Origin of the sequence: Kutzneria buriramensis, assembly GCF_003387475.1 — a bacterium.
Lineage (GTDB): Bacteria > Actinomycetota > Actinomycetes > Mycobacteriales > Pseudonocardiaceae > Kutzneria > Kutzneria buriramensis.
Genome location: NZ_QUNO01000023.1, coordinates 115,343 through 172,066 on the forward strand (window position 1 = coordinate 115,343; position 56,724 = coordinate 172,066).

At 70.3% G+C, this 56,724-nt stretch carries 56 protein-coding genes and 1 pseudogene (2 of these 57 only partly in view); 30 read left to right on the top strand and 27 right to left on the bottom strand.

The window, feature by feature from the left end; translation table 11 throughout:
- Positions 1-1,186, top strand: partial view of an apiosidase-like domain-containing protein gene (locus tag BCF44_RS46960; protein WP_116181058.1) — the 3' portion only. 176 nt of this gene lie to the left of the window's left edge; the window shows 1,186 of its 1,362 coding nt (coding positions 177-1,362); its start codon lies off the left edge, out of view; its stop codon occupies positions 1,184-1,186.
- A gap of 51 nt (positions 1,187-1,237) precedes the next feature.
- On the opposite strand, the gene BCF44_RS46965 is transcribed toward BCF44_RS46960, so the two are convergent.
- Complete coding sequence (locus BCF44_RS46965) at positions 1,238-3,295, bottom strand: PQQ-dependent sugar dehydrogenase (RefSeq protein ID WP_246016222.1); 2,058 nt, start codon at positions 3,293-3,295, stop codon at positions 1,238-1,240.
- Between the two features lie 855 nt (positions 3,296-4,150).
- Here BCF44_RS46965 and BCF44_RS46970 point away from each other — a divergent pair.
- Together BCF44_RS46970 and BCF44_RS46975 are read left to right on the top strand one after the other, a co-directional pair.
- Positions 4,151-5,467 (top strand): outer membrane protein assembly factor BamB family protein, encoded by a 1,317-nt coding sequence (locus tag BCF44_RS46970; RefSeq protein ID WP_211353563.1) that lies wholly within the window; start codon positions 4,151-4,153, stop codon positions 5,465-5,467.
- Between the two features lie 234 nt (positions 5,468-5,701).
- The gene (locus BCF44_RS46975; RefSeq protein WP_116181061.1) at positions 5,702-6,559 is read left to right on the top strand and encodes a DMT family transporter; all 858 of its coding nucleotides are present in this window, start codon (positions 5,702-5,704) and stop codon (positions 6,557-6,559) included.
- Here BCF44_RS46975 and rnhA read toward each other — a convergent pair.
- Both rnhA and BCF44_RS46985 read right to left on the bottom strand, forming a co-directional pair.
- Positions 6,556-7,014 carry a ribonuclease HI gene (gene rnhA / locus BCF44_RS46980; protein WP_116181062.1) on the bottom strand — a complete coding sequence of 153 codons (459 nt, stop codon included), beginning with the start codon at positions 7,012-7,014 and terminating at the stop codon, positions 6,556-6,558. The genes BCF44_RS46975 and rnhA overlap by 4 nt on opposite strands.
- Before the next feature lie 17 nt (positions 7,015-7,031).
- Positions 7,032-7,733, bottom strand: coding sequence for a hypothetical protein (locus BCF44_RS46985; protein WP_147328939.1), 702 nt, complete (start codon positions 7,731-7,733; stop codon positions 7,032-7,034).
- Between BCF44_RS46985 and BCF44_RS46990 the strand changes: the two genes are divergently transcribed.
- Positions 7,732-8,310 (top strand): DUF7711 family protein, encoded by a 579-nt coding sequence (locus tag BCF44_RS46990; RefSeq protein WP_116181064.1) that lies wholly within the window; start codon positions 7,732-7,734, stop codon positions 8,308-8,310. The genes BCF44_RS46985 and BCF44_RS46990 overlap by 2 nt on opposite strands.
- On the opposite strand, the gene BCF44_RS46995 is transcribed toward BCF44_RS46990, so the two are convergent.
- The 4 genes from BCF44_RS46995 to BCF44_RS47010 form a co-directional block, all read right to left on the bottom strand.
- Positions 8,300-9,364: a HEAT repeat domain-containing protein gene (locus tag BCF44_RS46995; protein WP_116181065.1), complete on the bottom strand. Its 1,065-nt coding sequence runs from the start codon at positions 9,362-9,364 to the stop codon at positions 8,300-8,302. The two genes, BCF44_RS46990 and BCF44_RS46995, sit on opposite strands and share 11 nt — an antisense overlap.
- A gap of 86 nt (positions 9,365-9,450) precedes the next feature.
- Entirely contained in the window at positions 9,451-10,002 is a 552-nt protein-coding gene (locus BCF44_RS47000) for a DinB family protein (RefSeq protein ID WP_116181066.1), read from the bottom strand.
- Positions 10,003-10,032: 30 nt separating this feature from the next.
- A complete protein-coding gene (locus BCF44_RS47005; protein WP_116181067.1) occupies positions 10,033-10,593 on the bottom strand; it encodes a DinB family protein in 561 nt (186 codons plus the stop codon).
- Positions 10,594-10,638: 45 nt separating this feature from the next.
- Positions 10,639-11,397, bottom strand: coding sequence for an RNase H family protein (locus BCF44_RS47010; protein ID WP_211353564.1), 759 nt, complete (start codon positions 11,395-11,397; stop codon positions 10,639-10,641).
- Between the two features lie 147 nt (positions 11,398-11,544).
- On the opposite strand from BCF44_RS47010, the gene BCF44_RS58845 reads away from it, so the two are divergent.
- Positions 11,545-11,679: a hypothetical protein gene (locus BCF44_RS58845; RefSeq protein WP_281283245.1), complete on the top strand. Its 135-nt coding sequence runs from the start codon at positions 11,545-11,547 to the stop codon at positions 11,677-11,679.
- A 402-nt stretch (positions 11,680-12,081) separates the two neighbouring features.
- Here BCF44_RS58845 and BCF44_RS47025 read toward each other — a convergent pair whose 3' ends face one another.
- Together BCF44_RS47025 and BCF44_RS47030 are read right to left on the bottom strand one after the other, a co-directional pair.
- Positions 12,082-13,116 (bottom strand): nucleoside hydrolase, encoded by a 1,035-nt coding sequence (locus BCF44_RS47025; protein ID WP_170218138.1) that lies wholly within the window; start codon positions 13,114-13,116, stop codon positions 12,082-12,084.
- A gap of 212 nt (positions 13,117-13,328) precedes the next feature.
- A pseudogene (locus BCF44_RS47030) lies at positions 13,329-13,523 on the bottom strand (MBL fold metallo-hydrolase); the annotation flags it as partial.
- 52 nt (positions 13,524-13,575) lie between these two features.
- On the opposite strand from BCF44_RS47030, the gene BCF44_RS47035 reads away from it, so the two are divergent.
- Together BCF44_RS47035 and BCF44_RS47040 are read left to right on the top strand one after the other, a co-directional pair.
- Complete coding sequence (locus BCF44_RS47035) at positions 13,576-13,854, top strand: type II toxin-antitoxin system Phd/YefM family antitoxin (protein ID WP_116181126.1); 279 nt, start codon at positions 13,576-13,578, stop codon at positions 13,852-13,854.
- A 16-nt stretch (positions 13,855-13,870) separates the two neighbouring features.
- Entirely contained in the window at positions 13,871-14,251 is a 381-nt protein-coding gene (locus BCF44_RS47040) for a type II toxin-antitoxin system VapC family toxin (protein ID WP_211353565.1), read from the top strand.
- A 10-nt stretch (positions 14,252-14,261) separates the two neighbouring features.
- Here the strand turns inward: BCF44_RS47040 and BCF44_RS47045 are convergent, their stop codons facing one another.
- The 3 genes from BCF44_RS47045 to BCF44_RS47055 form a co-directional block, all read right to left on the bottom strand.
- Entirely contained in the window at positions 14,262-15,620 is a 1,359-nt protein-coding gene (locus BCF44_RS47045) for a CBS domain-containing anti-phage protein (protein ID WP_147328940.1), read from the bottom strand.
- Between the two features lie 201 nt (positions 15,621-15,821).
- On the bottom strand, positions 15,822-16,499 hold the full coding sequence (locus BCF44_RS47050; RefSeq protein WP_116181072.1) for an MBL fold metallo-hydrolase: 678 nt from the start codon (positions 16,497-16,499) through the stop codon (positions 15,822-15,824).
- A gap of 69 nt (positions 16,500-16,568) precedes the next feature.
- Complete coding sequence (locus BCF44_RS47055) at positions 16,569-17,348, bottom strand: maleylpyruvate isomerase family mycothiol-dependent enzyme (protein WP_246016223.1); 780 nt, start codon at positions 17,346-17,348, stop codon at positions 16,569-16,571.
- A gap of 190 nt (positions 17,349-17,538) precedes the next feature.
- On the opposite strand from BCF44_RS47055, the gene uvrA reads away from it, so the two are divergent.
- Entirely contained in the window at positions 17,539-20,400 is a 2,862-nt protein-coding gene (gene uvrA / locus BCF44_RS47060; protein WP_116181073.1) for an excinuclease ABC subunit UvrA, read from the top strand.
- A gap of 60 nt (positions 20,401-20,460) precedes the next feature.
- Here the strand turns inward: uvrA and BCF44_RS47065 are convergent, their stop codons facing one another.
- Positions 20,461-21,360 carry a helix-turn-helix transcriptional regulator gene (locus BCF44_RS47065; RefSeq protein WP_170218141.1) on the bottom strand — a complete coding sequence of 300 codons (900 nt, stop codon included), beginning with the start codon at positions 21,358-21,360 and terminating at the stop codon, positions 20,461-20,463.
- Between the two features lie 172 nt (positions 21,361-21,532).
- On the opposite strand from BCF44_RS47065, the gene BCF44_RS47070 reads away from it, so the two are divergent.
- Entirely contained in the window at positions 21,533-22,555 is a 1,023-nt protein-coding gene (locus BCF44_RS47070) for a zinc-dependent alcohol dehydrogenase family protein (protein ID WP_116181075.1), read from the top strand.
- 132 nt (positions 22,556-22,687) lie between these two features.
- Here the strand turns inward: BCF44_RS47070 and BCF44_RS47075 are convergent, their stop codons facing one another.
- Both BCF44_RS47075 and BCF44_RS47080 read right to left on the bottom strand, forming a co-directional pair.
- A complete protein-coding gene (locus BCF44_RS47075; protein ID WP_116181076.1) occupies positions 22,688-23,527 on the bottom strand; it encodes a C1 family peptidase in 840 nt (279 codons plus the stop codon).
- A gap of 94 nt (positions 23,528-23,621) precedes the next feature.
- On the bottom strand, positions 23,622-24,824 hold the full coding sequence (locus BCF44_RS47080) for a hypothetical protein (RefSeq protein ID WP_147328941.1): 1,203 nt from the start codon (positions 24,822-24,824) through the stop codon (positions 23,622-23,624).
- A 108-nt stretch (positions 24,825-24,932) separates the two neighbouring features.
- Here BCF44_RS47080 and BCF44_RS47085 point away from each other — a divergent pair, with 108 nt between their 5' ends.
- The 3 genes from BCF44_RS47085 (at position 24,933) to BCF44_RS47095 (ending at position 26,929) form a co-directional block, all read left to right on the top strand.
- Positions 24,933-25,538: a hypothetical protein gene (locus tag BCF44_RS47085; protein ID WP_116181078.1), complete on the top strand. Its 606-nt coding sequence runs from the start codon at positions 24,933-24,935 to the stop codon at positions 25,536-25,538.
- 144 nt (positions 25,539-25,682) lie between these two features.
- Entirely contained in the window at positions 25,683-26,228 is a 546-nt protein-coding gene (locus tag BCF44_RS47090; RefSeq protein ID WP_379801290.1) for a sigma-70 family RNA polymerase sigma factor, read from the top strand.
- Complete coding sequence (locus tag BCF44_RS47095) at positions 26,225-26,929, top strand: anti-sigma factor family protein (RefSeq protein WP_116181080.1); 705 nt, start codon at positions 26,225-26,227, stop codon at positions 26,927-26,929. Before BCF44_RS47090 ends, BCF44_RS47095 begins: the two co-directional genes overlap by 4 nt.
- Positions 26,930-26,950: 21 nt before the next feature.
- Here the strand turns inward: BCF44_RS47095 and BCF44_RS47100 are convergent, their stop codons facing one another.
- On the bottom strand, positions 26,951-28,552 hold the full coding sequence (locus BCF44_RS47100; RefSeq protein WP_116181081.1) for an AMP-binding protein: 1,602 nt from the start codon (positions 28,550-28,552) through the stop codon (positions 26,951-26,953).
- A 158-nt stretch (positions 28,553-28,710) separates the two neighbouring features.
- On the opposite strand from BCF44_RS47100, the gene BCF44_RS47105 reads away from it, so the two are divergent.
- Entirely contained in the window at positions 28,711-29,406 is a 696-nt protein-coding gene (locus BCF44_RS47105) for a dienelactone hydrolase family protein (RefSeq protein ID WP_211353566.1), read from the top strand.
- Here BCF44_RS47105 and BCF44_RS47110 read toward each other — a convergent pair.
- From BCF44_RS47110 to BCF44_RS47120, 3 genes are read right to left on the bottom strand one after another with little or no spacing between them, the layout of a single operon-like run.
- A complete protein-coding gene (locus BCF44_RS47110; RefSeq protein ID WP_116181083.1) occupies positions 29,359-30,759 on the bottom strand; it encodes a GntP family permease in 1,401 nt (466 codons plus the stop codon). The genes BCF44_RS47105 and BCF44_RS47110 overlap by 48 nt on opposite strands.
- Positions 30,756-32,339, bottom strand: a complete 1,584-nt coding sequence (locus BCF44_RS47115) for an N-acyl-D-amino-acid deacylase family protein (protein WP_116181084.1) — start codon at positions 32,337-32,339, stop codon at positions 30,756-30,758. The genes BCF44_RS47110 and BCF44_RS47115 overlap by 4 nt, the downstream gene beginning before the upstream one ends.
- Positions 32,339-33,742 (bottom strand): amino acid deaminase, encoded by a 1,404-nt coding sequence (locus tag BCF44_RS47120; protein ID WP_379801272.1) that lies wholly within the window; start codon positions 33,740-33,742, stop codon positions 32,339-32,341. Before BCF44_RS47120 ends, BCF44_RS47115 begins: the two co-directional genes overlap by 1 nt.
- 122 nt (positions 33,743-33,864) lie before the next feature.
- Between BCF44_RS47120 and BCF44_RS47125 the strand changes: the two genes are divergently transcribed.
- From BCF44_RS47125 to BCF44_RS47135, 3 genes are all read left to right on the top strand, one after another.
- On the top strand, positions 33,865-34,830 hold the full coding sequence (locus BCF44_RS47125) for a sugar kinase (protein ID WP_116181085.1): 966 nt from the start codon (positions 33,865-33,867) through the stop codon (positions 34,828-34,830).
- Between the two features lie 73 nt (positions 34,831-34,903).
- Positions 34,904-35,668: an IclR family transcriptional regulator gene (locus BCF44_RS47130; RefSeq protein ID WP_116181086.1), complete on the top strand. Its 765-nt coding sequence runs from the start codon at positions 34,904-34,906 to the stop codon at positions 35,666-35,668.
- Entirely contained in the window at positions 35,655-36,032 is a 378-nt protein-coding gene (locus BCF44_RS47135; RefSeq protein WP_116181087.1) for a RidA family protein, read from the top strand. The genes BCF44_RS47130 and BCF44_RS47135 overlap by 14 nt, the downstream gene beginning before the upstream one ends.
- 19 nt (positions 36,033-36,051) lie before the next feature.
- Here the strand turns inward: BCF44_RS47135 and BCF44_RS47140 are convergent, their stop codons facing one another.
- Together BCF44_RS47140 and BCF44_RS47145 are read right to left on the bottom strand one after the other, a co-directional pair.
- Positions 36,052-37,098, bottom strand: coding sequence for a barstar family protein (locus BCF44_RS47140; RefSeq protein ID WP_246016225.1), 1,047 nt, complete (start codon positions 37,096-37,098; stop codon positions 36,052-36,054).
- A 33-nt stretch (positions 37,099-37,131) separates the two neighbouring features.
- Positions 37,132-37,392 carry a hypothetical protein gene (locus tag BCF44_RS47145; RefSeq protein WP_116181088.1) on the bottom strand — a complete coding sequence of 87 codons (261 nt, stop codon included), beginning with the start codon at positions 37,390-37,392 and terminating at the stop codon, positions 37,132-37,134.
- A gap of 167 nt (positions 37,393-37,559) precedes the next feature.
- On the opposite strand from BCF44_RS47145, the gene BCF44_RS47150 reads away from it, so the two are divergent.
- From BCF44_RS47150 to BCF44_RS47160, 3 genes are read left to right on the top strand one after another with little or no spacing between them, the layout of a single operon-like run.
- Complete coding sequence (locus BCF44_RS47150) at positions 37,560-37,898, top strand: ArsR/SmtB family transcription factor (RefSeq protein ID WP_116181089.1); 339 nt, start codon at positions 37,560-37,562, stop codon at positions 37,896-37,898.
- A gap of 49 nt (positions 37,899-37,947) precedes the next feature.
- The gene (locus BCF44_RS47155; RefSeq protein ID WP_116181090.1) at positions 37,948-39,390 is read left to right on the top strand and encodes an ABC transporter substrate-binding protein; all 1,443 of its coding nucleotides are present in this window, start codon (positions 37,948-37,950) and stop codon (positions 39,388-39,390) included.
- 20 nt (positions 39,391-39,410) lie between these two features.
- Positions 39,411-40,823: an amidase gene (locus tag BCF44_RS47160; RefSeq protein ID WP_116181091.1), complete on the top strand. Its 1,413-nt coding sequence runs from the start codon at positions 39,411-39,413 to the stop codon at positions 40,821-40,823.
- A gap of 20 nt (positions 40,824-40,843) precedes the next feature.
- Here BCF44_RS47160 and BCF44_RS47165 read toward each other — a convergent pair whose 3' ends face one another.
- Both BCF44_RS47165 and BCF44_RS47170 read right to left on the bottom strand, forming a co-directional pair.
- Positions 40,844-41,587 carry an ANTAR domain-containing protein gene (locus tag BCF44_RS47165; RefSeq protein ID WP_116181092.1) on the bottom strand — a complete coding sequence of 248 codons (744 nt, stop codon included), beginning with the start codon at positions 41,585-41,587 and terminating at the stop codon, positions 40,844-40,846.
- Positions 41,588-42,009: 422 nt separating this feature from the next.
- Complete coding sequence (locus BCF44_RS47170) at positions 42,010-42,273, bottom strand: DUF1844 domain-containing protein (RefSeq protein WP_484131193.1); 264 nt, start codon at positions 42,271-42,273, stop codon at positions 42,010-42,012.
- 303 nt (positions 42,274-42,576) lie between these two features.
- On the opposite strand from BCF44_RS47170, the gene infC reads away from it, so the two are divergent.
- The 6 genes from infC (at position 42,577) to pheT (ending at position 48,370) form a co-directional block, all read left to right on the top strand.
- Positions 42,577-43,182, top strand: a complete 606-nt coding sequence (gene infC / locus BCF44_RS47175) for a translation initiation factor IF-3 (RefSeq protein ID WP_116181094.1) — start codon at positions 42,577-42,579, stop codon at positions 43,180-43,182.
- 73 nt (positions 43,183-43,255) lie between these two features.
- Positions 43,256-43,450, top strand: a complete 195-nt coding sequence (rpmI, locus tag BCF44_RS47180; protein ID WP_116181095.1) for a 50S ribosomal protein L35 — start codon at positions 43,256-43,258, stop codon at positions 43,448-43,450.
- Between the two features lie 72 nt (positions 43,451-43,522).
- Positions 43,523-43,903 (top strand): 50S ribosomal protein L20, encoded by a 381-nt coding sequence (gene rplT, locus BCF44_RS47185; protein ID WP_116181096.1) that lies wholly within the window; start codon positions 43,523-43,525, stop codon positions 43,901-43,903.
- A gap of 32 nt (positions 43,904-43,935) precedes the next feature.
- Entirely contained in the window at positions 43,936-44,748 is an 813-nt protein-coding gene (locus BCF44_RS47190) for a TrmH family RNA methyltransferase (protein ID WP_116181097.1), read from the top strand.
- A gap of 74 nt (positions 44,749-44,822) precedes the next feature.
- Positions 44,823-45,890, top strand: a complete 1,068-nt coding sequence (pheS, locus tag BCF44_RS47195) for a phenylalanine--tRNA ligase subunit alpha (RefSeq protein WP_116181098.1) — start codon at positions 44,823-44,825, stop codon at positions 45,888-45,890.
- Positions 45,891-45,895: 5 nt separating this feature from the next.
- Positions 45,896-48,370 carry a phenylalanine--tRNA ligase subunit beta gene (pheT, locus tag BCF44_RS47200; RefSeq protein ID WP_116181099.1) on the top strand — a complete coding sequence of 825 codons (2,475 nt, stop codon included), beginning with the start codon at positions 45,896-45,898 and terminating at the stop codon, positions 48,368-48,370.
- A 60-nt stretch (positions 48,371-48,430) separates the two neighbouring features.
- On the opposite strand, the gene BCF44_RS47205 is transcribed toward pheT, so the two are convergent.
- On the bottom strand, positions 48,431-48,811 hold the full coding sequence (locus BCF44_RS47205) for a VOC family protein (RefSeq protein WP_116181100.1): 381 nt from the start codon (positions 48,809-48,811) through the stop codon (positions 48,431-48,433).
- Positions 48,812-48,821: 10 nt separating this feature from the next.
- Positions 48,822-49,634: a PaaX family transcriptional regulator C-terminal domain-containing protein gene (locus BCF44_RS47210; RefSeq protein ID WP_170218139.1), complete on the bottom strand. Its 813-nt coding sequence runs from the start codon at positions 49,632-49,634 to the stop codon at positions 48,822-48,824.
- 35 nt (positions 49,635-49,669) lie between these two features.
- On the opposite strand from BCF44_RS47210, the gene BCF44_RS47215 reads away from it, so the two are divergent.
- The gene (locus tag BCF44_RS47215) at positions 49,670-50,314 is read left to right on the top strand and encodes a VC0807 family protein (RefSeq protein WP_116181102.1); all 645 of its coding nucleotides are present in this window, start codon (positions 49,670-49,672) and stop codon (positions 50,312-50,314) included.
- Here the strand turns inward: BCF44_RS47215 and BCF44_RS47220 are convergent.
- Both BCF44_RS47220 and BCF44_RS47225 read right to left on the bottom strand, forming a co-directional pair.
- Positions 50,308-51,519, bottom strand: coding sequence for an NAD(P)/FAD-dependent oxidoreductase (locus BCF44_RS47220; RefSeq protein ID WP_170218140.1), 1,212 nt, complete (start codon positions 51,517-51,519; stop codon positions 50,308-50,310). The two genes, BCF44_RS47215 and BCF44_RS47220, sit on opposite strands and share 7 nt — an antisense overlap.
- Positions 51,520-51,530: 11 nt before the next feature.
- The gene (locus BCF44_RS47225) at positions 51,531-52,835 is read right to left on the bottom strand and encodes an MFS transporter (protein ID WP_116181104.1); all 1,305 of its coding nucleotides are present in this window, start codon (positions 52,833-52,835) and stop codon (positions 51,531-51,533) included.
- A 98-nt stretch (positions 52,836-52,933) separates the two neighbouring features.
- Here BCF44_RS47225 and BCF44_RS47230 point away from each other — a divergent pair, with 98 nt between their 5' ends.
- From BCF44_RS47230 to argC, 4 genes are all read left to right on the top strand, one after another.
- Positions 52,934-53,992, top strand: coding sequence for a CdaR family transcriptional regulator (locus BCF44_RS47230; RefSeq protein ID WP_211353567.1), 1,059 nt, complete (start codon positions 52,934-52,936; stop codon positions 53,990-53,992).
- A 41-nt stretch (positions 53,993-54,033) separates the two neighbouring features.
- Entirely contained in the window at positions 54,034-54,756 is a 723-nt protein-coding gene (locus tag BCF44_RS47235; protein ID WP_116181106.1) for a Clp protease N-terminal domain-containing protein, read from the top strand.
- A gap of 49 nt (positions 54,757-54,805) precedes the next feature.
- Positions 54,806-55,753, top strand: coding sequence for an asparaginase (locus BCF44_RS47240; protein WP_116181107.1), 948 nt, complete (start codon positions 54,806-54,808; stop codon positions 55,751-55,753).
- A gap of 108 nt (positions 55,754-55,861) precedes the next feature.
- Positions 55,862-56,724, top strand: the 5' portion of a protein-coding gene (argC, locus tag BCF44_RS47245; protein WP_116181108.1) for an N-acetyl-gamma-glutamyl-phosphate reductase. 157 nt of this gene lie beyond the right edge of the window; 863 of the gene's 1,020 nt are visible here — the first part of the coding sequence; the start codon lies at positions 55,862-55,864; its stop codon lies beyond the right edge, outside the window.

Consider the following 56,724-nt stretch of genomic DNA (forward strand, 5'->3'; position numbering starts at 1 on the left):
GATCTCGGGCGACTCGCCGCAGGGCCTGTTCGTCACGATGTCGCAGGACCAGGCCGAGGACTTCTTCGCCGACCGCCGCGCCAACGGCTTCAACGCGCTGTGGATCAACTCGCTGGTGCCGCCGGACCAGGGCGGCCACCCGAACGACGCCACCTACGACGGCATCACCCCGTTCACCACGGCCGGCGACATGTCCACGCCCAACCCGGCCTACTGGGACCGGGTGGAGCGCATGGTCGCCGCGGCCAGGAACGAGGGGCTGACCATCTGGCTCATGCCGGTGGAGACCTGTGGGCATCTGCAACTGCTCCAGGACAACGGGGTCGACAAGGCACACGCGTTCGGCCGGTTCCTGGGCGACCGATTCGCCAAGTACCCCAACATCGTCTGGTTCAACGGCTGCGACCTCCAGACGTGGCAGGACCCGACCGTCCGCGCGCTGACGCAGGCGGTGGCGAGCGGTCTCAAGGAGACGGATCCGCGGCATCTCCAGACCGTGGAGCTGAACTACCTCACCAGCGGCTCGCTGGACGATCCGACCTGGCGGCAGTACATCCGGCTCGACGCGGCGTACACGTACTACCCGACCTACGCGCAGGTCCTCAAGGAGTACAACCGCGCCAACCCGCTGCCGGTGTACATGACCGAGGCCAACTACGAGGACGAGCACGACTACAGCGGCCCGAAGACGTTGCGGCGCCAGGAGTACTGGACGATGACCAGCGGCGCCACCGGCCAGCTCTACGGCAGCGGCTGGACCTGGCAGTTCAAGCCGGGCTGGCAGGACCACGTCGACACCCAGGGCGTCCGCGAGTTCAAGCTGATGACCGACCTGTTCAAGTCGAGCCCCTGGTACGACCTGGTGCCCGACCAGGACCACACGTTCCTCACCGCCGGCTACGGCGTCGCGAGCGCGGTCGGCAATGTCAACGACAACGACTACGCCACCGCGGCGCGCACCGCGGACGGCCGGTTCGCGTTCGTGTACCTGCCGACCTCGCGGACGATCACCGTGGACATGTCGAAGATGCGGCCGGGCGCGGTCGCGTTCTGGTACGACCCGACCGACGGCCGGTCACGGCTGGCCGACCCGCCGCAGGGCTGCGGCACGGTGACGCTCACGCCGCCCGGCGCCAACCACGGCGGGGACGACGACTGGGTGCTGCGGATCGTCTCGGCCGGCTGACCGAGACCCCGATGGCGCCCGGCAGCCGGGCGCCATCGGCGGTCCGAGCGGTTACCTGGTCAACGCGACGTGCAGGATGAGGTTGTTCAGCCGGCCCGGGGTGTTGTTCTTGTCCCCGTTGGTGGTGGTCAGCCACAGGCCGCCGTCCGGCGCCGGCGCGACGGTGCGCAGCCGCCCGTAGGTGCCGCTGAAGAACGCCTGCTGCGACGGCAGCGAGCTGCCCGAGATGGGCATGCGCAGCATCTGCTGGCCGGTGAGTTCGGACATGAACAGGACGTCGCCGACGATGGCCAGGCCGCTCGGCGAATTGGCGCCGGTCGGCGCGAAGGTGCGTTTGGGCGGGATGAAGTTGGGGTTGTTGCAGGACCCGTCGTGGTCGTGGGTGCCCTCGCAGATCGGCCAGCCGTAGTTGCCGCCCTTGACGATGAGGTTGACCTCGTCCTGGGTGGAGTCGCCGAGCTCGCTCTCCCAGAGCCGGCCCTGCGAGTCCCAGGCGATGCCCTGCACGTTGCGGTGGCCGTAGCTCCAGACGTACTTGCCGGGGAACGGATTGTCCGACGGGACGCTGCCGTCCGGGTTGAGCCGCAGGAGTTTTCCGTTGAGGGAGTTGAGGTCCTGCGCGTTGGCGCCGTTCTGGGCGTCGCCGGTGGTGACGTAGAGCTTGCCGTCGGGGCCGAAGGCCAGCCGGCCGCCGTTGTGGTAGAGGTTGCGGGCGATGCCGGTCAGCAGCACCTGCTCGGCGCCGAGCGTCCCGTTGACGTACTGGAAGCGCACGACCCGGTTGTCGGTGGGGGAGGTGTGCATGACGTAGAGCCAGTGGTCGGTGGTGAAGGTGGGGGCGACGGCGATGCCGAGCAGGCCACCCTCGCCGCCGGTGCCGGTGGCGTTGGGCACCTTGGCGACGACCGTCTTCTGCCCGCCGGCCGTGACGTGCACGATCTGGAAGGTGTCGCGCTCGGAGATCAGCGCGGTGCCGTCGGGCAGGAAGGTGAGGCCCCACGGGATGTCGGAGTCGGTGGTGATCTGGGTGACCTGCCCGGGATTGGTGCCGCCGCCACCGGTTCCGGCGGTTGTTGTCGCGGTCGCGGCGTTGCTGGGTGCGGAGACGTTCGCGGCCGCGTCACGCGCCTTGACGGTGAACGTGTAGTTGGTCGACGGGGCGAGGCCGTCGATGGTGCCCGAGGTGGTGGTGAAGGAGCCGGCCTTGCTCGATCCGTTGTAGACGTCGTAGCCCACGACGCCCACGTTGTCGGTGGAGGCGTTCCACGCCAGCGAGACGGTGTTGGCCGTCGCGCCGGTCACGTGCAGGTTCCCCGGCGCGGTCGGCGGCGTCGTGTCGCTCGACGGCATCGTCTTGACGGGCACCTCGGCCGACGGCGGTGACACGTTGCCGTTGACGTCCTTGGCGAAGACGGTGAAGAAGTACTGGGTGTTAGGTGTCAGCCCGGTCGCGGTGTAGGTCGAGGCGCTCGGCGGCACGGTGGCGATCTGCGAGCCGTGTTGGTAGACGTCGTACTCCTTGATCGCGCCGCCGGTGCCGGGCGTGGACGGGTTCCAGGCCAGCGCGACGCTCGTGTCGGTCGCCGCGGTGCTGTGCAGGTTCGCCGGCGCGGTGGGGGACGCCGCGGAGGTCAGCGACCCGTAGACCTGGAACTCGAACAGCGAGTAGCCCCACTGCGTCGCGCGCTGCGTGCCGAGCATCCGCACGTAGCGTCCGGACGCGGCCAGCGCCGTCAGCGTCTCGGTGCCGCCCTTGCCGGCCATGGTGGTGTAGACGCTGTTCCACGTCAGATTGTCCGAGGACACCTGGATCTGGTACGCCGTGGCGTAGGCCGCCTCCCACACCAGCTTCACCTGGTCGACCTGCGCGATGGCGCCGAGGTCGACGCTGATCCACTGCGGGTCGCTGAAGGACGACGACCAGCGGGTGCCCGCGTTCCCGTCGACCGCGTTGGAGGCCGGGAAGGTGCTGTTCTCCACGGACGAGGCCGCCGCCGGTTTGCCTTGGGACAAAAGGGAATCGGCGTGCGGTGTCGCGGACGCGGCGGCCGGGGCGAGCCCGACGGCCAGCGCAGCGGCGACCGTCACGGCCAGTCGAAGCCTGCTCAACTGGGGCACTGTTCCTCCTATCGCTGGTGGGGCGTGGCGGCGGGATCGGGGGTGGGAGAGCGCTTTCCGCAACGGTTCGAGTGGCGATCTTGTTGCTGCGTGGGAGTGTTGCGAACGACGGCGACGCCGTGCCACGAGAGGACCGAGCGGGTCGTGGGGCGGTTGGGAGCGCTTCCATGCCGAGGTGGGGAGCGTAGCTTCACGGGCTGTTGCTTGTAAACAAGCCATTCCTGGCGTCGATCAAGTGTGGCGTGGACCCGGGCCGGCGATCATGACGAGTGCTCGGCGGCACGGGCCGGGACGTGCTGCGTCCGGCGGCGCGGCGACGCGCCCGATCGGACGTGACAACCTTGTCGGTCCTGGGCTTTCCGGGTGACGCGGCCACCGCGCTGGTGACGACTTGGGCCAAGTCATGTATTAAGTGTTTGCCCTGGTGAAAGTCCCGACGTGGGCGTTGCTCCAGCACGCGGCCGCCGAGGGTCGGGCTGGGCTTCGCCCCCGTCGGCGTGCGCGGGACGGTGGCTCCGCGCTGGTTCCGGAAGGGGGTGTCGCGATCGTCGCCACCAATATGAGGATTCCTCTCTTGGCGGAACTGGTAACGTGAGTGCTCCATGCCTGCGCAAGGTGTGGACATCGGACCTCTTCTTGGGCGGATTCCTTGCCTCTGCGGCATTTCCGTCCGGTCGTGAGTCATCGTTTATATGTCAAGGGCAGGGCGGCGCGACCATGCGCGGGCTGGTGTCCAGGGAGTACAGTGCTGATGCGTCCGAACGGCGGGCTTGTGGTCCAGACCACACTGTGAACATGCGGAAAGCGCTTTCAATCGGCGCCGTGCTCCTCGGCGCCCTCCTGTCAGTGAACGCTGTCTCGACCGCCGCGCCGAACGCCGTCCCGACGACGGCCGGCATCGGGCAGCAGGCCCGCCCGCTCGCACCGGGCGACTGGCCCACGTACCACAAGGACAACGGCCGATCCGGCAACGCCACCGACCTCTCGCCGGTGTCGACGCTGTCCACGGCGTGGCACGCCACGCTGGACGGCGCCGTGTACGGCCAGCCACTCGTCATCGGCACGCAGGTGCTGGCCGCGACCGAGCACGACACCGTGTACTCGCTGGACGCGGCGACCGGCGCGGTGAAGTGGAAGACCAACCTCGGCGCACCCCAGCCGAAGTCGGGTCTGCCGTGCGGCGACATCGACCCGCTCGGCATCACCAGCACAATGGCCTACGACCAGGCCACCGGCCGGGTGTTCGCGCTGGCCGAGACCAACGGCGGCCACCACACCCTGGTCGGCATCAACGGCACCACCGGCGCGGTGGAGGTCCGGGTGGCCGCGGAGCCGCCGAAGGGCAGCCCGCTGGCCCACCAGCAGCGGTCCGCGCTCACCGTGCAGGCCGGCCGGGTCTACATCGCCTACGGCGGCCTGCTGGGCGACTGCTCGAACTACATCGGATCGGTGGTGTCCACCACCACCGACGGCAAGAACCCGCTCAGCTTCGCCATTCCGACCACACGGGAGGGCGGCATCTGGGCGCCGGGCGGCGCCGTGCTCGGCGGTGACCGGCTGTACTACTCGGTGGGCAACAGCGCGGCCGGCGGCGGCGCCTACGACGGCGGCGACTCGGTCACGGCGCTGTCCACCGCCACCCTGGGCCGGCTGGACTTCTTCGCCCCGTCGCAGTGGGCCAGTGACAACAACAGCGACCTGGACCTCGGCTCGGCCAGCCCGGCGATGGTCGGGTCGTTCGTCGTGATCACCGGCAAGCGCCCGACGACGTACGTGCTGCGCGCCAACCATCTCGGCGGCATCGGCGGGCAGGTCAAGACGGCGAATACGTGCAGCTCCTTCGGCGGCACGTCGGTGGTCGGCAACACGGTGTACCTGGCCTGCCACAGCGGCAGTGCGCAGGCCGTCACCATCGCCGCGGACGGCACTCCCACCGTGACGTGGACGGCCAAGCAGGCAGTGTTCGGATCGCCGACGGTCGGCGGCGGCGCGGTGTGGATCGTGTCCGGCAGCGGCGTCCTGTTCGCGTTGGACCAGACGACGGGGGCGGTGCGCTCGCAGATCTCGGTCGGCAGCGTGCCGCACTTCGTGTCGCCAACGCTGTCCGGTCAGCGGGCCTACGTCGGCACGATGAACGGCGTCGTCGCCGTCGGCGGCGCCTGAACGCGGTTGAGCCGTGCGGTTCCCGGCCTCGCGAGCCGGGAACCGCACGGCGTCAGTGTGCTTGCGGACGCGGAGTAGGGTGGGCGGCGCAGTGCCTAGGGTTCCGTCGCCGTTCGTCGGCGGGTCTGGTCCGAGCGGCACCATCAGCCACGAAGGGGCGTGGCTGTTCAGCTGACGGGACAAAAGCCTGGAGGCCTTCCCGGGTCCGCGCGGACCTCGGGGGAAGGCGCTCGGATGAACGGCTTGGCCCTGGTGTTGGTGCTGTCGGCGGCGGTCGTGCACGCGGTCTGGAACCTGTCGGCGAAGCGCGTCGGCGACGGCGGCGCGCGGTTCGTCTTCCTGTACTACACGGTGTCGGCGCTGGTGTTCGGCCCGCCGGCGGTGATCCTGATGTGCACGGAACGTCCACAATGGATGTGGCTGGTCGGGGCGCTGGGCACGGCGATCCTGCACGTGGCCTACGGAATCGTGCTGCAGCGGGGATACGCGGCCGGCGACCTCTCGGTGGTCTACCCGCTGGCCCGCGGCACCGGGCCGCTGTTGTCGGTGCTGGCGGCGGTGTTGTTCCTCGGCGAACACCCGGGCTGGCTCGGACTGGCCGGCGCCTTCCTGGTGATCACCGGCGTGCTGGTGATCAGCACCGGTAGGTCGAGCGCGTCGCCGGAACGTCGTCGGGCGGGCGTGTTCTACGGCGTGCTGACGGGCGTGGTGATCGCCGGCTACACGCTGTGGGACGCGCATTCCGTTACGGCGCTGGGGATTCCGCCGGTGATCTACTTCGGCCTCGGCGCGATTGCCCAGAGCGCGCTCATGGCGCCGTCGGCTCTGCGGGACCGGCCGGCGATCGCCGAGCTGTGGCGTGATCACCGGCGTGACGTGCTGATCGTCGGGCTGTTGTCGCCGCTGGGCTACCTCTTCGTCCTGTACGCCCTGCAGCTCGCCCCGGTGAGCCTGGTCGCCCCGGCCCGTGAACTGAGCATCGTGCTCGGCGGCTTCGCCGCCTGGCGAATCCTCGGCGAGGCGCAGGCGGTGCGCCGCATCGCGGGTTCACTGGTCGTCCTGGCGGGCATCGCGGCGATCGCGGTCGCTTAGCTCCGAACCCCTTGGGCTTCCAGCGAACCCTTGACCGCCAACCGGTCCGCGCGCTCGTTCTCCGGGTGACCGGCGTGGCCCTTCACCCAGTGCCACTCCACCTGGTGCGGGGCCATCGCGGTCTCCAGCCGCTGCCACAGGTCCGCGTTCTTCACCGGCTCGCGGTTGCTGGTGCGCCAGCCGTTGCTCTTCCAGCGCGGCAGCCAGCTCATCACGCCGTTGCGGACGTAGGTGCTGTCCGTGTAAACGAGCACGGTCGACGGCCGGGTCAGCGACTCCAGCGCCCGGATCGGCGCCATCAGCTCCATCCGGTTGTTGGTGGTCTGCGCGGACTCGCTGCCGTAGAGCTCCTTCTCGTGGCGGCCGTACCGCAGCACCGCGCCCCAGCCGCCGGGGCCCGGGTTCGGGCTGCACGCGCCGTCGGTGTAGATCTCCACCGCATTCTGGTCCGCCACGCCGGTGACCTTACTGGTCAGGGCGCAGGCAGTTGCGTACCCGTCAGGGCCGCGTCGTCCAGCAGCGTCGACTGACCCGTGAGCGGTTCGGCCTCGGCGATCACCACCAGCGTGCCGTCGATCGCCGACCGATAGTGCTGGCCGGTGAGTCGAATGCCGCCCAGCGCCGTGATGTCGCCGGTGCCGTACGTGTCGTCGAGCTTTTGGAATGCGACGGCGTCGGCGGCCGAGCTCATTCGCACCCACGCCACCGACAGTGCGAATGTGTTTCCCGATCGATCGACGAGTGTGTAGAGCGCCTCGGTCATGCCCGCACATGGTGTGCGTACGAAGAACTGCCGGACCTGGTCGTGTGATTGGGCGACGCAGTCCGGATGCTGCGGCGCTGTCGCGTCCTGCTGTCGGACCGGCAGCCCGTGCCAGGTCGGATCGGTCGTCGTGGACACCAGTGTGGCATTGTGCATGCCGCCGTTGGCCGCGATCAGGCCGACCGCCAGCAGCGCGGCGACGACGATGCCCGCGCCGCCCTTGCCCTTGCGCGGCGTGAGCGGATAGACCGTGCCATCCGGCCGCGTGCGAAATTCTTGCTCCGGCACATTCCCTCCCCAGACGCCGGAATTCTGTCCCGCGCGGCCGGGCCGGGGCGGCCGAATCGTATTCGGTCCACCCCGACGGAGCATTCTCTCCCTCATTTCCGGGTGTGGGAGGATGGATTTCATGAAGTGGAGCCGGGGCGTTCACCACCTCGAGGAGCTGGCCCGCCGGTGCGACACGCCGTCACCGGTGCCGATGCTGCCGGTCGTCGGGCTGTGGGCGTTCGGCGACATCCTCGGTGAGGCGGCGGATCTCGACCGGGTTCAGGTCGCGCTGGTCGTCGACCTGCCCGTGGCGGACGTGCCGTGGCTGGACCTGCCGCGCGGCGCCCAGCACTGGTCGATGGCCAAGCAGCTGAAGGAGCCCCTGATCGGGTACTGGCGCTCGGCCGCCGGTCCGGTGTGGAACCACGCCATTTCGCGGCCCGCCCTCGTCTGGGATGCGTCGGGGGGAGTGCGCGAGGGCACCCTGGCCGCCCTTCGCGAGGGGCGCGGGGCTGAGGTGCGTGCCGACGCGCCCGCCGCGGAGGAGCTGCGAGCCCAGATCGAGGCGGAGCTCGCCGTCAGCCTGCGGGCGCTGCGGCAGCAGCATCGTGCGTACGACGACAAGCGGTGGCGGCCCGGCAAGCTGGAACCCTATGCGGATTCGTTGTGGCGGGCCGCCGACGGCTATCTGGATCTGCTCGACGCCGTCAGAGGTTGAGCCGGGCCAGCAGGCGGACGCCGGCCGCCCGCTCGTCCGGGTCGTCCGACTCCGCCGCCTGGAGCGCGATGTCCAACGCCTCCGGCGTCGACGGGCCCTCCGCGAGGGCCGCCAACGCCGTCGCCCGGACGCTCGGGTTCGGGTCCTGCGCCGCCAGCACCAGCAGCCGATGCGTCACCGGTGTGGCTTCGCGCTGCGGTTCGGGCGCCAGCGCCAGCATCGCCGCCATCGCTTCCTCTCGCAGTTGCTCCACCACGTTTTCCGGCGCCGACTCCAGCTCCTTCGCCAACGCCAGCAGCGCCGGCATCGCGTCCGCCGCCCCCAGCCGCCGGACCGCCCGGCACGCCTCGATCCGGCGTTCCACCGACGGTGCCGCCAGCTCCGCGATCAGCCAGTCCACCGGCCGCTCGATCGGCTCCGGCCGCCGCTCCGTACGCCACTTCCGTTCCACCCCTAGGCGTTCCAGCTTCGGGCCGATCTCCCCGAGCAGGCGGAGGATCTCCGCGTGCGTGTACTGGTCCCAGTCGGACGTCTCCTCGCGCACCGCCACCACGAAGGTCTGCAGCCGCGCCGCCACCGCCTCCAGGTCGCCCTCCTCGCGCTCCAGGTAGCCGACGATCGCGCGCTGCCAGTACCTCACCGGCGGCGCCAGCAGCGTCAGCAGGTAGGGCTGGAAGACGTCGTCCAGGAACCGCTCCATCGGCTCGCACCCGTACTCGCCGAGCAGCGGCCGCATCTCCGTCAGGGCGAACAACGCGTCGCTGATCGCGTAGCTCTCCTCCTCGTGGACCCCTTCGTCCATGCGCAGCTTCAGCCACCCCGCGATCGCCGGGGCGGTCCACATCCCCGCCCGCCCCTGCTTGCGCAGCCCGCCGATCGCCGTCCGCGCCGGCTTCCACCGCCGGGAATTCACCGACGCCAGCAGCGTTTCCGCCACCGCCGACGGGTACACCGCCCGCAGCTGCGCCGCCGCCTCCCGCAGCCCCGCCACGTCCGCGCCCGGGAACGCCGCCTCGACACAGGCCTCGCCCACGACCGCCTTGCGCATGAACATGCGCGCCAACCTAGACGATCACCCCAGCTTCGCCCGCACCCTTTCACACCGGCCGATGGTTCGGTTACGCGCTCACCTTGGGGCGATCAGCGTCGACGGTAGAGATCCCGGAGCAGGGCGATCTCCGCGCCGTGGTGGATCAGTTCCCGGTGGATGTGCAGGACGAGCGCCGCCATCGGGTAGTCCGCGAACGGTCCCTCCGCCGGACCGCACGGCTGGCTCAGATCCGCCTTTCGCACCCCGTCGATCCAGGCCTGGTACACGGTGTCGAGCTGTGCGAGGGCCGTCTTCGCGTCGCCCGGGTACTCGTGGCTGTTGTAATCCATCGGCGGGCCGCCGAAATGCGACGCCACCCGCATGCCGAACACGCCGACCACGATGTGGCCGAGCCGCCAGGCGATCGTCGTGACCGGGGCCGGGTCGGGTTCGGGGTACTCCCAGTCGATGACGTACTCGCCGCCGCCCGCCGCCATCGACGTCTTGCCGGTGCCTCGCGGCCGTACGTTCCAGGCCCCGGCCACAGGTTCCCAGCGGTATTCGTCGTCGGTCAGGCCGTTGAGCCGTGGGCGCAGTTGGTTGTGCCAGTGCCACTCCGCCTGCTCCAGGAGCAGCTCTTTCCAGTCGAGATCGTTGGTCACGCCGCCGACCCTAGGGTCAATTCCGGACGGTTACCGTCCTCGATCGGTGCTTCCCCGGTACAGGTCGCGGAGCAGGGCGATCTCCGCGCCGTGGTGGATCAGCTCCCGGTGGACGTGCAGCACCAGCGCCGCCATCGGGTAATCCTCGTCCATGCCCGTCCCCGGTCCGCACGGCCGGCTCAGATCCGACTTCCGTATCCCGTCGATCCACGCTTCGTACACGGTGTCGAGCTGCCGGAGGGCCGTCGCCGCGTCACCCGGGTACTCGTGGCTCGCGTGACTCATCGGCGGGCCACCGAAAAGCAACGCCACCCGCATGCCGTAGACCCCCACCACCAGGTGCGCGATCCGCCAGGCGATCGTCGTGACCGGCGCCGGCTCCGGTGCCGGATACTCCCAGTCGAGGACGTGATCCCCGCTGCCCACCGCCGTCGCGCCGGTGCCTCGCGGCCGTACGTTCCACGCGCCGTCCACGGGTTCCCAGCGGTATTCGTCGTCGGTCAGGCCGTTGAGCCGTGGGCGTAGTTGGTTGTGCCAGTGCCACTCCGCCTGTTCCAGGAGCAGCTCTTTCCAGTCGAGATCGTTGGTCACGCCGCCTCCGTCGTGTTGAGGATGGTGCGTGGTGCTCTGTGTGGATCACCACGAGATTTGACGCACCCGCCCACTTCCCAGCAACCAATGGACGGTGCAACAGAACTCGCACGGTTCCAACTCGCCGGGTACCACGTTGCTCCACGCGATGCTCACGATGTCGCGGAGGTTCTTGCCCTGCCGGTGTGCTTGTGTTTGGCCCCAGCGCAGCCAGTAGCAGTCCGGGTCGTTGTGGTATGTAGTTCCTCCCTTCGTTCGGTACCCGTTGGGGAGAACTCCCGCCATCGGCTGTTTGCAATTGGCGCAGTAGGCAACTTTCATGCCGTGCCTGCATTCCTTGTCCAGGTCGGGGACCGGTGTGCTGGCGGGTTTTGGCGCCTGTGCCCTGGTTGTCGCCTTGCTGGCGGCCTGGGCCAGCATCTCCTTGAGTGCGACTCGATTGATCCACTCGAGGTACGCGGCATCGACTCCGTCAGTGGTCGACTGCCACGACAACACATGCAGGTCCGCGCAGTTGCCGAGTCGTCGCATGAGATCCGCGTTCCTTCGGCTCTCCTGATCCGGCCGCCCTGGGTCCTTAGTGAGGACGTCCCGCAGGTACGCGCTGGCGCTGTGCAGACGCACCTGGCTGGGCTTCTTCAAGCATTCGAGGGCGTGCACGAACGCCGTTAGCTCCATCCGGCTGAGGGTGGTGGTCGCGGCGCTGTGGTGCAGCGTCTTCTGGTGCCGCCCCGACCTCAGTAGCACGCCCCAGCCACCCGGTCCTGGATCGCCATCGCAGGCACCGCCGGTGTAGACCTTCACGACTGGCTCATCCTCTTGGCCAACCACTCCCCGAAGTTATCGCCGTAGGCAGTCTTCCGTACCTGCTTCGGTGAATCCGGTCATGTGGGAGAGCGGTCATCGGGTCCCGCGCTGCCGGGGAACGGCGTACCGCCACCGCGGAGCCCGATGCGCTACGTGGGGGCGACACCGTCTTTCGTGAAGGTGATCACCCAGCGCGAGTTCCGCAACAACTCCGCTGCCGAGACGTACCACGTCACTCGCAACGGCGACGACGATGTGTGGGGACGCGGCCGTGGCTGAGCGTCATGAGTCGGCAGTGCTGGACATATGCACCTACATCGACCTGGCTGTCCTTGATCCGGCGGCGCCGCCGAGGATTCCGGAGATCACGGCGATCACGACGGCCGAGCTGCATCAGGGCGTCACGACGGCCAAGGACGCTGTGACGCGGGCCTGGGTGCGGCCATCGTCGAATTCGATCCGCTGCCTTTCGACACCGAGGCGGCGACTCGGTACGGGACCTTGGTCGCGCTGACGCCGGAGCCGACGCGCGATCCCACACCGCGCCGGCTCGACCTGATGATCGCTGCCATAGCATCCGCCCGGGGGCCTGCCGCTCCACACGGGCAACGAAGCCGACTTCAAGGGCCTGAAAGACATGCTTGAGATAGTCGGGGGTCGGCTCGGTGGCGAATTGCCGGGCTACCGTCGTGGTCGGGTCAGCAACTGGTTCAGCTCTCCGGCGATCGTGTCGTCGGATGCTGTTTTCACCAGGTAGTACTGGTCCTTCGGCGGGGTGTCGTGCCAGGTGTTCGACCCGTCGGTGGCGATGTCGTTGTTGCCGGGACCGGACAGCCGGTACAGGCCGGGCGCGCCGTAGATGGCGTAGTGCACGGCGGTGAGGTCCCAGCTACTGCGGTTGTTGCCCTCGCCGACGTAGATCCGGTATGCCGCCCGTACCGGGTTGTCCGCCGCGGTGCCGGCCAACCCCGCGCCCGTGTACACCGTATCGCCGATCTCGAAGCCGTCGAAGATCATCCTCGTCGGCCATGCGGCCACCACGCGTTGGGTGGCAGCCGGGTCCTGGGTGAAGTTGAACTCGGCGCCCGCCGGGTACTGCCCGCCCATCACGACCAGCCGCGCCACCTTGCGCGCCACCAGTTCACGGCCGGTCAACCGGCTGCGGCTGTCGGGCCCGGAGGCCAGCAGCGCGGCGAGATTGGTTTGCAGGCCGATGGCCGCGATTGTCACGCCGTGGTCGGGCTGGCCGGCGAGCACGCTGCGGTAGAGCGAAACCGCCTCTGGTGCGTACCGGCCATCGCGCAGGCTGTTGGGGAAGTGCTCGGCGAGGTATTGGGCGTAGTTGCGCTCGGCGACGGAATCGTCCACCGGTTCCCGCGCGCCCACCGGAACGTGGCTGTTGCCGTAGTAGGTGTTGATCGCGGAGGCGGCGGGCGCGCCCCACCGGCTCGGCGTGTTCACCACAACGGCGAGCAGGCGGACATCGCCTGCCTGATGGGCCGCGTTGGCGATGGCCAGCGCGCCGACGTCGTCCACGTCGGCGAAGATGTCCGTGTCGATGATCAGCCTCGGAGTGGTCTCCGCCTCGGCGCCCGCCGGACTCGCGAGCATCCCGGCCACCACCGCGGTCGCCAGTGCCGTACCGCCAAGCATCCTTCGCCGGGACAAGGGACTGATCATGACGTCCTTCTTCGTCGCGACCGCGTCGGTGGTCAATTTACAGCACCCGACAGTTTCTCGTGATCGAGTGACCTGCGCGGCCGGCCGGCAGCAACCAAGTGTCGCGGGTGGGGCCTGGGCTGTGGCTGGCGGCACCGCGTTTCGTCGGTTAGAGCCTCTGACCTGTTTGAATACTTCGCAGCTCCGTTGCTGGGGCACAACGAGACGGGGCTGCCCGCACGCTTGGGCAGCCCCGCCGAAGTACCAGCTCACCAGCCGCGGGCGCGCCATTTGTCGAGGTGGGGCTTCTGCTCGCCCAGCGTCGAGTCGTCGCCGTGGCCCGGGTAGAACCAGGTGTCGTCCGGCAGGGCATCGAACAGCCGCTCGGAGACGTCGTTGAGCAGCGACGTGAAGTTCTCCGGGGACGTCGTTTTCCCCACGCCACCCGGAAAGAGCGTATCACCACAGCGGTGAACTTCGTAGCCCGTTGAGCTACATGGGGCTACACTGGTGTTCGTGAAGGTGATCACCCAACGCGAGTTTCGCAACAACTCCGCGGCTGTCATGGATGCGGTGGAGGCGGGCGAGACGTTCCATGTCACCCGCAACGGCGTTGAGATCGCAGAGCTGCGCCCGGTCGCCCGCCGGCGACGGCTGACGGCTGAGGAACTGGTGGACCGGCACCGGACGCTGCCGAGGGTCGACTACGGCCGCATGCGGCAGGAGGCCGACGAGGTCTTCGGCTCTGAGGACCGTCTCGGTGACGACGATGTGTGGGAGCGCGGCCGTGGCTGATCGTCATGAGTCCGGTGTGCTGGACACGTGCGCCTACATTGACCTGGCTGTGCTCGATCCAGCGGTGCTGCCTGCCGTTCCGGAGATCACGGCGATCACGATGGCCGAGCTGCACCAGGGTGTCGTGATGGCCAAGTCCGCCGTGGCGCGGGCGGCGCGGACTGAGATCCTGGGTGCGGCCATCGTCGAGTTCGATCCGCTGCCCTTCGACGGCGAGGCCGCGACGCGGTACGGCACCTTGGTCGCGCTGACCCTGGAGGCGAAGCGTGACCCCAAGCCGCGCCGGCTCGACTTGATGATCGCCGCCATCGCGTCCGCCCGGGGTCTACCCCTTTACACGCGCAACGAAGCTGACTTCAAGGGCCTGCACGACATGCTCGAGGTCATCGCGGTGTGAGCAACCGTAGTCAGCATCCGGGAAAGTTCGTGCGGATCATGCGGAGGAAGTTGCTGACCATGTCGACCGAGCTTTTGGGGATGTCCTCGGAGTTGAAATGCATGACGTCGTTCCGGATGTTTCGAATTTCCGCCAATCGCTCGCACACGATCCTTCGATCCAGCCTCACCCCCAGTTGCGCCCATGCGTCCGGGTTCTGGAGTGTGCGCTCGTAATCACCCATCGTCAGTTGGTTGAACGATGTGATGCGGCGTTTGCCGGTTGAGTCGCAGAGGGTGATGACGTCCGCCAAGTCTATGTGTCTCGTGATGATATGGCGCAGCAACTGATCGAGTTCTCCGATGAGGAAGAACGGCGTTGCCATGTCGCCGTATTCCTGTGCCAGGTCTGCGGCTGTCACGATCCCGGAAACCTCGTTGCGCTCGTTGCGGACGAAAACGAATCCGATGCTCTCCAGTTGGCTGAGCACACCGACCAGATCCTGATCGTACGAGATCCACGGTGCGTAGACCAGGCAGTCGCGGAGTTTGGCGTCGGGGTTGCTGTGTCGCGCGATGGCGATCGACTTCCACGTGATCGCGCCATCCAGCGTCCGTTTGTTGGACTGCATCACGGCGAGCTGGGAGAAGTCGTCGGCCTGCATACGAGTGACGGCCTGTTCAAGAGTGCTGTCCGGTAGCACGTAGGCAACGCCGCCCAGAGCCGACGTGAGGTTTCCTACCTTGCGGCCGATCCGGGGCGCGTCATCCTTGGGAGTCGGCGTTTCTACGGTGTGAATTTCGTTCACCTCGAACGCCTTACGTGCTCCTGTTAATGTGTGGGAGCTGGATGAAAGTCGGACCTGGGTGTCCAATGTGACGTCTCGGAAATGTGGGAAGGTTGTCAAATCGTGACTGGCTAGATCCCGCTCTATTCGGCGGATGATCCGACTTCCCCGCGTCCGGGCGTTCCAGTGCTGCAACAACTCGCGTACCGTGAGAACCACGGCCTCGCCGGTTCGTAGCGATTTTTTGGTGTCGATCAGGAACTGGGTCGCCTCGGCTGCGTCGACGATCTCGTTGGAACCGTCCTGAAGTTCGGAGCGTAGCGCAGCGAGAACTCGGCCGTCGCTGATCCGCCAGCACGTCCAACCGTTCACCTGAGTGTCGGTCACAGCTTTCGCCGCATCGGACGGTGTGCTGTACTCGGTGCCGTCAGCGAAAACGATGTGCGCCGTGGCGGACACTGATGCGAGGTGCTCCTCGCCGGACCGCGGTCGACTGAACCGCAGTTGTTCCCCTGTGTTGATCAGGCTGGCGTCCATGAGATCACGCAAGGTGATACGCCGGTTGCCGTGGTTCTGCTGATTCTCTGGCTGGGGTTCCACCACTGGGCTGACCCTAGGGCCCGCCGGCCAGCGATGGGTGAGGTCGGGGGCGATTCACCCGAGTGGTCGACTTGGAGTTGCCCTCGTCGGCGGCCGACTGTCTTGCACGGCAAATCGGAGGGCTCTTTCCGTTCTGCCGCACAGTCCTCGCGGGTTCAGCTCTGCCTGATCCCGGCGAGGACTGTGCGGCTCAGTCGACGGCACTCACCAGCCGCGGGCGCGCCATTCGTCGAGGTGGGGCTTCTGCTCGCCCAGCGTCGAGTCGTCGCCGTGGCCCGGGTAGAACCAGGTGTCGTCCGGCAGGGCATCGAACAGCCGCTCGGAGACGTCGTTCAGCAGCGACGTGAAGTTCTCCGGCGTCGTCGTCTTGCCCACGCCACCCGGAAAGAGGGAGTCGCCGGTGAAGAGGTGGGGGTGGCCGGCGGGATCGCGGTAGAGGATGGCGATGGAGCCGGGGGTGTGGCCCCGCAGGTGGATGATCTCCAGGGTGGACTCGCCGACTTCGAGGGTGTCGCCGTGCTCGACGAGGAAGTCGGGCGGCACGGGCAGGGGGTCGGCGTCGAGGGGGTGGGCGGCGGTGTTGGAGCCGTTGGCCCCGGCCACGGCCCCCAGCGCCTGCCAGTGGTCGGGGTGCTGGTGGGTGGTGACGACGGTCTTCAGCCGCGGCCGCTCGGGGTCGTGGCCGAGCAGGTCGGCGAGCCGGTCGGGCTCGTTGGCGGCGTCGATCAGCAGCGCGTCGCCGGTCCGCCGGCACACCAGCAGATAGGCGTTGTTGTCCATCGGCCCGACCGAGATCTTGGTGATGGTCAGGGCGTCCAGCGTCCGCCGCGCGGCCGGCCCGTTGGGCTCGACATGTCCCGTGTACTCCTCGACAACGTCCACGCCATCGAACTTAGTCGCTCGGCCACCGTCCCTCCATGGCGGCCGAGGTCTCACTCGTTGGGGTGGAATTCACAGCCAGGACGGCAGGGCGGGCACGTCGCCGCTCACCCCGGAGTCACCGCGGCCCGTCACCCAGGCGAGTGCACCGCCGGGTGTGCCGGTGACGTTGTGCACGGCGCCGTCGCCGGCGAGGTCCCAGCTGCGGCCGCCGACCGTAAGGTGCACGGAGGGACGGGAATCCAGCAACCGGTAGTAGGCCAGCGCCTCGCCGGTGAGGCGTTCGGCCACGTCGACGGGCACGTCGTCGAAACCCACCCCCATGGCCAGGTCGACCATGTGCACCCACAACTCGCTCACGCGCTTCCACGGCACCTGGTACGCCCGCACGAGCCGACCGCCGGTCATGGCCACCTCGGCCTGCCAGGCGGTGTCACCCAAACCGGTGGCGGCGGCCGAGAACCGGCCACAGGCCGCCACGATGTCCTGCTCCAGCAGCCACAGCGACCGCGGGGCGCCCTCGTCGATGTCGACGTCCCGGTCCGCCTTGCTGGCGTACATCGGGTGCTCGACGCCGGTCCGCGCCCACGTCAGGAGATTGACCAGCGCGTCGGCGTTGCGGGCGAGGTGGGTCAGCACGTGCCCCCGGGTCCAGCCGGGCAGGGCACTGGCGCCCCGCGCCGCGGCATCGTCCATACCCTCGACGACCTGGAGCAATCTGGCTGTGGCCCGTTCCACCGCGGCGAGGCCGGCGGCGGCCTCGCGCACCGCCTCGGACTGCTGCACCCGTTGCGGCGGCACGGTGACCCCAGTGGTTTCTGACGTGTGCGTGGCGGAGGTATTACTGACCATCAGCTCATCCCGACGTCGCGGCGTGATCAGATACCTAACCCAGCCTACGGCCAGCCACGGCTCACCGGTAGTGCCCCCGACCTGCGGATCCTGCCCCTCGACGCAAATTGTCGGACCCTCGGCATAACATGGGGGCTCGACCACACTTTCGATCTTTCCGTCCGCCAGCCTTGCGTGAAGAGGGGAACCAGTGGCTGACCGCCTCGTCGTTCGCGGCGCCCGGGAGCACAACCTGCGCGGTGTCGACCTCGACCTGCCCCGCGACAGCATGATCGTGTTCACCGGCCTGTCGGGCTCCGGCAAGTCCAGCCTGGCATTCGACACGATCTTCGCCGAGGGCCAGCGCCGCTACGTCGAGTCGCTGTCGGCCTACGCCCGGCAGTTCCTCGGCCAGATGGACAAGCCCGACGTCGACTTCATCGAGGGCCTCTCGCCCGCGGTCTCCATCGACCAGAAGTCCACCAACCGCAACCCGCGGTCCACCGTCGGCACCATCACCGAGGTCTACGACTACCTGCGCCTGCTCTACGCCCGCGCCGGCAAGCCGCACTGCCCGGTCTGCGGCGAGGCCATCACCAAGCAGACCCCGCAGCAGATCGTCGACCAGGTGCTGGCCATGCCGGCCAACACCAAGTTCCAGGTGCTGGCCCCGATCGTGCGCGGCCGCAAGGGCGAGTTCGTCGACCTCTTCTCCAACCTCCAGTCCCAGGGCTACGCCCGCGCCCTGGTCGACGGCGCCGTGCACCTGCTCTCCGACGAGCCGCCGAAGCTGAAGAAGCAGGAGAAGCACCACATCTCCGTGGTGATCGACCGGCTCACCGTGAAGCCCTCCTCCAAGCAGCGGCTCACCGACTCCGTGGAGACCGCGCTGCGCCTGGCCGACGGCCTGGTGGTGCTGGACTTCGTCGACCTCCCGGAGGACGACCCGCAGCGCGAGCGGCGCTTCTCCGAGCGGCTGGCCTGCCCGAACGCGCACCCGCTGGCCATCGAGGACCTGGAGCCCCGCTCCTTCTCCTTCAACTCCCCCTACGGCGCCTGCCAGGTCTGCACGGGCCTGGGCACCCGCAAGGAGGTCGACCCGGAGCTGGTCGTCCCGGACGACGAGCTCTCCCTGGCCGAGGGCGCGATCGCCCCCTGGCAGGGCGGCCAGTCCGCGGACTACTTCATCCGCCTGCTGGAGTCGCTGTCCACCACCATCGGCTTCCGCATGGACACGCCGTGGCGGCAGCTGCCGGCCAAGGTGCAGAAGGCGGTCCTGCACGGCATCGACGAGCAGGTGCACGTCCGCTACCGCAACCGCTACGGACGTGAGCGTTCCTACTACGCCAACTTCGAGGGGGTCATCCCGTTCCTGGAGCGCCGCCAGGAGCAGACCGAGTCGGAGTTCATGCGCGAGAAGTACGAGGGCTACATGCGGGAGGTGCCCTGTCCCGCCTGCCAGGGCACGCGCCTCAAGCCGGAGATCCTCGCCGTCACGCTCGCGCACAAGACCCAGGGCGACCGCTCCATCGCCGAGGTGTGCGCGCTCAGCGTCTCGGAGTGCTCGAAGTTCCTGGACGGCCTGACGCTCGGCAAGCGCGAGAAGATGATCGCCGGCGCGGTGCTCAAGGAGGTCCAGGCCCGCCTGCGCTTCCTGCTGGATGTCGGCCTGGACTACCTGTCCCTGGACCGCGCGGCGGGCACGCTGTCCGGCGGCGAGGCGCAGCGCATCCGGCTGGCCACGCAGATCGGCTCCGGCCTGGTGGGCGTGCTCTACGTGCTGGACGAGCCGTCGATCGGCCTGCACCAGCGGGACAACCACCGGCTGATCGAGACCCTGACCCGGCTGCGGGACCTGGGCAACACGCTGATCGTCGTCGAGCACGACGAGGACACCATCCGGCACGCGGACTGGATCGTGGACATCGGCCCGGGCGCGGGCGAGCACGGCGGCCAGGTGGTGCACAGCGGCACGTACAAGCAGCTGCTGGCCAACAAGCAGTCGATGACCGGCGCGTACCTGGCCGGCCGCAAGGAGATCGCCACGCCGGCGATCCGCCGCCCGGTGGACAAGAAGCGGCAGCTGACCGTGGTCGGCGCCCGCGAGCACAACCTGCGCGGCATCGACGTGTCGTTCCCGCTGGGCTGCCTGGTCTCGGTCACGGGCGTCTCCGGCTCGGGCAAGTCCACGCTGGTCAACGACATCCTGGCCACGGTGCTGGCCAACAAGCTCAACGGCGCCCGCCAGGTGCCGGGCCGGCACACCCGGATCAAGGGCCTGGACCTGGTGGACAAGCTGGTGCAGGTGGACCAGTCGCCGATCGGTCGCACCCCGCGGTCCAACCCGGCGACCTACACCGGCGTGTTCGACAACATCCGCAAGCTGTTCGCCTCCACCACCGAGGCCAAGGTGCGCGGCTACCAGCCGGGCCGGTTCTCCTTCAACGTCAAGGGCGGCCGCTGCGAGGCGTGCGCCGGCGACGGCACCATCAAGATCGAGATGAACTTCCTGCCGGACGTCTATGTGCCGTGCGAGGTGTGCAAGGGCGACCGGTACAACCGGGAGACCCTGGAGGTGCACTACAAGGGCAAGACCATCGCCGAGGTGCTGAACATGCCGATCGAGGAGGCGGCCGGCTTCTTCGAGCCGATCACCGCGATCCACCGGCACCTCAAGACGCTGGTCGACGTCGGCCTCGGCTACGTGCGGCTGGGCCAGCCGGCGCCCACGCTGTCCGGCGGCGAGGCGCAGCGCGTGAAGCTGGCCAGCGAGCTCCAGAAGCGCTCCACCGGCAAGACCGTGTACATCCTGGACGAGCCGACCACCGGCCTGCACTTCGAGGACATCCGCAAGCTGCTGGGCGTCATCCAGGGCCTGGTCGACAAGGGCAACACGGTGATCGTGATCGAGCACAACTTCGACGTGATCAAGACCTCGGACTGGATCATCGACATGGGCCCGGAGGGCGGCTCCGGCGGCGGCACGGTGATCGCCGAGGGCACGCCCGAGGACATCGCCGAGGTGAAGAACAGCTACACCGCGGAATTCCTTCGGGACGTGCTGAAGAACTGACAACGCCGATCTCCATGGAGAATCGGGGGCTCGGCCAGCCGGGACCCCGATTCCTTCGGCTCACCCGGCATGGGCGCGCCCGGAAGGTTCGGCAGCGGCATCGATGTGCGTGGCAGCCCAGCTGGCGAGCAGCGCCAGCGCGTCGCCCGAGGCGGTGTCCGGCTCGGCGGTGCACGCGGTCAGCGTGAGTCTTTCGCCGGTGCTGCCGGACAGGTCCATCGTGTCGAAGTCGAGGTCGAGGGCACCGACAACAGGATGGTGGAACGATTTGCGGCCGGTGCGGTGCGTCCGGACGTCGTGTGCTCCCCACCGAATGCGGAAGGCATTGCTGCGGGTGGCCAGCTCGCCGACGAGGTCGGCCAGCTCGCGGTTGTGCGGATCGCGGCCGGCTTCGGTGCGCAGCAGGGCGACCGTCGTGTCGGCCGTCGCGTTCCAGTCGGGATAGAAGTCCTCAGCGCTGGGGTCCAGGAAGTTGAACCGCGCGATGTTCGCCCGATGGGCCGGATTGTCGAAGACCGGCGCATAGAGTGCGCGGCCGAGCGGGTTGATGGCGAGGATGTCCAGGCGACCGTTGTGGACGAACGCGCCGGCGGTGGTCATCGAGTCGAGGATGCGCTGCACGCTCGGCCGCAGCGCGAACTTGGTCGGACGGCGTGGCGCGTGCGCGGGTTTCGCGGCACGGGCGAGGTTGAACAGATGGGCGCGCTCGGCATCGTTGAGCTGCAGGGCACGGGCAACCGCTTCCAACACATCGTCGGAGACACCGACGATGTGCCCTTTCTCCAGTCGTACGTACCAATCGGTGCTCACGCCGGCGAGAACCGCGACTTCCTCACGGCGCAGGCCTGGCACGCGGCGTCGCCCGCTCCCGGCCGGCAGGCCGGCCTGTTCGGGAGTGAGCTTGGCCCGCCTGGTGGCGAGGAATTCCCGAATCTGCGCTCGGTTGTCCACGTTTGTGATGGTACGCCGCTTTCTTGAGCCAAAGGGGGTTGTGTCTCTACCCCCGATAGACGCGGCCTCCCGCCCGGCGACGGCGACGGGTTTCCTTGGTGATGCCCAGGGCATCTGGGATCCGAATCGAAAGCAGTCCGCCGAGATCGGGCTGCATTCGCTCAGATAAGGGGAAACACGCATGCGGGGCACTGTCCTACACGCACCCGGTGACGTCCGTGTCGAGCACCGCGACGACCCGAGCGTCATCAATCCGACCGACGCGATCATCCGTGTCTCCGCGGCCTGCGTGTGCGGGTCCGAGTTGTGGTCGTACCGCGGCATCGATCCCGTCGCCGGCCCCACGCCGATGGGGCATGAATACTGCGGCATCGTCGAAGAGGTCGGCGCGGACGTGAGGACGATCCAACCGGGTCAGTTCGTCGTCGGCAGCTTCTTCGCCTCCGACAACACCTGCCCGCATTGCCGGGCTGGTTACCAGGCTTCCTGCCAGCACCGCGAATTCATCGGCGCGAACGGCGCCCAGGCCGAAGCACTGCGCGTCCCGCTCGCGGACGGCACCCTGGTCGCCACCCCCGAGGTGCCGGACGATGCCCTGCTTCCCAGCCTCCTGGCCGCCTCGGATGTCCTGGGCACCGCCTGGTTCGCCGCCGTCGCGGCCGGCGTCCGGCCCGGTGCCACCGTCGCGGTCGTCGGGGACGGCGCTGTCGGCTTGCTCGGCGTGCTCGCCGCCCACCACATGGGCGCGCGAAGGATCATCGCCATGAGCCGGCACGAGTCCCGGCAGAAGCTCGCTCGCGAGTTCGGCGCGACCGATATCGTCACCGAACGCGGCGACGACGGCGCCGCCCGCATCGCCGACCTCACCAACGGGATCGGCGCCGACGCCGTGCTGGAATGCGTCGGCACCGCCGAGTCCTTCAGCCAGGCGTTGCGCTCGACCCGACCGGGCGGCGGCATGGGCATCGTCGGCGCCCCGCATGGCGTCGCCATCGACGGGCGGGAACTGTTCGGCTCGCAGGTTCGCGTACAGGGCGGCCCCGCATCGGTCCGCCGGTTTCTGCCCGAGCTGATCGACCTGATCTGGCAGCGGCAGATCGATCCGGGCAAGGTGTTCGACCTCGACCTGCCGCTGCACCAGGCGGCTGAGGGTTTCGCCGCGATGGATCAGCGTCGTGCCGTCAAGGCGCTGCTCCGCCCCTGACCACGCTGTTCCGTGTGACCAGGACACCGGATGGTGCTGAGCGATCGCCGCCGTCCGGGCCGAACGCGACTGATTCCCGGTGCTGCGCCGACATCTCGCCGGCGCAGCACCGGTGCCTCACGCGAACCGCGACTACTGAACCAGCTTGCCGACCGCGTTGGCCTCCTCGACCTGGTTGGCCAGGTAGTTCCACGACAGGTTGATGAAGCCGCTGTCGCCCCAGCTGGTGCCCCACGAGTTCTGCACGCGGACGCCGTTGCTGTCGTAGCCGATGATGGTGATCTCGTGCCCGCCCATGTACTGGTCGCCCTGGGACGGGTAGTAGCTGTAGTCCGTCGCCTGCTGCTGGCTGATGTCCTCGAAGCTCCGGTACACCGGGATGGAGATGGCCACCGGCAGGCCGCTGGCGATGGCCTGCTCGACGCCGGCCTTGATGCCGTTGCCGGTGGAGATCGGCGTGTAGCCGGACAGCTTCCAGTTGGCGGCGTTGGCGCGCTCTCCTGCGTCGGGCTGGGTGGTGTAGTCGAAGTTGCCCTGCCAGTAGTCGGACATGGTGTCCACGCCCTGCGAGGTCAGGATGTCGAACGTGTCCGACGGCGTGCTGCCCTGGTCGTTGCCGCGGGCCAGCTGCGCGTAGGTGTACATCGGGGCCTGCGGGTGGCCGCTGATGCCCTGCTCGTTCTCCAGGATGCTCATCGCGGTGAAGTCGATCGCCCACGACACGCAGGAGCCGACCTGGCCCTGGTCGCCGGGGGAGACGGTGTACTGCTCGAGGGAGGCGCTGGCCGGAACACGCGGGGCGGCGTGCTCGGCGAGGGCCTCGCGGTGGGTGGCGCGGTGCTGGGAGAGGAGCGCGCCGTTGGCCCGGTGCAGGGGGTGGGCCGGGGCGGCGGTCGCGATCGGGGCGGCCATCGCGCCGACGGCGCCGGCGGCGACGAGCGCGATCGCGACACGGGAGAGCGTGTTGCTCATGGACTGTCCTTTTCAGATCAGGTGCAGGGAGATCTGGAAAGGCAAAAGTAAGAGTGAGCAACACTCGTGAAGTAGGTACTTTCGTCTGGTGGGGTTAACTGTTAAGCGTCTCGACGACGCCCAGTCCCAGGGCTACCGCCGCGGCCGCGCACAACAGAGGGACCGTCACCTGTCCGTCGCCGAAAAGTACCCCACCCTGCTGGCCGTTAAACGTTACCTGTGACCAGAGAATCAGTTCCGAGCCGGCGGTCACCGCCACGGCGAGCAACGGTCCGAACACGACGGGTGTCGACGAGCGCTTGACCAGCGACGGAAGCGCCGCGGCGGCAAGGCAGGCGAGCGCGGCGAACACGATTCCCGGCACGGAACTGCCCACGAAGGCCGAAACCAGGCACAGCGCGGCGGCGATGAAGGCGCGGTACGGCAGGAAGGACAGCGCGCAGCCCACGACCACGCCGATCACCATGTACGGCCAGGAAACGCCGCCGCCGAGCGGCAAACCGATGCCCAGCACGACAAAAGCGGTCGCCAGCTGCCACAGCAGGGAACGCCAGCCGAACAGGGAACCCAGCACCACAGCGGCCGCCGCGAACACAGAACCGGTCAGCCCCAGGGTCTCCTGCGGTGATCGACCGGTCAACGCCAACGGCAGCAGGGCCAGCAGCGAGGCGAGCGTGCCGACGATGACCACCCGGCGATCCACAGTGGACGCAGGGTGAGTGGAGGGGCGGGGAGTGGGGGTCGGGCGAGGAACAGGCGTGGGTGCCGTGGTGTCGGGCGTAGCGGGAGCGCTCGGCGGGAGTTCGTCTCGCGCGGCCGGTCTGCCCACCAAGGCCGCCAACAATCCGCCCACCGCGCCGGCGGCGAGGAACCAGTGCGCGCCGGGCATGTAACTGCCGGCGACGTAACCACCGACCGCGAGCCCGACCACCGGCGCGCATTCCCGCTCCTGCGCCCCGGCGAGCACGGCCAGTAGCGACACGAGCCGAGTGGCGGTGGCCACGACGACCAGTGCCAGCCGCAGGTCGGCCGGCGGGTTCAGGGACGCGACCAGCAGCACGACGTCCAGCGGCGCGGCGGCCAGCAGCAGGGTGGGCCACCGCGCGCCGAACGCGAGCCCGGCTCCGGTGGCGCCGACGACGGCGACCAGCACGAGCAGCGTGTCCAGCCAGGGCACGCCGGCCCCGAGCCGACCGCCGGCGTACACGACCAGTTCGCTCTGCTGCCCGCCGTCGGCGGCCACACCGCCGGTGGCCAGCACCAGAGCGACGATCGGGAGCAGGTTCCGCCACGTCACGGTGTGCACCGTAGGGGGTCGGACAAAAAAGTTCCCCCGTTACCTGAACCAGTCAGACATCGCCGTCGTGTTCTGGGGTGTCCAAGTCAACCGAAGGAGCAACCCTCCATGAACCGGACCCGCGTGATCGTGCTGGCTGCGGCCGCAGCCTTCGGGCTGGCGACCGTTGCCGCCTGTGGTGGCAACGGCGCTCAGACACCGGCGGCCGGCGGCGCGCCCGCCCAGCCCACCAGCCAGCAGACCGACCCGAACCAGGTGAAGCTGACCGCGACCACGGTCGGCCAGTTGGGGCAGGTCGTCACCGACGCCGCGGGCATGACCCTGTACCGGTTCGACGGCGACACGGCCAACCCGCCCACGTCCAACTGCAACGACGCGTGCGCGAAGGCCTGGCCGCCGGAGCTGGCCACCTCGAGCACGGCGACGCTGGACGGCGTCGACCAGTCGGTGGTGGGCGTGATCCTGCGCAAGGACGGCACGAAGCAGATCACCATCAACGGCTGGGCCGTCTACAAGTACGCCAAGGACACCGCGCCGGGTGACGCCAAGGGGCAGGGCGCGATGCAGAAGTGGTTCGCGGTGACGCCGCAGGGCAAGAAGGCCGCCGGCGCGGCGACCTCCGGGGGCACGAGCGGCGCGCCGGGCACCTCCAAGGCGGGCGCGGCCCCGACGACCAGCAGTCCCGACCTGGGCGCCGGCACCACCGGCTACTGACGAAAGTCACCTGAGATGCAGCTGCTCGCAGTCTCCTCGACCCCCGGCTGGTTCACCGGCCCGACCCGGGCTGTCGTGGGCCGGAACGATCTGATACCCAATACCGCGAATCGACCGCAGCAACGTGGAGGTACGCGGGTGGGGATCGCAGAACGCTGGTCGCGCAGGGGAGGGAGGCAAGCCGGCGACGAGGCGCTGATCCGATCCCTGTACGAGGAACACGGACGGAGTCTGCTCGCTTACGCGACGCGACTGACCGGCGACCGGGCCGCTGCCGAGGACGTCGTCCAGGAGACCCTGGTGCGGGCGTGGAAGCACGCCGACGACATGGTCAACAACAAGGGCTCGGTGCGGGGCTGGCTGCTGACGGTGGCCCGCAACATCGTCACCGACCGGGCGCGGGCCCGCGCGGTCCGGCCGACCGAGGTCGCCGAGACCCCGACCGCGCCGCCGATCCAGCGCGACCACGCGCAGTCGGTCGTCGACTCGATGGCGGTGCTGTCCGCGCTGAACACCCTTTCGGCCGAGCACAGAGACGTCCTGGTCGAGATCTACTACCGTGGTAAGTCGGTGACGGAGGCGGCCTCCACACTGGGCCTGCCGCCGGGCACCGTGAAATCCAGATCGCACTACGCGTTGAAAGCCCTGCGCACGGCGATGGCCGAGCAGCCGACGGAGGTGACCCGATGACCGCTCCCGAGCACGACAAGGCGCTCGTCGGCGCGTACGTTCTCGGCCTGCTCGAGCCCGAGGAGATCGCCAGCACCGAGGCGCACCTGGAGAGCTGCCCGGAGTGCCGCCGCGAGCTGGACGAGCTGCGGCTGCTGCACGACGAGCTCGGCGAGGTGCCGCCGGAGGCGTTCCTCGACGGCCCGCCGGAGGGCGGCGACCTGCTGTTGCAGCGCACGCTGCGCGAGGTCCGGACCATCTCGTCACGGCAGCGGGTGTGGGGCGGCTCGCTGGCCGCCGCCGGCCTGGTCGCCGTGGTGGCGTTGAGCGTCGGCGCCGGCGTGCTCGTCGGTCACCAGAGCGCCCCCACCGGCAGCGTCGCCGCGCCGACCGCGAGCCCGCTGCCGTCGGGGACCAAGCACGCGGCCACCGTCGACCCGCAGACCGGGGCGCGGCTGGCGGCGACGGTGATGCCGGCCAACGGCTGGATCAAGCTCCAGGTGCAGGCCAGCAACATCGCGCCGGGGCAGCGCTGCAAGCTGGTGGTCAACTCCAGGTCCGGCCAGCAGGAGCAGTTCGGCGGCTGGCTGGTGTCGAGCAACCCGGCGCAGGCCGACAAGGGCATCACCCTCGACGGCTCCGCGCTGATGTCCATCAACGACGTGGCGTCCGTGTCGGTGGTCAACGACCAGGGCAAGGTCCTGGTCAACGCCCCGGTGTAGCCGTTCGGGACGGGCCGTTCCCTACTCGGAGCGCGGGAACGGCCCGTTCGCGGCCTCCAGGCCGGCGCGGATGACCTTGCCGGTGGCGGTGCGGGGCAGGTGCGGCACGAGCACCACGTCCCGCGGCACCTTGTGCCGGGCCAGGCTGACCCGCACGAACTCGCGCAGCTCGGACGGGTCCAGCTCGGCGCCGGGGGTGGGCACGACGTAGGCCCGCAGCCGCTGCCCGAACTGGTGGTCGGGCACGCCGACGACGGCGGCGTCGCGCACCTGGTAGTGGGTCATGAGCAGGTGCTCGACCTCGCCGGGGAACACGTTCTCCCCGCCGGAGATGATCATGTCGTCCTCGCGGCCGTCGATGAACAGGCGGCCGGCGGAGTCGAAGTGCCCGAGGTCGCCGGTGTCGACGAGCCCGTCGATCTCGTCGCGGGCGCTGCGCCCGGCCGAGCGCAGCGAGCTGCCGACCAGGATGCGGCCGACCTTGCCGGCGCCGGTGATCTCGACGTTGTCGACGTCGTACAGCCGGACCGTGCAGTTGTGCGGGCTGTGCCCGACGGTGCCGGGCGCGGCGCGCAGGTCGGCGGGCGTGGCGACGGTGGCGACGGCGACCTCGGTGGTGCCGTAGAAGTTGTAGAGCACGTCGCCGAGCCGGTCCATGGTCAGCGTCGCCAGTGCCGGCGCGAGCGCGGAGCCGGAGCAGAACAGCACCTGGAGCTTGGCCAGGTCGTAGCCGGAGAGCTCGCGCTCGCCGAGTTCCATGATCCGCTGCAACATCGTCGGCACGACCACGAGCGTGCTGCACCCGTAGCGGTCGACGGCGGCCATGGTCTGCCGGGCGTCGAACCGCCGCCGCACCACCATGGTCGAGCCGAGCCCGAGCGCCAGCACCACGTGCAGGAAGCCGATGCCGTGGAAGATCGGCGCGGCGATGAAGGTGGACTCGCCGGCGCGCAACGGAATCCGGTCGAGGAAGTCGGCGGCGGCCAGCCCGGACCGGATCTTGCGCGGCGCGGCCTTGGGCGTGCCGGTGGTGCCGCTGGTCAGCAGGACCACTTTGGACACGTCCGGCGGCCGCCGCAGCCGGCCCTTGGGCGCGTCGGCGACGAGCTCGTCCAGCGTCGGCACGCCCGCGCCGGGCTCGTCCCGCCACGCCACGAACCGCCGCACCGCGGGGGCCAGCTCCGCCAGCTCCGCCCCGAACTCCTGGTCGTGCACGAGGACGTCGACGTGCTCGCGGCGGACCAGCGCGGCCACCTGCGGCGCGGCCAGGCCGGTGCCGAGCAGGATGGTGGTGGCGCCCAGCTTTCCGCAGGCCAGCATCGTCTCGATCGGGCCGCGGTGGTCCCGGCACAGCACGGCGACCACGCTCTTGGGGCCGATCTCCTTGGCCCGCAAGGACTTCGCCAGCGCGGTGGTCCGCCGCTCCAGCTCGCCGAAGGTGACCTCGCCGCGGTCGTCGACGATGCCGACGTCATCCGGACGCCGGCGGGCGGCGAGCTTGGCCGCGCCCACCACCGGCCCCCAGTGCCGCACGTCGGACAGCGCCTTCCGGCTGCGGAGCAGGTGCGCGGGGCTGATCATGCCGGCCCGGGCCAGCACCGCAGCGTCGTGGAGGCCGCTCATATGAAACTGCAACGCGATCGGCGACGATACGGTTCAGCCGAACAGCGGTCGCGAAAGAAATTCCATTCTGCTACACTGAATAAAAGGTGCTCTAGCATTCTGTCGTGTGTTACGAACCCCATGCCGCGCCTCCCCTCTCCGAACTCTCGGGAAATCCCGTGACCGTCTCGCGCGAGCCGCTGCGCTCCGCGGACGGCGCGGCGGTCCGGGCCTTCCACGTGGTCCCGGCCGAGCGTAGCGGCCCCGCGGTGCTGCTGCTGCCCGACAATCTGGGCCTGCGGGAGTTCTACGAACAGCTGGCGACCAGGCTCGCCGAACGCGGCCACCCGTCCATCGTCATCGATTACTTCGCGCGGTCGGACGCCGACGCTCCGCTCATGCGGCGTCTCGCGGAATTGCGCCGCGACACGCTCTTCGCCGATTTCGAGGCGGCCATCGCCCGGCTCGGCGACAATGTGGTGTCCCTCGGATTCTGCCTCGGCGGCCGATTCGCATTCCAGACGGCCGCGGCCCGATTCGGCCTGTCCGGGGCGATCGGCTTCTACGGCGCCGTGCAGCCGATCCGGGACGCGCCCGGCCCGACCCAGTTGGCACACACCTTCACCGCGCCGATCCTGGCGATCTTCGGCGGCGCCGACGAGGGCATTCCGCCGGAACTCGTGGACGGCTTCGACCGGGCCCTGGCGGACGCCGGGGTGGAGCACGAGATCGTGACCTACCCCGGCGCGCCGCACGGCTTCTTCGACGCCAGCATCGACGGATTCGAGGAGGAATCGGCGGATGCGTGGCGAAGGGTGGCGAGATTCCTAGACGAACACGCTCAGCAGGGCCGCCATGCCGAAGCCGACCACTGACAGCACCGTTTCCAACACCGTCCAGCTGGCCAGGGTTTCCTTGACGGGGATGCCGAAGTACCGCGACACGATCCAGAACCCGCCGTCGTTGACGTGCGAGGCGATGATCGAGCCGGCGGCGATGGACATGGCGATCAACGCGGTGTGCGGCTGCGAGTAGTGCAGGTCCGGCAGCAGCGGCGCGATGATGCCGCCGGTGGTCACGATCGCGACCGTCGCCGAGCCCTGGGCCAGCCGCAGGCCGCAGCTGATCACGTACACGAGCACGATCACCGGCAGGCCGGCGGCGCGCAGCGAGCCGGACAGCGCGGTGCCGATGCCGGTGGCGGCGAGCACGGCCCCGAAGAAGCCGCCGGCGCCGACCACCAACAGGATCATCGCCACCGGCCGCAGCGACGCGGCCGACAGTTGGCCGGCCTGCTGCTTGCTCATGCCGCGCCGGTAGCCGAGCAGCCAGAACGCCAGCAGCACGGCGATGGTCAGGGCGATGCCGGGCGTGCCGAGGAAGGCGAAGACGTTCAGCGCCACCGAGTCCTTGGGCAGCAGGATGCTGCCGAAGGTGCCGCACAGGATCAGCACCAGCGGGATGCCGATGATCGTGCCGACCAGGGCGAGCGACGGCGGCTTGCGCTCGCCTGCGCCGCTCTCCTCGGCCGCCTTCTGCGCGGCGGCCAGCATCTCCTCGGGCACCGGCAGGTTGATGCGCTTGCCGATCCAGGTGGAGTACAGGATGCCGCCGACGAACCAGGCGGGCAGGCCGCAGGCCAGGCCCATCAGGATCATCCAGCCGAGGTCGATGTGCAGCAGGCCGGCGATGGCCACCGGGCCGGGGTGCGGCGGCAGGAACGCGTGCGTGATGGACAGGCCGGCCAGCAGCGGCAGGGCGTACAGCACGATGGACTTGCCGCCGCGCTTGGCCGCCACGTACACCAGCGGTGCCAGCACGAAGATGCCGATGTCGAAGAACACCGGGATGCCGAAGATGAGACCGGACAGGCCCATCGCCAGCGGCGCCCGCTTCTCGCCGAACGCCCGCAGCAGGCCGGCGGTGAGCACCTGCGCGCCGCCGGAGGCCTCCAGGATGGAGCCGAGCAGCGTGCCCAGGCCGATGATCAGCGAGATGTGCCCGAGAATGCCGCCGAATCCGGTCTCCAGCAGGGATTTCGAGCTGGACTGGGCGGATCCGACGATGGTGGACACCGGCAGCCCGGCGCCCAGCGCCACCAGCAGGCCGGCGACCACGAGCGCGATGAACGGCTCGGTCTTGAACCGGATGATCAACAACAGCAGCACGGCGATGCCGACGGCGGCGAGCAGCAGCAGCCCGCCCGTCGAATGTTGCAGCCAGTTCATCGGTTTCCTCTCCGCAGGGAACCCCCGGGCGCGGCGCCGGTGGGCCGGTCGTCGTCGATCACGGGCACCCCGTTGACCAGCACGTACGGCAGGCCCAGGGCGCGCTGCCGCGGCTCGTCGAAGGTGGCCGTGTCGGCGACTGTCTCGGGGTCGAACAGCACGAGGTCGGCCGCGTACCCCTCGCGGACCAGGCCCCGGTCGGTCAACCCCAGGCGGCGCGCCGGACGTCCGGTCAGGTGCGCCACACACTCCTCCAACCCCAGTACCCCCAGCTCACGCACGTAATGCCCGAGGTAGCGCGGGAAGGTGCCCCACGCCCTCGGATGCGGCCGGTCGCCCACCAGCAGGCCGTCGCTGCCGCCGGTGTGCGTGCGGTGCCGCATGATCGCGCGCACGTTGTCCTCGTGCCCCACGTGCATCAGGCACGAGGTGCCCAGCCGCTCGTCGACCAGCACGTCGAAGTACAGCTCGGCGGGCCGAACCCCTTGTGCCGCAGCGGATTCCGCCACCGACCGGCCGACGAGGCCGGCGTTGTGCTCCCGCCGCACGCCGTTGATCTCGATCGACCGCCAGTCGACCGGCACGCCGTGGTTGCCGTCCGAGCCGGTCTCCTCCATCTCGGCCCGGATCCGCTCCCGGGTGTCCACATCGGACAATCGTGCCACGGCGGCGTCCGGCCCGCCCGCGCTCACCCAGCTCGGCAGCAGCGCCGACAGGTAGGTCGCGCCCGGCAGGTACGGATACGTGTCCAGGGTGATGTCCGCGCCGGCCTCGATCGCCTCGTCCAGCAGCGTCAGCAGATCCCCGGCCCGCCCCTCGTTGACCGGGAAGTTCATGGTGGCGTGGGCCAGGTGCAGCGGGCAGCCGGAGCGCCGCGACACGTCGACCATCTCCGCGTACGCCTCCAGCGCGCCGGCGCCGTAGCTGCGGTGGTGTGGGCTGTAGTAGCCGCCGCGCGCGCCGACGACCCGGCACAGCTCGACCAGTTCCGACGTGTCGGCATACATTCCGGGGGTATACGTCAACCCCGACGACAGCCCGAACGCACCCTCCGACAACGCGGTGTCCAGAGTGGACTTCATGGCGTCCATCTCGGACTCCGTCGCCGGCCGGTCGTCCCAGCCCACGTGCAGCATTCGCACGGTTCCCTGCGGCACCAGGTAGGCCGCGTTCACGGCGATGCCCTGGTCGAGCCGGTCCAGGTACTCGCCGACAGAGCGCCAGTTCCAGTCGAATCCCGGCGGGTCGTCGTTCCAGCCGGCCAGCTGCCCGCGCAGCGTGGCCAGCACCTCGTCGTCGACCGGTGCGTAGGAAAGTCCGTCCTGGCCCAGAACCTCGCACGTCACACCCTGTGACACCTTGGCGAGGTGGTCGGGCCTGGCCAGCACCTGGAGGTCCGAGTGCGAGTGCATGTCGATGAACCCGGGGCACAGCACCAGGCCGGCGGCGTCGATCATCCGCCCGCCGGTCAGACCGCTGCCGATTTGGGCGATTCGGCCTTGTGTGACACCGACATCCGCGACCCGCCCCGGTGAGCCGGTCCCGTCGACGACGGTCGCCCCACGGAACACGATGTCCATCAGAAGAACGTCCTGACCAGGTCGACGACCCGCGTGCCGTCGACCACCGGCAGCAGCTGCCACTTGTCGAACACCGTGCACGGGTGCGAGAGCCCGCTCCGGACCCACTCGCCGACCTCGACCTGCTGCGCACCGAGCCGCAGGTACGCGTGCTGGTCGTTCAACGCGCTCACCGACGCCCCGCGAAGGTCCTCAATGGACCCGTCGAGGTGGCGAACCTGTTGCGGCTCCGGCAGTTCTTGGTCGTACGACACGTCTCGCCTACCCATGGTGAGCAGCGCCAGGCCCTCCTCGGGGTGCGAGGTCACCTGCGACCATGCGTGCATCGCCGGTTGGAACGGCTCGCCGCCGGGCAGCCGGTGCTTGCGGGAGAACGGCGACATCCGCCGGTACAGGCCGTCGTCGTGGATCAGGTACGAGCCGCTGCGCAGCACGCCCAGTACCGGCAGCCCGTCCGGCCACGGCCCGGCGAGCCCCTCGGCGACCTGGTCGAAGTAGGCGCTGCCGCCCGCGGTGGCGATCACCTGGGCCACGCCGTCGAAATGCCCGTCGCCGGCCAGTCGCGTGATCAGCTCGCGCAGCCGGGACATGTACGTGTCGATCTTGGCGAGTTCCTCGTCCTCGGTGCCGTGCGCCAGCGCGCCCTCGTAGCCGCCGGCCCCGACCAGCCGCAGCACCGGACTCTTGCGCACCGCCTCGGCGATCTCGACGGCGTCCTCCAGCGACCGCACGCCGGTCCGCCCGTCCGGCCCGCCGAGTTCGAGGATGACGTCCACAGTGCCTTCTCGGCGCGTCCCGCGCCGGGCGATGCCGCTCTGATCCGGTGTCTTCCCTTGGCTGATTTCGACCGCTGGACTGATGCGGTCGAAATCAGCCCGCGGTCCAGACACCGGCGCGGCACCGCGCTCCAGCGCCTCGGTCATGCGCGCGACGCCGTCCACGGAATCCACCCAGCAGGTGAACTCGAACGAGGGATCCGTGGCCAGCTCGTTGGACAGCCAGCGCAGCGCGAACGGGTCCACCAGCTCGTTGGCCATCAGGATCCGGGACACGCCGAACGCCCTGTACACCCGCAGCTGGCTGATGTTCGCCGTGGTCAGGCCCCAAGCGCCGGCCTCGAACTGCCGTTGGAACAGCTGCGGCGCCATGGTGGTCTTGCCGTGCGGGGCCAGCGCCAGCCCGACCGAGGCGCACCAGTCGGACATCACGCGGATGTTGTGCGCCAGCGCCGGCTCGTCCAGCACCACCAGCGGGCCGACGAAGCCGCCCTCGAACAGGTCGAGCCCGGACGCGCTCAGGTCGCCGACCGTCGAGCCGTACGCCCAGGCCGGCATGCCCTTGAACCGCCAGTCGATCGTCTCGGCCCGCAGCGCGGCGACCGCTTCCCGGTTGATCGAGCTCACTGCTGCACCCCGCTCCCCGGCGTTGCAAATTATGCAACGGTAGTTGCGCAATGTGATTCCGTGGTGTGTAGCATTCCGGACAGCCGCCGTCAACGAACCAGCAACTCCGGGAAGGGGTGCCGATGGAGCGCCAAGAGGTCGTCTGCCTCGGTGAGTCCATGGCGTTGTTCGTGCCGGCGCAGGCGGGTCCGGTGCACGAGGCGCGCGCGTGGACGCTCAGCGTCGGCGGCGCTGAGTCCAACGTGGCCAGTCACCTCGCGCGCTACGGCTTCCACGCCCGCTGGGTGAGCGCGCTGGGCGACGACGCGCTGGGTCTGGCGGTGCGCGACCGCATCGCCGGCGTCGGCGTGGACGTCTCCGACGTGCGGACCGACCCGGAGCGGCCGACCGGCCTGTACGTCAAGGAGGTCAGCGCCGACGGCAGCCCCGTCCGGTACTACCGCCGCGGCTCGGCGGCGTCCGGGATGGGCCCCGAGTTACTGGCGTCCCTCGACACCTCGAAGACCGCACTGGTGCACATCAGCGGCATCACCGCCGCCCTGTCGCCGAGCTGTCTCGACCTGCTGTGGGCCGTGCTGGCGCTGCCGATCCGGGTCTCCTTCGACGTCAACTGGCGCCCCAAGCTGTGGACCGACCTGGACAAGGGCGTGCTGCGGGAGCTCGCCGACGCCGCCGACATCGTGTTCGTCGGGGACGACGAGGCGCAGGCCGTCTGGGGCGTCGAGGACCCGGCGGAGATCCGGGCCCTGCTGCCGAGGCCGGCGGAGATCGTGGTCAAGCACGGCCCCCGCGGCGCCACCCTGCTCACCGGCGAGCAGCCGGTCTTCGAGTCCGCGCTCAAGGTCGACGTCGTCGAACCGGTCGGCGCCGGCGACGCCTTCGCCGCCGGCTTCCTGGCCGCCGACCTGAACGGCGAGTCGGTGCTGCGGCGGCTGCGGCGCGGCCACCTGACCGCCGCCGGCGTGCTGCTCACCGCCGAGGACCTGGGCGAGCCGCTGCCCGAGGACGTCGTCGCCAAGCTGCTCGACGCCGACGAGGCCACCTGGACCGGGACCTACGTGACAGGTAGGGGAGTGATCCTCCCGTGAGCGAGCTTGCGAGCGAACCATCGAGCACTGTGTCCTTGGCCGCAGACGCTCCGAGCGCTAGCGAGGAGGGTCTGTGAGTCAGAGCCTCGACCGCGGGCTGACGCTGCTGCGCGCGATGTCCGACGGCCGCAAGACCCTCGACGAACTCGCCGCCGTTGTCGACGTGCACAAGTCGACCGTGCTGCGACTGCTGCGAACCCTGGAGGAGCACCGGTTCGTGCAGCGCGAGGGCGTGCGGCACTACCGGCTCGGCACGGCCCTGTTCGACCTGGCGAACAAGGCCCTCGACGATCTCGACGTGCGGCGGGCCGCCGAGAACGCGCTGCGCGAGCTCAACCTGGAGACCGGCCACACCGTGCACCTCGCCAGCTACGAGGACGGCGAGGTCGTCTATATCGACAAGTACGACAGCACCCATCCCGTGCGGATGTACTCCCGGATCGGCCGCCGCGCGCCGCTGCACTGCACCGCCGTGGCCAAGGTGCTGCTGGCCGAGCGCCCCGAGGCGAGGGAGATCGCCGCGCGCATGGAGTACCCGCGGCTCACCGCCAACACCATCACTACCCCCGAGGGGTATCTCGCGGAGCTGGCGCTGGTGCGGCAGCGGGGTTTCGCCGTCGACAACTCCGAGCACGAGGACTTCATCCACTGCATCGCCGCGCCCATCCGGGGGCAGCGCGGCGAGGTGATCGCGGCGGTGTCGCTGTCCGTGCCCAAGGTTTTCCTCGACTACGACGGGCTGATCGCCCTCGTGCCGCGGTTGCAGGCGACCGCGGCCGCCGCCTCGACCGAGTGCGGCTGGACTGGTGACGAAAGGATGGCCGGTGGCCAAGGTTGAGATCAGGACGTCCGAGGCGCCCACCCCGGTGGCCAAGTTCTCGCAGGGCGTCCGCAAGGGCAACGTGCTTCAGGTCGCCGGGCAGGTCGCGTTCGACGCCGACAGCAACATCGTCGGCACGACCGTAGCGGAGCAGACCCGCCAGGCGCTGACCAACGTCAACGCCGTGCTGGCCGCCGCCGGCGCGAGCCTGGACGACGTGATCATGCTGCGGGTGTACCTCACCGACACCGCGCACTTCGGCGAGATGAACGAGGCTTACGGCGAGTTCATGAAGGAGCCGTACCCGGCCCGCACCACCGTCTACGTCGGCCTGCCGGCCGGCCTGCTGGTGGAGATCGACGCGCTGGCCGTCCTGGACTGAGGCTGCTGCGGCAACCGGGTCACGCCAGCTCGACCGTGACCCGGTTGTCGCGCAACAACCCCGCCCACTCGTCGAATCCTTTCGGATCGCGCAGCGTCAGAAAGCGGCGCGCCACTGCGGAGTCGTGCCAGATCAGCGTGAACGGCGTCTGCGCGCCGAAGTTGCCGCCGAGGCAGTCGCGGACCCCGTTCCAGCACCGTCCGAAATACCCGCCGGGCCCGTTGATCGCCTCGCCCAGCGCGCAGTGGAAGCCCGGTTCGTCGGTCACGTACCGACCGTCGAGGTGATAGGTCCGGCCGGGCTCGCGGTCGTGGCCCGGCTGCCGCATCTGGCAAGCCGCAGCCACCCACTCCGTTCTGGTCGCCGTGTCGAGCGGCGCCCACAGGTTCGTGGTGTCGGGTCCGCCCGCGAACCACATGTCCCAGACGGGTATCGCGGCGCGCGGCGGCCGGTCGGACCAGAACGCGCGTTCGCCGACCGTGAGGTCGACCAGGCCGTCGCCGAGCGTGGACGGTTCCACCTCGGCGATCCGGAGGTGGAAGAACCAGCCGTTGCGGCCCAGCGGCGCGAGGAACATGCCGCCGACGTCGCCGGGCGCGATCGACTCCAGCGGGTTGCGCGGCTCGCAGCCGAGCAGCCGCAGCGGCGGCAGCGCCGGTTCCGGACGGTCCCGATCCAGCCCCGCCAGTTCCCGGCAGGTACCCAGCGGTCCGTGCCGGCCGTCCAGGCGGTAACCGGACGGACTGTCCGGATCGCCCTCGGGGTCCAGCACGCCCTCGACGACAACCGGATCGGCGCCGATCACCAGGACGTCGTTCAGCAGCCAGCGCAGCGGCCAGTCGCCGGTGTAGCCGGCGATGTGGTCCATCATCGTCGGCCGGCCGTCGGCCAGGGCCGCCGCCAGCTCACCCACCGGCTCGCAGTCCACCAGCGTGAACCGTTCCCGGAGCGGCGGTTCCGGGTCCACGAACAGTCCCTCGACGTCGGCGCACTGCCCCCACACCACGTCGTCCTCGTCGATCAGCTGCCAGCGCACGGTGGTTCCCCCGTTGTCGATCTCGGGCACAGCTTCGTGAGATCGACCGGGCCGCCCCCGTCGTTACGCGATCCCCAGCAGGTCCACTCCGGTCACCGGCTGCGCGTGGCTGTCCGCGGGGGACAGCAGGATGCAGGTCACGCACGGCATGCCCCGTGGCTTGTCCAGCAGCTCGGCCTGGCCGGGCGCGATCGTCTGGCCGCAGTAGGCGTGCAGCATCTTGGGCATGGAGCCGGCCAAGGGCACCGGGAACAGGTGGCAGCACCGTTCCCGCTCGCCCCGCGCGAACTCCGGGCGCAGGCGCGCCATGAAGATCTCGGGCATCGCGTTCCCTTCCCTGGCGGCGGACTCGGAAGCGGCGTTACCGTCTACATTGTAGGCGGTAAGCGCTTTCCAGCAAGGCTTTCGGCGAATCTTGGCCGTACCGTCACCGATGAACTCCCGCCGGGATCCAGCCGTAAGGCCTTGTGTCGGGATCACCGGGAGGGCGCGTGCACGATTCCAGGGACACCGAGTCGGCCACCTTCGGGGCACTGGCCGACCCGAGCCGGCGGGCGGTGCTGCGGCTGCTGTCCGAACACAGCGAGTTGACGGCGTCCGAGATCGCCGCGGCGTTCCACCACATCGGCCGCACCGCCGTGTCCACGCACCTGCGCATCCTCCGTCAGGCCGGCCTGGTGCAGGAACGCCGCCAGGGGCGGTTCCGGCTGTACTCCCTGCGCACCCGTCCCGTGCAGGAGGCGGCGGACGTGCTGGCCCGGTTGGTGCACACGCACCGTCACCAACCACACCATCGAGTGGAGCAACGGATCCGGCTGACCGGCGGATGATCAACGCCGGTACGCTCGCGCGACCTGGCCCGCTTCCCGGGGAGCCCGCATGGCCGACGTCCTGTTCACCGCCGAGGTGACAGTGCCCGCCGCCCGGGAGAACGCCTACGCCATGTTCGGCGGCGGCCGCTGGGCCGACTGGACCTTCGACGCCCGCACCGACGACCTGCGCGTCGGCGACGCCGTCCGGGTCGCCTTCCCCATCGGCGGCATGCCGCTCGCCGGCCTCGCCCGCGTCCACCGCGTGCTGCCCGGCCAGCGGATCGTGCTCCGGCACGAGAGCCCGTGGCGCGGGCGGGTGATCATCGACTTCGAGCCGGACGGCGCCGGCACCCGCGTCCGCCTCGTGACGTCCGTCGAGGACGGCAGCATCGCGCCGCTGGCCCGGCTGCTCGGCGGCGACCTGGCCGACGACCCCGACGAGGACGTCGTCCGGATCGGGCTGCTCACCAGCTACAGCGGCAGCGCCGGCGTCTTCGGGCCGGCGGTGGAGAACTGCGCGCGGCTGGCAGTGGACGAGATCAACGCCGACGACGGCGTGAACGGCGTGCCGCTGCGGCTGATCGTCGCCGACGACGCCACCACCCCGGCCACCGGCCTCGCCGAGCTCAAGCGCCTGCACCTGCGCCACCACGTCGACATGGTGATCGCCGTGCACACCTCGGCGACCCTGGACGCCGTCCGCCCGTACGCGCGGCGGGTCGGGCTGCCGTACTTCTACACGCCGGTCAACGAGGGCGGGAAGCCGGCGGCGAGGTTGTTCCGCTGGGGCGAGGTGCCGGGGGAGCAGCTGGGCCAGGCGGTGCCGGCGATGATGCGCGAGCACGGCGGCAAGGGCTGGTACGTGATCGGCAACGACTACGTCTGGCCGCGGGCGGTCGGTGCCTGCGCGCGCGGGACCGTCGAGGCACAGGGCGGCCGGCTGCTCGGTGAGCGCTACGTCCCGCTGAGCACCACCGACTTCGACGAGGTGCTGGAGTCGATCGAGGACACCGGCGCCGAACTGGTCGTCAACAGCCTGGTCGGCGGGGACGCCGCCGCGTTCGAACGCCAGCTGCACGCGGCCGGCCTGCGCCGGCAGGTCCGCAGCTTCGGGGCGCTGCTCGACGAGGCCACCCGGGACCACATCGGCGACGAGGCGGCCGAGGGCATGTGGTCGGTGCTCGGCTACTTCATGGACCTGCCGACGCCGGAGAACCAGGAATTCCTGAGCCGTTACCACGCCGCCTACGGGTCGTCCGCGCCGCCGGTCTCCAGCGTCACCGAGTCCGTCTACGAGGGCATCCACCTGTACGCCCGCGCCGGCCGCAAGGCCGGCACCATCGAGCCGACGTCGTTGGTCGGGGCGCTGTCGGGGGTCAGCTTCAGCGGCCCGCGCGGCGAGGTCACGGTGACCCCGACCGGCCGGCTGCGGCAGCCGCTGTACCTGGCCGAGGCCGTGGCCGGCGGCTTTCGGATCAAGGCCGAGCAGGGGCTTGCCGGGATCGACTGACACCCAGTTTGATCATCGGTATGAGCCGTTCGCGCCGGGAATGGGCCCAACCGTTCATCACCGCGGCGGTTGACGCCGTCCGCGCGGTCGACGTCGTGCCGGACGCCGCGGAGCCGTGGCAGCTGGGCCTGGTCGACGCCGCCTGCGCCATCCACGACGGCGCGCTGACGCCGTTGGAGCTGGTGGAGTCCTGCCTGGCGCGGATCGAGGCGGCGGAACCCGCCGTCGGTGCCTTCGTCTCCGTGTCGGAGGACGCCCGTTCGCAGGCGGCGTCCCTGACTGGCCGCCCGGTGCACGTTCTGCACGGCGTTCCCGTCGGCGTGAAGGACCTCATCGACATCGCCGGCACGGTGACCGCCGCCGGCACCACTGTCTTCACGGAGCCGGCGGCGGCCGACGCTCCGGTCGTGTCCGCCGTGAAAAGCGCCGGCGGCATCGTGCTGGGCAAGACCCACACCCACGAGATCGCCTTCGGCGTCTCCACGCCGCAATCGCGCAATCCCTGGGATCCGTCGAAGATGACCTCCGGCTCGTCCGGCGGTTCCGCCGCCGCGCTCGCCGCCGGCTTCGTTCCCGCCGCGCTCGGCACCGACACCGGCGGCTCGCTGCGGCTGCCGTCGTCGTTCTGCGGGACCACCGCCATCAAGCCCACCTTCGGCCTCGTGCCCATCGACGGCGTACGGCCGCTGTCGTGGTCGCACGACGTCGTCGGCCCGATGGCCCGGGACGCCCGCGACGCGTACCTGCTGCTCAAGGTGCTGAGCGGCAGCTCGATCGGCGACCCGCTGCTGACGCTCGGCCGCCTGCCGTCCGCCGCCGGGCTCCGCGTCGGCGTTCCCGACGACTCGTTCCTGGCCGCCGCCCGGCCGGAGGTGGTGTCCGCCATGGACGGCGTCGCCGACGTGCTCGCCGATCTCGGCGCCGGCATCGTGCCGGTGCGCCTGCCCGATCCCGGCGCCTTCGGCGCGGCGTCGTCGGTGATGATCTTCCGGGAGGCCGCCGAGATCTACCGCCCGCACGTCGACGGCGAGCCCTTCAGCCACGACGTCCAGGCGTTCCTGGAGGCCGGTCAGGACGCCGACGCCGCCGACTACGTGATGGCCCAACGGGTCCGGCGGCGGCTCATCCAGCAGGTCACCGAGGTGCTGGGCGCCGTCGACCTGCTGCTGATGCCGTCGTCACCGGTCCCCGACCTGCCGCACGGCACCGACTCGGTGGACGGCGTGCCGCTGATCCCCGTACTGACCCCGTTCATGTTCCCGGCCAGCCTCACCGGCCTGCCGGCCATCGCCTTCCCCGCCGGCGCCACCGACGCCGGCATGCCCATCGGCGCCCAGCTCGTCGGCCCCGCCCACGGCGAGGCCCTGCTGACCGGGGCGGCCGCCGCCTACCAGTCCGTGACCCCCTGGCACCTCCGCCGCCCACCGCTGTGAGCATCGCCATGCCCGACCGGTCAGCCGCAGAGATCGGTCCGTCCGGTCAGCACGTCGTGTGCGAGCTGGTGCAGGGGCAGGTCGTGCTCCTCGGAGACCGCCGTCAGCAGCCTCGACGCCTGGTCGATGCCGATGCGGAGCCGCCCGGCGACCATTCCCTTGGCCTGTTCGATCTCCGTGTTCCGGCGCACCTTGTCCCTGAGTCTCTCGGCGAACTCCACCGACAGGCTCGCGTCCTGGCGCAAGGTGACGGTCGTCAGGCCGATGTTGGCCAGTCCCTGCACCACGTGCCGGAGCCGCCGGTGCGCCGATGTGGTCTGGGCCTCGCAGAACAGCGTCAGCGCACCGATGGTCTCCCCTCGGGTGGACGTGCTGTAGGTGCGCAGCGGTATGGCCTCGATGGCGGTCACGCCGGAGTCGGTCATCGCGGCGGCCAGGTCGAGCCAGTCGTCCCGGACCGCGCACGCGTGGGTGAGCACCACCGACTGGCCGGCGTGGTAGCACTCCTGTGTCGGCCCGGATTTGGCCTGGAGGGCGAACAGCGCCGCGAACCGTTTGTCCTCGGGTGATCCGTCGACGGCCGGCACGCCGGCGCGGTCGTAGAGCAGAACCCCGGCCGCCGGGATGTCCAGCAGGTGGCGGGACAGGTCCGTGAGCAGGCGTGTGAAGTGACCGATGGATCGGGCGCGGGCCAGGGCCTCGGTGAACTGGGCCAGCCTTCGGGCGTGGACGTGGTCGCGGGTGTCGGATACCGCTGGCGGCATGACTGGGTCCTTCCATCCTGCTCCGTATCGCCCAGTATTTGTTTACCCTGGATGGCCCTACAGCGGCAGCCGAATGTAATGACCCGGACAGATGTCCACCCGTTTGGCGGGATGTGGCGAGCAGTGCGCTGACCCGAATAGCGCAGGGTGTTTGTACCTCAAATGAGGGAGATGGGCGTCACCTTTTCTGTGTGCGCACGGTGACCGGCTCGGCTGGTTGCCGCGGTCGACGCGGATGTCATTCGAGGATTTTCCGCGTTCCGCCTCGCGTGGAGGAATCGACGCGTGAACCGAGAATTACCGCCGTTCGGCTGGTAACCGCAGTTCGCGCATGCCTCTCGTGGTGCGAGCAGAGGGCGTGCGCTTCGATCACGCCCGATTCGACGTGGCGCCGCGCGATGAATGAAAGGCGCCGGAGTGGCTCAGTACACCGGGCCCGTGTACTTCTCGCCGGGACCCTGCCCCGGCTCGTCCGGCACGGCGGAGCCCTCGCGGAACGCGCGCTGCACCGCCTGGAGGCCGTCGCGCAGCGGGGCCGCGTGCGGGCCGAGGTACTCCGCGGACGCGGTGATCAGTCCGGCGAGCGCGGTGATCAGCCGGCGGGCCTCGTCCAGGTCGCGGTGCGGGCTGGACTCGGGCTCGGTGTCGGCCAGGCCGAGCCGCTCGGCGGCGGCCGAGAGCAGCATCACCGCCGCCCGGCTGATGATCTCCACGCTGGGCACGGCGGCCAGCTCCCGCACGTCGATTTCGGGCAGTTCCGTCACGTCTGCTACCCTTGCACGTGCGACCAGCCCCCGTATGTGCGGGGGCGGCAAGTGGAGCCCCGCTCCCACCCGAGCCGCCAGCAGGCAGCCGGGTCCGGTCCTCCAGCCCAGGCTGGAGCAGCTCGACGCGGCGCGCCGGGCGATCGGAAGGAAGCGGGCCCCGCATGTCACGGACATGTGGGGCCGTTGCTGTTCCTGGCGCACGAAGGCAAGTGAAGGACGTGCATGACAGCTCCCTCTAGTCGAGACCGTGGTGGCCCCACCTCCGCTCCCGAGGCCCGCATCAACGAGCGCATCCGGGTGCCCGAGGTCCGGCTCGTCGGACCGAACGGCGAACAGGTGGGCATCGTCCGCATCGAGGACGCGCTCCGGCTCGCCCAGGAAGCGGATCTGGACCTCGTCGAGGTCGCACCGCAGGCCCGCCCGCCGGTCTGCAAGCTCATGGACTACGGCAAGTACAAGTACGAGAGCGCGCAGAAGGCCCGCGAGTCGCGGCGCAACCAGCAGCTCACGGTGATCAAGGAGCAGAAGCTCCGGCCGAAGATCGACCCGCACGACTACGAGACGAAGAAGAACCACGTGGTTCGCTTCCTCGAGCACGGCCACAAGGTCAAGGTCACCATCATGTTCCGCGGCCGCGAGCAGTCCCGGCCGGAGCTCGGCTTCCGGCTGCTCCAGCGGCTCGCCGAGGACGTGAACGAGCTGGGCTTCGTCGAGTCCAGCGCCAAGCAGGACGGGCGCAACATGATCATGGTGTTGGCCCCGCACAAGAGCAGCAAGACCCGGCCTATCAAGGCCACCGCCCCGGAGACCGGCTCCGAGCAGGAGTGATACCCGGGAACCCCCGAGGTACGACGACGCACCGCCGCCCACTCCGGGCGGCGGTACGACAACGAGGACGACAATGCCCAAGAACAAGACGCACAGCGGCATCTCCAAGCGCGTGAAGGTGACCGGCAAGGGCAAGCTCATGCGGGAGGGCACCGGCAAGCGCCACCTGCTGGAGAAGAAGTCCAGCAAGCTGACCCGCCGCTACGCCGGCGCCAAGGAGGTCGCCAAGAGCGACGTCCCGCGCATGAAGAAGATGCTCGGCCTCTGACGCGAGCGCTGTAGCCCTACGAAGACCCCCGGGGTGCCCCGAACACCCCCTTGAGATTGACAGGATGAACCAGTGGCACGCGTCAAGCGGGCGGTCAACGCCCAGAAGAAGCGCCGCACGACCCTGGAGCTCGCCAGCGGCTACCGCGGCCAGCGCTCCCGGCTGTACCGCAAGGCGAAGGAGCAGGTGCTCCACTCGCTCAACTACGCCTACCGGGACCGTCGCGCCCGCAAGGGTGACTTCCGGCAGCTGTGGATCACGCGTATCAACGCGGCCGCGCGCCTGAACGGCATGACCTACAACCGCTTCATCCAGGGCCTCAAGGTCGCGGGTGTCGAGGTGGACCGCAAGATCCTGGCCGAGCTCGCGGTCAACGACGCTGACGCCTTCGCCGCGCTGGTCGAGCTGGCCCGCAAGAACGTGCCGGCCCAGACCCCGGTGAGCCAGGGCTGAGCAAGCCGTCGACGACGCGACCCGGGGCCGGGGTGTTCACCGAGCGCACTCCCCGGGTCGCCGCGGCCCGCCAGCTGACCCGGCGGGCCGGTCGCGACCGGGACCGCCGCTTCCTCGCCGAGGGGGCGCAGGCCGTCCGCGAGGCGCTGGCCTGGGCGGACGCCGGCCACGGCCGCGTGCACGAGCTGTTCGCCACGGCGATCGCCGCGCAGCGCAACGCCGAGCTGCTCGACCGGGCCGTCGACCAGGGCATTGCGGTGAGCGAGGTGACCGACAAGGCCGCCGACGGGTTGTCCGAGACCGTGTCACCGCAAGGCCTCGTCGCCGTCTGCGACCTCGTCGACCAGCCGCTCGCCGACGCCCTGAAGGCCGCTCCCTTGCTGGTCGCCGTCCTGGTCGGGGTCTCCGACCCGGGCAACGCCGGCACGGTGCTGCGGGTGGCCGACGCCGCCGGCGCGGACGCCGTGCTGCTGGCCGGCGACACCGTCGACCCGCACAACGGCAAGTGCGTGCGGGCCTCCACGGGCAGCCTGTTCCACCTGCCGGTGGCCCGCTCGCGTGACACGAACGCGGTCTTCGCGGCCTGTCGCGCCGCCGGACTGCGTCTCGTCGCGGCCGACGGCTATGCCGAGCAGAACCTGGACCAGGCCGAACGGGCCGGCGAGCTGACCGCGCCGACCGCGTGGGTGTTCGGCAGCGAGGCGCACGGCCTGCCCGACGACGTGCTGGCCGCGACCGACACCGCGCTGCGGGTGCCGATCCACGGACAGGCGGAAAGCCTTAACCTCGCCACCGCCGCGGCCATCTGTCTCTACACCTCGGCCCGGGTGCAGCGCTCCGCGTGAAATCGTTTCAGTCCGACCCTCTAGGATCGGTCTGTTCACCACCCGCATGAAGCCCCAGGAGTTGTCAGGCGACCATGTCCGGAGTCAACGATCCCTTCGACCCCAAGCAGGTCGCGGCACTCGCGCCGGAGACGCTGAAGGCCGCGGTCGAGCAGGCGCACGAGGCGTTCGCCGAGGCCGCCGACCTCGACCAGCTGGCCGCCGCGCGCCCCGCGCACCTGGGCGACCGGTCGCCGCTGCTGACCGCTCGGCGGGAGATCGGCGCGCTGCCGCCGGCCGCCCGGTCGGAGGCCGGCAAGCGGGTGAACGAGGCGCAGGCCGAGATCAAGGCCGCCTTCGACGCGCGCAAGGCCGAGCTGGAGGCGGCGCGGGCCGAGCAGGTGCTGGCCACCGAGAAGGTGGACGTCTCGCTGCCGTGGGACCGGATCGCCGCCGGCGCCCGGCACCCGCTGACCACGCTGTCCGAGCGCATCGGCGACGTGTTCGTGGGCATGGGCTACGAGATCGCCGAGGGTCCGGAGCTGGAGACCGAGTGGTTCAACTTCGACGCGTTGAACTTCGGCAAGGACCACCCGGCCCGCACCATGCAGGACACCTTCTACATCGCGCCGGAGAACTCCGGCCTGGTGCTGCGCACCCACACCTCCCCGGTGCAGATCCGGTCGCTGCTGGACCGTGAGCTCCCGGTGTACGTGGTGTGCCCCGGCCGCACGTACCGGACCGACGCGCTGGACGCCACCCACACCCCGGTGTTCCACCAGGTCGAAGGCCTGGTCGTGGACAAGGGCATCACCATGGCCCACCTCAAGGGCACGCTCGACGCGTTCGCCCGGGCCATGTTCGGCGCCGACTCCAAGACTCGCCTCCGGCCCTCCTTCTTCCCGTTCACCGAGCCGTCCGCCGAGGTGGACGTGTGGTTCCCGCAGAAGAAGGGCGGGGCCGGCTGGGTGGAGTGGGGCGGCTGCGGCATGGTCAACCCCAACGTGCTGCGCGCCACCGGCGTGGACCCGGAGGTGTACTCGGGCTTCGCGTTCGGCATGGGCCTCGAGCGCACCTTGCAGTTCCGCAACGGCATCCCCGACATGCGCGACATGGTCGAGGGCGATGTCCGCTTCACCTTGCCCTTCGGAACGGAGTTCTGAGTCCCGTGCGCATTCCTGTCAGCTGGCTCGAGGAGCACCTGCCGCTGCCCGAGGAGACCACGCCCGAGGACGTGGCCGAGGCGCTGATCCGCATCGGCCACGAGGTCGAGGCCGTGGAGCGGCTCAGCACCGTCACCGGTCCGCTGGTGGTCGGCCTGGTGGTGGAGATCGAGGAGCTCACCGAGTTCAAGAAGCCGATCCGCTACTGCCGGGTCGAGGTCGACGAGGACCAGATCCAGGGCATCGTCTGCGGCGCCCGCAACTTCGTCGAGGGCGACCTCGTGGTGGTCGCGATGCCGGGCGCGGTGCTGCCCGGCGACTTCCAGATCGCCGAGCGCAAGACGTACGGCAAGGTCAGCCAGGGCATGATCTGCTCCGTCAAGGAGCTCGGCCTCGGCGACGACCACACCGGCATCCTGGTGCTGCCGCCCGGCACCGCGATGCCCGGCGACGACGCCAAGGGAGTGCTCCAGCTCGACGACGCCGTGCTGGAGCTGGCCATCACCCCTGACCGCGGCTACGCGCTGTCGGTCCGCGGCCTCGGCCGGGACCTGGCCTGCGCCTTCGACCTGCCGTTCGGCGACCCGGTCGGAACCGACGTGCGGCCCGCCGACGCGCCCGTGTGGCCGGTGGACGTGCAGGACGAGGAGGGCTGCCGCCGCTTCGTGGCTCGCCGCGTGACCGGCGTGGACACCACCGCGCCGACCCCGTTCTGGATGCGTCGCCGGCTGATGCTGGCCGGCATCCGGTCCATCTCGCTGCCGGTCGACGTCACCAACTACGTGATGCTGGAGACCGGCCAGCCGCTGCACGCCTTCGACGCCAGCAAGCTGAAGGGCTCGCTGGTGGTGCGGCGGGCGCAGGAAGGCGAGAAGCTGCGCACGCTGGACGACGTCGAGCGCACGCTGTCCACCGACGACATGATCATCTGCGACGACAGCGGCCCGGTGTCGCTGGCCGGAGTGATGGGCGGCGCGTCCACCGAGGTCGGCGACACCAGCACCGACATCCTGCTGGAGGCGGCCAACTGGGAGCCGGCGTCAATCGCCCGCACCGCGCGTCGGCACAAGCTGCCCAGCGAGGCCTCCCGCCGCTTCGAGCGCGCCGTCGACCCGGCGGTCGCCGCTGCCGCGCTGGAGCGCGCCGCCAAGCTGCTCGACGAGTTCGGCGACGGCAGCATCCACCCCGGCCGCACCGACGTCGGCAACCCGATCCTGCCGTCCCCGGTGTCCATGCCCATCGACATGCCCGACCGCGTCGCCGGCGTCCACTACGCGCGGGGCGTCACCGCGCGGCGGCTCGGCCAGATCGGCTGCGGCATCGAGGTCACCACCAGCGACGACGGCCGGACCTTCGTCATCGCCACCCCGCCGCCGTGGCGGCCGGACCTGACCCAGCCCGCCGACCTGGTCGAGGAGGTGCTGCGGCTGGAGGGGTACCACACCATTCCCTCCGAGCTGCCGCCCGCGCCGCCCGGACGCGGCCTGACCGAGTCGCAGCGCCGTCGCCGCGCCGCCTCCCGCGCGCTGGCCGAGGCCGGCTACGCCGAGGTGCTGCCGTTCCCGTTCGTCGCGTCGAGCACCTGGGACGACTTCGGGCTGGCCGACGACGACGTGCGGCGCACCACCGTGAAGGTGCTCAACCCGCTCGAGGCCGACCACCCCGAGCTGGCCACCACGCTGCTGCCCAACATGCTGGACATGTTGCGCCGCAACGTTTCCCGTGGCCAGCGGGACCTCTCGCTGTTCCACATCGGACAGGTCTTCCTGCCCAAGGCCGAGCAGGCGACGGTGCCTTCCGTCGCCGTCGCCGGGCGGCCGTCCGAAGAGGACCTCGGCAAGCTGGAGGCCTCGCTGCCCAACCAGCCGCTGCACGCCGCCGTGGTGCTCGCCGGTCAGCGTGAGCAGGCCGGCTGGTGGGGCAAGGGGCGCGAGGCCTCGTGGGCCGACGCCGTCGAGGCCGCGCGGACCGTCGCGCACGCCTGGGGCGTCGAGCTCACCGTCGTCGCCTCCGACCTCGCCCCGTGGCACCCCGGCCGGTGCGCCGAGCTTCGCGTCGGCGGCTGGCCCGTCGGTCACGCCGGTGAGCTGCACCCCGCCGTCGTGGAGAAGCTCGGGCTGCCCAAGCGCACCTGCGCTATGGAGCTCGACCTGGACCTGCTGCCGCTGGCCGACCGCCGGCCCGTGCCGGTGATCTCGCCGTACCCGCCGGTGCTGCTGGATGTGGCGTTGGTCGTGGACGCCGCCGTCCCCGTCGCCGACGTGGCTTCCGCGCTGCGCAACGGCGGCGGCGAGCTGCTGGAGGACCTGCGGCTGTTCGACGTCTACACCGGCGAGCAGCTCGGCGAGGGCAAGCGGTCGCTGGCCTACGCCCTGCGGTTCCGCGCCCCCGACCGGACGCTCACCGTCGAGGAAGCCACCACCGCCCGCGACGCCGCCATCGCCTCCGCCGGCGAGCTCGGAGCCACCCTCCGCGCCTGAGTTCGTGTTTGGAAGGGGGCTTTGCCTGCGTTCAGCGCAGGGAAAGCCTCCTTCCCCGCATCAGGCCTCGGTCGCCGCCCGCTCCTCGGCGCTGCGCTCCACGCAGAACTCGTTGCCCTCCGGGTCGGCGAGCTGGGCCCAGCCCTTGCCGTCCGGGGTACGCATGTCCAGCACCATCGTCGCCCCGAGCGCGAGCAGCCGGTCGACCTCCTCGTCGCGGGGTCGGTCGGGCTGGAGGTCGAAGTGCAGCCGGTTCTTCACGGCTTTTCCTTCCGGCACACGCAGGAACAGGATGCCGGGGCCGTCGCCGGGCGCCAGCAGCAGTGCCTCCTCGGCATCGAAGTCGGGATCCAGCTCGTATCCGGTGACGGCGGACCAGAAGGTGGCCAGCGCGTGCGGGTCGGCACAGTCGACGGTGACATGGCGCAAACGGGACGTCATGACCGCGACCCTAGCCAGTGACCTTGCTCTGCACGTACGCAATTGACGGTGGCCAGTACCGGGCGTTGACCTCCTCGATCAGCCGCACCAGCTCCCCCCACGGCCAGTCCGGCGGCCGCAGTTCGGGCGGCAGGCCGGGGTCGCGGAGGGTGTCGACCAGCGGCAGCATCGACAGCTCGGTGAAGGCCCGAAGCGTCTCGGCCGTCTCCGGCAGCGAGGCGTCGGACGCCAGCGCCGCCCGCAGCGACGAGATGTGCCGCCGGTAGTTCGCCCCAACGGTGGCCAGGTCCCACGCCTCGTACGCCACCGCCGCCGCATCCTCGACCGACAGGCCGATAGTGCCGGCACGCACGCTGGCGCCGCTGGGACACTGCGCCAGCACGTCTGCCAGCCGCGGGCTGAGGTCGGTCAGCGAGATGAGCACCCCCGGCTGCATGATCCCGTAGCCGGTGAACAGCGCGTGCCGGCGCAGCAGGTCGCGAAACGCCCGCTGCCCCTCCGGCACCTGGTAGAGCAGCGCGTGGAAGTGACCGGTCCAGGGCGTGGCGGCACGGTCCGACCCGGCCTTGATCCGCTCGAAGCCGCGGGCGAAGTTGCCGGCGAGCCGGTAGTCGACCTCGCGGCCGCGCTTCGACGACGCCAGCTGCCCGGCCGTCCGCATCCGCGCGATGAGCGCCCGCGCCGCCGACCGGGTCAGGCCCAGGTCGATGAGCAGCTCCGTCAGCACGCCGCCGGACAGCTCCGTCCGGCCGGTGACGCCGAACAGGAACGGGACCAGTCCCACGGACCGCCCCGACGGCGGTTGTGTTGCGTTACTGTTCACGGTCGTGAGTATCCTCGCCACATAAGGGGGCCGCCGTGCAGGTCATCAGGAACTGGGCGCCGACGATCCTGTTCAACGTCGTGCTGCCGATCATCACCTACTCGCTGCTCACCGGGTACGGCATGGCCGACGCCCTCGCGCTGGCGCTGAGCGGCGTGTGGCCCCTGCTCGAGTTGGCGATCTCGTTCGCCCGCACCCGCCACGCCGACGAGTTCAGCATCATGGTCCTGGTCTTCCTCGTCGTCGGCGTCGTCGCCTCGCTGGCGTTCAATGACGCCCGCCTGCTGCTGGTCAAGGACTCCGCCGTCACGGGCCTGTTCGGCCTGGCTCTTCTTGGCTCCCTGCTGGCTCCGCGCCCGCTGATGTTCTACTTCGGCCGCAAGTTCGCCACCGGCGGCGACCCCGCCCGCGTCGAGTGGTGGAACGGCCTCTGGCAGTACGCGGGCTTCCGTCGCTCCCAGCGCATCCTCACCGTTGTGTGGGGCGGCACCTTCCTCGCCGAGGCTGTGCTGCGGATCATCCTCAGCTACACCCTGCCGGTGTCGACGATGGTGGTCATCTCGACCGTGCTGCCATACGTCGTGCTCGCCGTGCTGATCTTCGGCACCGCCACCTACGGCCGACGGGCCGGCCGCCGCAACGCCGCGGCCGCGCCGCCGAACACGCAGCCGGCTCAGTAGCGCCGCGCCATTCGCCCCGGCTCGAAGGCGGCCGGCGCGGTGCCGCCGTCCACCAACTCCGCCACCAGCCGTCCGGTCGCCGGGGCCAGCATCAGCCCCAGCATGTTGTGCCCGGTGGCGACGAAAACGTTGCGCCGCCCGGGAAAGCGGCCGATCGCCGGCAGGCCGTCGGGGGTCATCGGCCGCGGCCCGACCCACTCGTCCCGCCGGCCGTCCCAGTCCACGCCGGACAGGTACGGCCGGGCGGCCCGGACGATGGCATCGATGCGCCGAGCGTGGAAGCGGTCGTGGTCCCGGTCGAACTCCATGGTCCCGGCGATGCGCAGCCGGTCGCCGAGCGGCGTGGCGGCCACGTGCGCGTCGCCGAGGTGCAGGAGCCGTCCGGGCATCTTGTCGACGGCGACGGAGAAGCTGTATCCCTTGCCGGGAAACAGGTTCAGGTCGGCGCCGAGCCCCCGGCCGAGCTCCCGCGTCCACACGCCGGCGGCCAGCACGGCGGCGTCGGACTCGATCGATCCGGCGGACGTGTGCACCCGCACCCGCTCACCGTCCTCCTCGACGCGAGTGACCCGGGCACCTTCGATCACGTCCACGCCGGTGGTCCGCAGCTGTGCCGCCAGGCCGTCGACGAACGTGTTCGGGTCGATGGACCATTGCCGGTCCACCACGAACCCGGCCCGCGCCCCGGCGGCCAGCACCGGCTCATGGTCGGGCAGATTCCGCAGCACTTCGCCGACGGGCGCCCCCAACCCGAGAAAGCCCCGCCTTGCCGCCGAAGCCGACTCGACCGAGCCGTACGCGAACAGGAAGCCGTCACGGATCGCTTCCACGCCAAGGGAATCGAACAGCTCGAAGGTGTCGGTGGCCAGTTGCGCCAGCGCGGCCGCGCCGGCGGCGTAGCGGCGGCGGGTGGCGTTGCGGGCGAAACCGGCCAGGAACCGGACCAGGTCGGGGTTCACGCCGGGATGGATGTGCAGCGCGGCGTCGGGCCGGTGCAGGGTCCGCAGCGCGGACGCGATCACGCCGGGCGCCGACAGCGGCTCGACCAGGTCGGGGCAGATCTCCCCGGCGTTGCCCCGCGAAGCCCCGCTGCCCACCAGATCCCGCTCCACGACCGTGACCCGGTGGCCGGCGGCGGCCAGGTAGTGCGCGCAGCACAACCCGATCACGCCGCCGCCGACCACGGTCACCGAGCCACCGCTCACCGAGCCACCGCTCACCGGGACGACTCGCTCAGCGTCTTGCCGCTGGTCTCCGGCGCGAGCCAGTACGACACCAGCCAGCCGACCGCGACGATCACCGCGCCGACGAGCATCGCCAGCCGCGTGCTGTAGCCGAGCAGGATCGGGGCGCCGAAGGTGCCCAGCGCCGCCCCGATCCGGCTGATGCCAGTGGCGAAACCGTTGGCGGTGGCCCGGATCCCGGTCGGGAACAGCTCGGACGGGTAGATCGCCTGTAGGCACTGGCTGGCGAACGAGGCGATGCCGAACACCACGAACAGCGCCACCACGATGATTGCCGACGGCGTGTCCAGCGCCGCCAGCCCCAGTAGCGGCAGCGCGGAGATCGCGAAGCTCCACAACAGCAGCTTGCGCCGGCCCCGGTTGACGAACAGCGCCCCGGACAGCGAGCCCAGCACATAGAAGATCTGGATCACGACCGCGCCCAGGTACGCCGCGTCGCCGGTGGCCAGACCGAAGGAGTGCAGGATGGTCGGCTCGTACGTGCTGATGGCGTAGATCGGCAGCAGTTGGCAGGCCCAGAACACGCACACGAACACGGTCCGCCGCAGGTACGGCTTGCGGAACATGTCGCTGTACCGCCCGACCGCGCCGGTGTCGGCCTCGATGTCGGACAGGTCCGCGCCCGGCCCGAGCATCTGCTCCACCACCGCCCGCGCCTCGTCGACCCGTCCCCGGGACAGCAGCCACCGGGGCGATTCCGGCGTGCCCATCCGCAGGAAGAGGATCAGCGCGGCGGGAATCGCGCTGCTGGCCAGCATCCACCGCCACGCGTCCGGCCCGGCCGACAGCATCGCCCAGCCGACGATGTACGCCACGGCCGCGCCGACCGACCACATCGTCACCATCACCACGAGCAGCGGCCCGCGGGACTTCTGCGGCGCGAACTCCGACGCGATGGTGCCGGCGATGGCGAAGTCCGCGCCGATCGCGACGCCCATCAGCAGGCGCAGCACCACCAACTGCCACGGCGCGTCGGCGAACAGTTGCAGCACCGACAGGATGATGAACGCCGCGATGTCGAACAGGTACACCTTCTGCCGGCCGACCCGGTCGGTCACCCGGCCGAAGACCAGGCCGCCGAAGAACATGCCGATCAGCGAGGCCGACCCGATCAGGCCGGCGCCCGCCGCGTCGAGCCGGAACGTCCCGGTGATCAGCGGCAGGGCGACGCCGATGATGCTGAGGATGTAGCCGTCGCAGAATTCGCCGCCGCCGGCGTACATGGTGATCAGCCAGTGGGTGCGGGACGGTCGCGCCCGCTCCAGGGTGGTGGTCATGGTCGGCTCCTGACTGTCGGTGCTGTGACGCTAGACACACCGGGGCCACCGGTCACCGTATGCTCCGTATGAACTCGGTCCCGATTTGGGAGCTTTCATTGGATGATTCGTATGGACCGCTGACCGCCGACCTGGCCCAGGAGATCGCCGCCGAGACCAGCCGGATCGTCGGCTTCAACGTGCTGGTCACCGATCGCGACGGCACCGTGATCGGCAGCGGCGACACCGCGCGCGTCGGCACGCTGCATGAGGCGTCCGTCGACGTGATGCGCACGCTGGAACCCGCGTGGCACGACGCCGAGCAGGCCCGGCGCCTGCGCGGCGTCCGGCCGGGCATGACGCTGCCGATCGTGCTCGACGGCGAGGCGCTCGGCACCGTCGGCATCACCGGCTCGCCACGCCAGGTCCGCCGGTTCGGCCTGCTCGTCCAGCGGCACACCGAGATCCTGGTGCGCGAGGCGATCCTGCTGCGGTCCCGGCTGCTGCGCGATCGCGCCGTCGCGGACCTGGTGCGGGACATCGTGTCCTTCGACCCGGACGTCGTTTCGGCGCAGGCGGTCGAGCGCCGTGCCGCCGACCTCGGCATCGACCTCCGGCGCCCGCGCACGGCCGTGGTGATCGACACGGCCGACGCCCGTCTGGTGCGGTCCGTCTTCCCGGAGCCGACGGAGATCGCCACCGGCCGTTTTGTCGTGCTGCACCACGGTGACACCGCCGCACTGTGCCGAACCCTGGCGGAACGCGGGGATGTCCACATCGGACTGAGCGATCCGGCGGTCGGCGTCGCCGCGCTGCACGAGGCGTGCCGCGATGCCGTGGACGCGATCGCCGTGGGCGACGGCCCCGTCCGGCCGATCTCGGCGCTGCGCGTGCACCAGCTGCTCGCCGCCGCCGGCCCGCACGCGCGGAGCCGGTTCGCGGAGGTGACCCTCGGCGGGCTGCGCGCGGAGCCGGACTGGCCCGCACTGAGGGCGACATTGGTGGCGTGGAGCGAGAGCGGGTGCAATCTCGTGCGCGCCGCCGAGGCCCTGCACATCCACCGGAACACGCTTGTCTACCGCCTGGACAAGCTCACCGAGCTGCTCGGCCGGCCGGTCCGCGAGCCCGCCGTCGGGCTGGCCCTCCACCTGGCCTGCCTTGTGTGTAACCCCAACTAGGGGTATACATGGGGTTATTACCGGAAAGGGGAGACGACGTGATGCCCAAGATCAACGTGTATCTGTCCGACGAGCTGGCCGAGGCGGTCCGGGACTCCGGGGTGCCGGTGTCGGCGATCTGCCAGCGCGCGCTGGAGACGTCGGTGAAGCGGGTGACGGCCATCCGCTCCGCGACTATCGGCGAGCTCGGCGGCGGCGACCCCACTGCGCGCCTGCCGCACTTCACCGAGCGGGCGCGCACCACCGTGAAGATCGCGATCGAGCAGGCCCGCGCGGACGGCTCGCCGCTGGTCGGCACCGAGCACCTGCTGCACGGCATCGTCAAGGAGGGCAACAACATGGCCCTTCGCGTGCTGACGGCGACCGACATCGACCCGCAGCGCCTGCTGGCCGACCTACCCGCGTCGACGGCCGGCGACCACCCTGCGGACAAGTTCAGCGGCCCGCTGGCGAACGCGTTCGAGCTGGCCATGACCGAAGCGATCACCATGGGGCACAACTACATCGGCTGCGAGCACCTGCTGCTCGGCCTTGTCGCGGAGCAGGACGGCGCCGCCGGTCAGGTGCTGCGCGCCGCCGGTGCCGAGCTGCGTTCGACCCGCGGTGCGGTCTCCGCCGCGCTGGCCGGCTTCGTGCACCACCGCGAGCAGGCCGGCAGCAAGCCGTCCGACCCGGCGGCCGCCGTCGCCGCGCTCGTCGGCAAGCAGTTGAAGCCGCTGCTGGACCGGCTCGACCGGCTGGAGCGGCACGTGGGTCTGGAGTGAGAATGCTGGTGGTCGTCCTGGTCGGGATGCTGATCGTGTGGGGGATCGTATGAGCAACCGGGTGCTGCTGATCGCCACCGGCGACACGATCGCGCAGCGGCCGGGCATCGCCCAGGTCGCCACCGGGGCGGACCTGCTGGCCTGCCTGGACGCGCCGCCGGCCGAGGTCGTCGTCGAGGACATCCTCGCCGAGCCCAGCTGGGACACCTCCGTCGCGACGATGCTGGCCATCGCCCGCCGCACGCACAAGGCGCTCACCGAGGAGGGCTTCGACGGCGTCGTCGTCACGCACGGCGTGGACAACCTGGAGGAGACCGCCTATCTCACCGACCTGCTCGTCGGACCGGCGGCCGCGCTCGGCGGCATCGTCTTCACGGGCGCGGTCCGCCACCTCGACGAGCTGTCCAGCGACGGCCCGCGCAACCTCGCGTCCGCGCTGGCCGTCGCCGCCGACCGGACCGTGCGGGGCGCCGGCGCGCTCGTGCTCTTCGACGACGAACTGCACGCCGCGCGCTGGGCCCGGCTGGCCGATCCGACCCGACCGGCGGCGTTCACCTCCGCACCGTATCCACGCCTCGGTGCGGTGGTCGCAGGTAAGGCCGCATTGGTGTCACCCCTGCCGCCGCTGCATCCCCGCCCGCACGGCGAGCCGGAGACCGACGTCGCCGTGATCCGGACGTACGCCGGCATGCCCGCGACGGTGCTGAACGCCGTCATCGACGCCGGTGCGCGGGGTGTCGTGCTGGAGGGGTCGGGCGCCGGCAACGTGCCGGTCGAGCTGTTCGCGACGATCATCGAGCTGACCGGCTGGGAGATACCGGTGGTGATCGCGCCGCGGGTGCCGGTGGTCGGCGGCAACCCGCTGGGGGCCGAGCTGGCCGAGAAGGTCGGCGCGATCCTCGCGCCGGGCATGACCGCCGGGCACGCGCGGGTGGCGCTGATGGTCGCGCTGGGTGGCGGGGGAGTGCGCGCGGCCCGGGAGGCGTTCCGGCGCTGACCGAAGGATTCCCCGACCTGGACGTGCCCCGGCCGTGCGAGGGTGGATGAGCGCCGTCACCCGCCCGACCGCTTGAATCAGTTTCCACTCACGTGCATACTCATACGCATGACGGTACGGGTCGCTGTCGCGGGTGCGAGCGGGTACGCGGGTGGTGAGCTGCTCCGGCTGCTCCTCGGCCACCCCGACGTGGAGATCGGCGCGCTGACCGCCGGCGGCAACGCCGGCACGCCGCTGAGCCAGCACCAGCCGCACCTGGTCCCGCTGGCCGACCGGGTGCTCGGCGACACCACGCCGGAGCAGCTCGCCGGCCACGACGTGGTCTTCCTGGCGCTGCCGCACGGCAAGTCGGCGGAGCTCGCGGCGCAGCTCGGCGACGACGTACTCGTGATCGACTGCGGCGCGGACCACCGGCTCACCGACGCGGCGGACTGGCAGCGCTGGTACGGCGGCGAGCACGCCGGCTCCTGGCCGTACGGCATGCCGGAACTGCCCGGCGCGCGGGAGAACCTGCGCGGCGCCAGGCGCATAGCCGTCCCCGGCTGCTTCCCGACGGCGGCCTCGATCGCGCTGGCCCCGGCCTTCGCCGCGGGCATCGTCGAGCCGGACGTGGTGGTGGTCGCGGCGACCGGCACCTCCGGCGCCGGCAAGTCGCTCAAGCCCAACCTGCTCGGCTCCGAGGTGATGGGCGCGGCGAGCGCGTACAACGTCGGCGGCAAGCACCGGCACACCCCGGAGATCGCCCAGAACCTCGGCAAGATCGCCGGCACGAAGGTGGCGGTGTCGTTCACGCCGGTCCTCGTCCCGATGCCCCGTGGCATCCTCGCCACCTGCACGGCCCCGCTGAAGTCCACTGTGGTCGTCCGTGCCGTGTACGAGAAGGCCTACGCCGACGAGCCGTTCCTGCACCTGCTGCCCGAGGGCGTGTGGCCGACCACCGCCGCGACCCTGGGCTCCAACGCGCTGCACGT

Coding starts and splice junctions, on each gene's coding strand:
- BCF44_RS46975 (WP_116181061.1), top strand. CDS start 5,702: ATGAACGGCTTGGCCCTGGTGTTGGTGCTGTCGGCGGCGGTCGTGCAC.
- BCF44_RS46990 (WP_116181064.1), top strand. CDS start 7,732: ATGAAGTGGAGCCGGGGCGTTCACCACCTCGAGGAGCTGGCCCGCCGG.
- BCF44_RS46985 (WP_147328939.1), bottom strand. CDS start 7,733: ATGAAATCCATCCTCCCACACCCGGAAATGAGGGAGAGAATGCTCCGT.
- BCF44_RS46995 (WP_116181065.1), bottom strand. CDS start 9,364: ATGTTCATGCGCAAGGCGGTCGTGGGCGAGGCCTGTGTCGAGGCGGCG.
- BCF44_RS58845 (WP_281283245.1), top strand. CDS start 11,545: ATGCGCTACGTGGGGGCGACACCGTCTTTCGTGAAGGTGATCACCCAG.
- BCF44_RS47055 (WP_246016223.1), bottom strand. CDS start 17,348: ATGGTCAGTAATACCTCCGCCACGCACACGTCAGAAACCACTGGGGTC.
- BCF44_RS47070 (WP_116181075.1), top strand. CDS start 21,533: ATGCGGGGCACTGTCCTACACGCACCCGGTGACGTCCGTGTCGAGCAC.
- BCF44_RS47075 (WP_116181076.1), bottom strand. CDS start 23,527: ATGAGCAACACGCTCTCCCGTGTCGCGATCGCGCTCGTCGCCGCCGGC.
- BCF44_RS47085 (WP_116181078.1), top strand. CDS start 24,933: ATGAACCGGACCCGCGTGATCGTGCTGGCTGCGGCCGCAGCCTTCGGG.
- BCF44_RS47095 (WP_116181080.1), top strand. CDS start 26,225: ATGACCGCTCCCGAGCACGACAAGGCGCTCGTCGGCGCGTACGTTCTC.
- BCF44_RS47100 (WP_116181081.1), bottom strand. CDS start 28,552: ATGAGCGGCCTCCACGACGCTGCGGTGCTGGCCCGGGCCGGCATGATC.
- BCF44_RS47110 (WP_116181083.1), bottom strand. CDS start 30,759: ATGAACTGGCTGCAACATTCGACGGGCGGGCTGCTGCTGCTCGCCGCC.
- BCF44_RS47115 (WP_116181084.1), bottom strand. CDS start 32,339: ATGGACATCGTGTTCCGTGGGGCGACCGTCGTCGACGGGACCGGCTCA.
- BCF44_RS47125 (WP_116181085.1), top strand. CDS start 33,865: ATGGAGCGCCAAGAGGTCGTCTGCCTCGGTGAGTCCATGGCGTTGTTC.
- BCF44_RS47145 (WP_116181088.1), bottom strand. CDS start 37,392: ATGCCCGAGATCTTCATGGCGCGCCTGCGCCCGGAGTTCGCGCGGGGC.
- BCF44_RS47155 (WP_116181090.1), top strand. CDS start 37,948: ATGGCCGACGTCCTGTTCACCGCCGAGGTGACAGTGCCCGCCGCCCGG.
- BCF44_RS47160 (WP_116181091.1), top strand. CDS start 39,411: ATGAGCCGTTCGCGCCGGGAATGGGCCCAACCGTTCATCACCGCGGCG.
- BCF44_RS47165 (WP_116181092.1), bottom strand. CDS start 41,587: ATGCCGCCAGCGGTATCCGACACCCGCGACCACGTCCACGCCCGAAGG.
- BCF44_RS47170 (WP_484131193.1), bottom strand. CDS start 42,273: ATGCTGCTCTCGGCCGCCGCCGAGCGGCTCGGCCTGGCCGACACCGAG.
- infC (WP_116181094.1), top strand. CDS start 42,577: ATGACAGCTCCCTCTAGTCGAGACCGTGGTGGCCCCACCTCCGCTCCC.
- rpmI (WP_116181095.1), top strand. CDS start 43,256: ATGCCCAAGAACAAGACGCACAGCGGCATCTCCAAGCGCGTGAAGGTG.
- pheS (WP_116181098.1), top strand. CDS start 44,823: ATGTCCGGAGTCAACGATCCCTTCGACCCCAAGCAGGTCGCGGCACTC.
- BCF44_RS47205 (WP_116181100.1), bottom strand. CDS start 48,811: ATGACGTCCCGTTTGCGCCATGTCACCGTCGACTGTGCCGACCCGCAC.
- BCF44_RS47225 (WP_116181104.1), bottom strand. CDS start 52,835: ATGACCACCACCCTGGAGCGGGCGCGACCGTCCCGCACCCACTGGCTG.
- BCF44_RS47235 (WP_116181106.1), top strand. CDS start 54,034: ATGCCCAAGATCAACGTGTATCTGTCCGACGAGCTGGCCGAGGCGGTC.
- BCF44_RS47240 (WP_116181107.1), top strand. CDS start 54,806: ATGAGCAACCGGGTGCTGCTGATCGCCACCGGCGACACGATCGCGCAG.